The organism is Curtobacterium sp. NPDC090217, assembly GCF_044746705.1.
Lineage (GTDB): Bacteria > Actinomycetota > Actinomycetes > Actinomycetales > Microbacteriaceae > Curtobacterium.
On the sequence record NZ_JBIVCR010000006.1, the window covers coordinates 57672 to 114740 of the forward strand.

The 57069-nt window shown below is 71.3% G+C and carries 54 protein-coding genes and 1 tRNA gene (2 of these 55 running past the window's edge); 39 read left to right on the forward strand and 16 right to left on the reverse strand.

Features of this window, described 5'->3' with window-relative positions:
• The 5 genes from manA to ACIPJ2_RS18120 all read left to right on the forward strand — a co-directional run.
• Window positions 1-154, forward strand: partial view of a mannose-6-phosphate isomerase, class I gene (gene manA, locus ACIPJ2_RS18100; protein WP_402730010.1) — the end only. Its footprint begins 1064 nt before the window's first position; 154 of the gene's 1218 nt are visible here — the last part of the coding sequence; its start codon lies beyond the left edge, outside the window; its stop codon occupies window positions 152-154.
• Window positions 155-254: 100 nt separating this feature from the next.
• Entirely contained in the window at window positions 255-1217 is a 963-nt protein-coding gene (gene galE, locus ACIPJ2_RS18105; protein ID WP_402730011.1) for a UDP-glucose 4-epimerase GalE, read from the forward strand.
• A gap of 333 nt (window positions 1218-1550) precedes the next feature.
• Window positions 1551-1883 carry a WhiB family transcriptional regulator gene (locus ACIPJ2_RS18110; protein WP_402730012.1) on the forward strand — a complete coding sequence of 111 codons (333 nt, stop codon included), beginning with the start codon at window positions 1551-1553 and terminating at the stop codon, window positions 1881-1883.
• Window positions 1884-2011: 128 nt separating this feature from the next.
• Window positions 2012-4864, forward strand: a complete 2853-nt coding sequence (locus tag ACIPJ2_RS18115) for a glycosyltransferase (RefSeq protein WP_402730013.1) — start codon at window positions 2012-2014, stop codon at window positions 4862-4864.
• Window positions 4861-6258, forward strand: coding sequence for a DUF5719 family protein (locus tag ACIPJ2_RS18120; RefSeq protein ID WP_402730014.1), 1398 nt, complete (start codon window positions 4861-4863; stop codon window positions 6256-6258). Before ACIPJ2_RS18115 ends, ACIPJ2_RS18120 begins: the two co-directional genes overlap by 4 nt.
• 13 nt (window positions 6259-6271) lie before the next feature.
• Here the strand turns inward: ACIPJ2_RS18120 and ACIPJ2_RS18125 are convergent, their stop codons facing one another.
• The gene (locus ACIPJ2_RS18125; RefSeq protein ID WP_281264969.1) at window positions 6272-6712 is read right to left on the reverse strand and encodes a metallopeptidase family protein; all 441 of its coding nucleotides are present in this window, start codon (window positions 6710-6712) and stop codon (window positions 6272-6274) included.
• Window positions 6713-6769: 57 nt separating this feature from the next.
• Here ACIPJ2_RS18125 and ACIPJ2_RS18130 point away from each other — a divergent pair, with 57 nt between their 5' ends.
• Together ACIPJ2_RS18130 and ahcY are read left to right on the forward strand one after the other, a co-directional pair.
• Window positions 6770-6991, forward strand: a complete 222-nt coding sequence (locus ACIPJ2_RS18130) for a DUF3499 family protein (RefSeq protein WP_402730015.1) — start codon at window positions 6770-6772, stop codon at window positions 6989-6991.
• A 234-nt stretch (window positions 6992-7225) separates the two neighbouring features.
• Complete coding sequence (ahcY, locus tag ACIPJ2_RS18135) at window positions 7226-8704, forward strand: adenosylhomocysteinase (RefSeq protein ID WP_402730016.1); 1479 nt, start codon at window positions 7226-7228, stop codon at window positions 8702-8704.
• Between the two features lie 159 nt (window positions 8705-8863).
• Here the strand turns inward: ahcY and ACIPJ2_RS18140 are convergent, their stop codons facing one another.
• Entirely contained in the window at window positions 8864-9733 is an 870-nt protein-coding gene (locus ACIPJ2_RS18140; RefSeq protein ID WP_402730017.1) for an RDD family protein, read from the reverse strand.
• A 48-nt stretch (window positions 9734-9781) separates the two neighbouring features.
• On the opposite strand from ACIPJ2_RS18140, the gene ACIPJ2_RS18145 reads away from it, so the two are divergent.
• Window positions 9782-10777 carry a stage II sporulation protein M gene (locus ACIPJ2_RS18145; protein WP_402730018.1) on the forward strand — a complete coding sequence of 332 codons (996 nt, stop codon included), beginning with the start codon at window positions 9782-9784 and terminating at the stop codon, window positions 10775-10777.
• A gap of 118 nt (window positions 10778-10895) precedes the next feature.
• Here ACIPJ2_RS18145 and ACIPJ2_RS18150 read toward each other — a convergent pair whose 3' ends face one another.
• From ACIPJ2_RS18150 to ACIPJ2_RS18170, 5 genes are read right to left on the reverse strand one after another with little or no spacing between them, the layout of a single operon-like run.
• The gene (locus tag ACIPJ2_RS18150; RefSeq protein WP_402730019.1) at window positions 10896-12227 is read right to left on the reverse strand and encodes a DUF58 domain-containing protein; all 1332 of its coding nucleotides are present in this window, start codon (window positions 12225-12227) and stop codon (window positions 10896-10898) included.
• The gene (locus tag ACIPJ2_RS18155) at window positions 12227-13222 is read right to left on the reverse strand and encodes an AAA family ATPase (RefSeq protein ID WP_402730020.1); all 996 of its coding nucleotides are present in this window, start codon (window positions 13220-13222) and stop codon (window positions 12227-12229) included. The genes ACIPJ2_RS18150 and ACIPJ2_RS18155 overlap by 1 nt, the downstream gene beginning before the upstream one ends.
• Window positions 13219-14505 carry a DUF4350 domain-containing protein gene (locus tag ACIPJ2_RS18160; protein ID WP_402730021.1) on the reverse strand — a complete coding sequence of 429 codons (1287 nt, stop codon included), beginning with the start codon at window positions 14503-14505 and terminating at the stop codon, window positions 13219-13221. Before ACIPJ2_RS18160 ends, ACIPJ2_RS18155 begins: the two co-directional genes overlap by 4 nt.
• Window positions 14502-15173, reverse strand: coding sequence for a DUF4129 domain-containing protein (locus ACIPJ2_RS18165; protein ID WP_402730022.1), 672 nt, complete (start codon window positions 15171-15173; stop codon window positions 14502-14504). Before ACIPJ2_RS18165 ends, ACIPJ2_RS18160 begins: the two co-directional genes overlap by 4 nt.
• Entirely contained in the window at window positions 15143-16285 is a 1143-nt protein-coding gene (locus tag ACIPJ2_RS18170) for a glycerophosphoryl diester phosphodiesterase membrane domain-containing protein (protein WP_402730023.1), read from the reverse strand. Before ACIPJ2_RS18170 ends, ACIPJ2_RS18165 begins: the two co-directional genes overlap by 31 nt.
• 280 nt (window positions 16286-16565) lie before the next feature.
• Here ACIPJ2_RS18170 and mtrA point away from each other — a divergent pair, with 280 nt between their 5' ends.
• The 6 genes from mtrA to secA all read left to right on the forward strand — a co-directional run bounded on the left by mtrA (window position 16566) and on the right by secA (window position 25211).
• A complete protein-coding gene (mtrA, locus tag ACIPJ2_RS18175; protein WP_281264960.1) occupies window positions 16566-17240 on the forward strand; it encodes an MtrAB system response regulator MtrA in 675 nt (224 codons plus the stop codon).
• A 5-nt stretch (window positions 17241-17245) separates the two neighbouring features.
• Window positions 17246-18910 (forward strand): MtrAB system histidine kinase MtrB, encoded by a 1665-nt coding sequence (mtrB, locus tag ACIPJ2_RS18180; protein WP_281264959.1) that lies wholly within the window; start codon window positions 17246-17248, stop codon window positions 18908-18910.
• A complete protein-coding gene (locus ACIPJ2_RS18185; RefSeq protein ID WP_402730024.1) occupies window positions 18907-20637 on the forward strand; it encodes a GerMN domain-containing protein in 1731 nt (576 codons plus the stop codon). Before mtrB ends, ACIPJ2_RS18185 begins: the two co-directional genes overlap by 4 nt.
• A gap of 92 nt (window positions 20638-20729) precedes the next feature.
• Window positions 20730-21380 carry a ComF family protein gene (locus ACIPJ2_RS18190; RefSeq protein ID WP_402730025.1) on the forward strand — a complete coding sequence of 217 codons (651 nt, stop codon included), beginning with the start codon at window positions 20730-20732 and terminating at the stop codon, window positions 21378-21380.
• Between the two features lie 211 nt (window positions 21381-21591).
• A complete protein-coding gene (gene hpf / locus ACIPJ2_RS18195) occupies window positions 21592-22287 on the forward strand; it encodes a ribosome hibernation-promoting factor, HPF/YfiA family (protein ID WP_402730026.1) in 696 nt (231 codons plus the stop codon).
• A 146-nt stretch (window positions 22288-22433) separates the two neighbouring features.
• On the forward strand, window positions 22434-25211 hold the full coding sequence (secA, locus tag ACIPJ2_RS18200; RefSeq protein ID WP_402730027.1) for a preprotein translocase subunit SecA: 2778 nt from the start codon (window positions 22434-22436) through the stop codon (window positions 25209-25211).
• A 70-nt stretch (window positions 25212-25281) separates the two neighbouring features.
• Here the strand turns inward: secA and ACIPJ2_RS18205 are convergent, their stop codons facing one another.
• A complete protein-coding gene (locus ACIPJ2_RS18205; RefSeq protein ID WP_402730028.1) occupies window positions 25282-25722 on the reverse strand; it encodes an Rv3235 family protein in 441 nt (146 codons plus the stop codon).
• Window positions 25723-25840: 118 nt separating this feature from the next.
• On the opposite strand from ACIPJ2_RS18205, the gene ACIPJ2_RS18210 reads away from it, so the two are divergent.
• Entirely contained in the window at window positions 25841-27340 is a 1500-nt protein-coding gene (locus ACIPJ2_RS18210) for a sensor histidine kinase (RefSeq protein ID WP_402730029.1), read from the forward strand.
• 421 nt (window positions 27341-27761) lie between these two features.
• Here ACIPJ2_RS18210 and ACIPJ2_RS18215 read toward each other — a convergent pair whose 3' ends face one another.
• A complete protein-coding gene (locus ACIPJ2_RS18215; protein WP_017888820.1) occupies window positions 27762-28010 on the reverse strand; it encodes a WhiB family transcriptional regulator in 249 nt (82 codons plus the stop codon).
• Window positions 28011-28277: 267 nt separating this feature from the next.
• On the opposite strand from ACIPJ2_RS18215, the gene ACIPJ2_RS18220 reads away from it, so the two are divergent.
• Window positions 28278-28700: a hypothetical protein gene (locus tag ACIPJ2_RS18220; protein ID WP_402730030.1), complete on the forward strand. Its 423-nt coding sequence runs from the start codon at window positions 28278-28280 to the stop codon at window positions 28698-28700.
• A 66-nt stretch (window positions 28701-28766) separates the two neighbouring features.
• Here the strand turns inward: ACIPJ2_RS18220 and bcp are convergent, their stop codons facing one another.
• Window positions 28767-29237, reverse strand: coding sequence for a thioredoxin-dependent thiol peroxidase (bcp, locus tag ACIPJ2_RS18225; RefSeq protein ID WP_402730031.1), 471 nt, complete (start codon window positions 29235-29237; stop codon window positions 28767-28769).
• A 114-nt stretch (window positions 29238-29351) separates the two neighbouring features.
• Here bcp and ACIPJ2_RS18230 point away from each other — a divergent pair.
• From ACIPJ2_RS18230 to ACIPJ2_RS18290, 13 genes are all read left to right on the forward strand, one after another.
• A tRNA-Lys gene (locus tag ACIPJ2_RS18230) sits at window positions 29352-29427 on the forward strand.
• 117 nt (window positions 29428-29544) lie between these two features.
• Window positions 29545-30555 carry an ATP-binding cassette domain-containing protein gene (locus tag ACIPJ2_RS18235; protein ID WP_402730032.1) on the forward strand — a complete coding sequence of 337 codons (1011 nt, stop codon included), beginning with the start codon at window positions 29545-29547 and terminating at the stop codon, window positions 30553-30555.
• The gene (locus tag ACIPJ2_RS18240) at window positions 30545-31393 is read left to right on the forward strand and encodes an ABC transporter permease (protein ID WP_402730033.1); all 849 of its coding nucleotides are present in this window, start codon (window positions 30545-30547) and stop codon (window positions 31391-31393) included. Before ACIPJ2_RS18235 ends, ACIPJ2_RS18240 begins: the two co-directional genes overlap by 11 nt.
• Window positions 31386-32234 carry an ABC transporter permease gene (locus ACIPJ2_RS18245; protein WP_402730034.1) on the forward strand — a complete coding sequence of 283 codons (849 nt, stop codon included), beginning with the start codon at window positions 31386-31388 and terminating at the stop codon, window positions 32232-32234. The genes ACIPJ2_RS18240 and ACIPJ2_RS18245 overlap by 8 nt, the downstream gene beginning before the upstream one ends.
• Window positions 32235-32276: 42 nt before the next feature.
• Window positions 32277-32627, forward strand: coding sequence for a hypothetical protein (locus tag ACIPJ2_RS18250; protein WP_402730035.1), 351 nt, complete (start codon window positions 32277-32279; stop codon window positions 32625-32627).
• Window positions 32628-32740: 113 nt separating this feature from the next.
• Complete coding sequence (locus ACIPJ2_RS18255) at window positions 32741-33181, forward strand: hypothetical protein (protein WP_281264950.1); 441 nt, start codon at window positions 32741-32743, stop codon at window positions 33179-33181.
• The gene (locus tag ACIPJ2_RS18260; protein ID WP_402730036.1) at window positions 33178-33639 is read left to right on the forward strand and encodes a hypothetical protein; all 462 of its coding nucleotides are present in this window, start codon (window positions 33178-33180) and stop codon (window positions 33637-33639) included. The genes ACIPJ2_RS18255 and ACIPJ2_RS18260 overlap by 4 nt, the downstream gene beginning before the upstream one ends.
• A complete protein-coding gene (locus ACIPJ2_RS18265; RefSeq protein ID WP_402730037.1) occupies window positions 33636-34562 on the forward strand; it encodes a hypothetical protein in 927 nt (308 codons plus the stop codon). Before ACIPJ2_RS18260 ends, ACIPJ2_RS18265 begins: the two co-directional genes overlap by 4 nt.
• Complete coding sequence (locus ACIPJ2_RS18270; RefSeq protein ID WP_402730038.1) at window positions 34552-35397, forward strand: alpha/beta hydrolase; 846 nt, start codon at window positions 34552-34554, stop codon at window positions 35395-35397. Before ACIPJ2_RS18265 ends, ACIPJ2_RS18270 begins: the two co-directional genes overlap by 11 nt.
• A gap of 110 nt (window positions 35398-35507) precedes the next feature.
• Entirely contained in the window at window positions 35508-35720 is a 213-nt protein-coding gene (locus ACIPJ2_RS18275; protein WP_402730039.1) for an SCO4848 family membrane protein, read from the forward strand.
• Window positions 35721-35916: 196 nt separating this feature from the next.
• Entirely contained in the window at window positions 35917-36594 is a 678-nt protein-coding gene (locus ACIPJ2_RS18280; protein ID WP_402730040.1) for a response regulator transcription factor, read from the forward strand.
• Entirely contained in the window at window positions 36587-37909 is a 1323-nt protein-coding gene (locus ACIPJ2_RS18285) for a sensor histidine kinase (protein ID WP_402730041.1), read from the forward strand. The genes ACIPJ2_RS18280 and ACIPJ2_RS18285 overlap by 8 nt, the downstream gene beginning before the upstream one ends.
• 48 nt (window positions 37910-37957) lie before the next feature.
• Window positions 37958-38575 carry a PepSY domain-containing protein gene (locus tag ACIPJ2_RS18290; protein ID WP_402730042.1) on the forward strand — a complete coding sequence of 206 codons (618 nt, stop codon included), beginning with the start codon at window positions 37958-37960 and terminating at the stop codon, window positions 38573-38575.
• Between the two features lie 46 nt (window positions 38576-38621).
• Here ACIPJ2_RS18290 and ACIPJ2_RS18295 read toward each other — a convergent pair whose 3' ends face one another.
• On the reverse strand, window positions 38622-39206 hold the full coding sequence (locus tag ACIPJ2_RS18295; RefSeq protein WP_402730043.1) for a TetR/AcrR family transcriptional regulator: 585 nt from the start codon (window positions 39204-39206) through the stop codon (window positions 38622-38624).
• A gap of 78 nt (window positions 39207-39284) precedes the next feature.
• Here ACIPJ2_RS18295 and ACIPJ2_RS18300 point away from each other — a divergent pair, with 78 nt between their 5' ends.
• Window positions 39285-40196 (forward strand): aldo/keto reductase, encoded by a 912-nt coding sequence (locus ACIPJ2_RS18300; protein WP_402730044.1) that lies wholly within the window; start codon window positions 39285-39287, stop codon window positions 40194-40196.
• A 19-nt stretch (window positions 40197-40215) separates the two neighbouring features.
• On the opposite strand, the gene ACIPJ2_RS18305 is transcribed toward ACIPJ2_RS18300, so the two are convergent.
• Both ACIPJ2_RS18305 and ACIPJ2_RS18310 read right to left on the reverse strand, forming a co-directional pair.
• Entirely contained in the window at window positions 40216-40521 is a 306-nt protein-coding gene (locus tag ACIPJ2_RS18305; protein ID WP_281264939.1) for a hypothetical protein, read from the reverse strand.
• Between the two features lie 72 nt (window positions 40522-40593).
• Window positions 40594-42141 (reverse strand): amino acid permease, encoded by a 1548-nt coding sequence (locus ACIPJ2_RS18310; RefSeq protein WP_402730045.1) that lies wholly within the window; start codon window positions 42139-42141, stop codon window positions 40594-40596.
• 429 nt (window positions 42142-42570) lie between these two features.
• Here ACIPJ2_RS18310 and ACIPJ2_RS18315 point away from each other — a divergent pair, with 429 nt between their 5' ends.
• The 4 genes from ACIPJ2_RS18315 (at window position 42571) to ACIPJ2_RS18330 (ending at window position 47030) form a co-directional block, all read left to right on the forward strand.
• Window positions 42571-43896: a glycine betaine/L-proline ABC transporter ATP-binding protein gene (locus ACIPJ2_RS18315; RefSeq protein ID WP_281267601.1), complete on the forward strand. Its 1326-nt coding sequence runs from the start codon at window positions 42571-42573 to the stop codon at window positions 43894-43896.
• Window positions 43893-44870, forward strand: coding sequence for an ABC transporter permease (locus tag ACIPJ2_RS18320; RefSeq protein WP_402730046.1), 978 nt, complete (start codon window positions 43893-43895; stop codon window positions 44868-44870). Before ACIPJ2_RS18315 ends, ACIPJ2_RS18320 begins: the two co-directional genes overlap by 4 nt.
• Before the next feature lie 14 nt (window positions 44871-44884).
• Window positions 44885-45799, forward strand: coding sequence for a glycine betaine ABC transporter substrate-binding protein (locus tag ACIPJ2_RS18325; RefSeq protein ID WP_402730047.1), 915 nt, complete (start codon window positions 44885-44887; stop codon window positions 45797-45799).
• 70 nt (window positions 45800-45869) lie between these two features.
• The gene (locus ACIPJ2_RS18330) at window positions 45870-47030 is read left to right on the forward strand and encodes a mechanosensitive ion channel family protein (protein ID WP_402730048.1); all 1161 of its coding nucleotides are present in this window, start codon (window positions 45870-45872) and stop codon (window positions 47028-47030) included.
• A 99-nt stretch (window positions 47031-47129) separates the two neighbouring features.
• Here ACIPJ2_RS18330 and ACIPJ2_RS18335 read toward each other — a convergent pair whose 3' ends face one another.
• Entirely contained in the window at window positions 47130-47321 is a 192-nt protein-coding gene (locus ACIPJ2_RS18335; RefSeq protein ID WP_281264934.1) for a hypothetical protein, read from the reverse strand.
• An 86-nt stretch (window positions 47322-47407) separates the two neighbouring features.
• On the opposite strand from ACIPJ2_RS18335, the gene ACIPJ2_RS18340 reads away from it, so the two are divergent.
• The gene (locus tag ACIPJ2_RS18340) at window positions 47408-48559 is read left to right on the forward strand and encodes an SLC13 family permease (RefSeq protein ID WP_281264933.1); all 1152 of its coding nucleotides are present in this window, start codon (window positions 47408-47410) and stop codon (window positions 48557-48559) included.
• Window positions 48560-48586: 27 nt separating this feature from the next.
• Here the strand turns inward: ACIPJ2_RS18340 and ACIPJ2_RS18345 are convergent, their stop codons facing one another.
• Both ACIPJ2_RS18345 and ACIPJ2_RS18350 read right to left on the reverse strand, forming a co-directional pair.
• Window positions 48587-49558: a magnesium transporter CorA family protein gene (locus ACIPJ2_RS18345; RefSeq protein WP_402730049.1), complete on the reverse strand. Its 972-nt coding sequence runs from the start codon at window positions 49556-49558 to the stop codon at window positions 48587-48589.
• A gap of 78 nt (window positions 49559-49636) precedes the next feature.
• The gene (locus ACIPJ2_RS18350) at window positions 49637-52156 is read right to left on the reverse strand and encodes a hypothetical protein (protein WP_402730050.1); all 2520 of its coding nucleotides are present in this window, start codon (window positions 52154-52156) and stop codon (window positions 49637-49639) included.
• A gap of 136 nt (window positions 52157-52292) precedes the next feature.
• On the opposite strand from ACIPJ2_RS18350, the gene otsA reads away from it, so the two are divergent.
• From otsA to ACIPJ2_RS18370, 4 genes are all read left to right on the forward strand, one after another.
• Window positions 52293-53876, forward strand: coding sequence for an alpha,alpha-trehalose-phosphate synthase (UDP-forming) (gene otsA / locus ACIPJ2_RS18355; protein WP_402730051.1), 1584 nt, complete (start codon window positions 52293-52295; stop codon window positions 53874-53876).
• Entirely contained in the window at window positions 53869-54666 is a 798-nt protein-coding gene (gene otsB / locus ACIPJ2_RS18360) for a trehalose-phosphatase (RefSeq protein WP_402730052.1), read from the forward strand. Before otsA ends, otsB begins: the two co-directional genes overlap by 8 nt.
• Window positions 54667-54758: 92 nt before the next feature.
• Entirely contained in the window at window positions 54759-56453 is a 1695-nt protein-coding gene (gene ilvD, locus ACIPJ2_RS18365; protein WP_402730053.1) for a dihydroxy-acid dehydratase, read from the forward strand.
• Window positions 56454-56500: 47 nt separating this feature from the next.
• A protein-coding gene (locus ACIPJ2_RS18370; protein WP_402730054.1) for an acetolactate synthase large subunit crosses the window boundary here: on the forward strand, window positions 56501-57069 show its 5' portion. The gene runs 1255 nt beyond the window's last position; 569 of the gene's 1824 nt are visible here — the first part of the coding sequence; it begins with the start codon at window positions 56501-56503; its stop codon lies off the right edge, out of view.

Below are 57069 nucleotides of genomic sequence, written 5' to 3' on the forward strand. Positions count from 1 at the left end.
CGTCGTGACACTCGTCGGCGCCCAGTCCGCGACGCTGCTGCGGCAAGGGGAGTCGTGCTTCATCACGCCGGACGAAGGCGACGTGACCGTCGAGGCCGACTCGACCACCGGGCTCACGTCGACCGTCTTCATCGCGACGGGAACCAGCGAGTGACGGGAACCAGCGAGTGACGGGCACCAGCGAGTAGCGACGAGCGGGTTCGCGCACCGGGTGCGCGGGAGTCCGCGTCACGCGGTCCGCTAGCGTGGCTGGCATGAGTTGGCTGGTCACCGGCGGTGCCGGGTACATCGGATCCCACGTCGTCCGCGCGCTCGGCGCAGACGGCATCGACACCGTCGCGCTGGACGACCTCTCGAGCGGCTTCCGCGCGTTCGTCCCGTCGGACGTGCCGTTCGTCGAGGGCACGATCCTCGACGCCGACCTGCTCGCGCGGACGATCCGGGAGCACGACGTCACGGGCGTCGTGCACGTCGCCGGGTTCAAGTACGCGGGCGTCTCGGTCGAGCGTCCGCTGCACACCTACGAGCAGAACGTCACCGGGATGGCGACGCTCCTGCGGGCGATGGCCGACGCGGACGTCGACAAGGTGGTGTTCTCGTCGAGCGCCGCGGTGTACGGCACGCCGGACGTCGAGTCGGTCGTGGAGTCCACCGCGAAGAACCCGGAGTCGCCCTACGGCGAGTCGAAGCTCATCGGCGAGTGGCTGCTCCGGGACATGGAGGTCGCCCGCGGGTTCACCACCACGTCGCTCCGTTACTTCAACGTCGTCGGGTCGGGCGAGCCGGACCTCTACGACGCGAGCCCCCACAACCTCTTCCCGCTGGTGTTCGACGCGCTCCTCGCCGGCAAGACCCCCCGGATCAACGGCGACGACTACGCCACCCCCGACGGCACCTGCGTGCGGGACTACGTGCACGTCGCCGACCTGGCGCACTCGCACGCCGTGGCGGCACGGAAGCTCGAGGCGGGGGAGCTGCTCGACCGCGCGTACAACCTCGGCAGCGGCGACGGCGTCAGCGTCCGCCAGATCATGGACGCCATGGCCAGGGGAACCGGCATCGCCTTCGAGCCCGAGGTCGCCCCGCGCCGCCCCGGCGACCCGGCACGCATCGTCGCGACCGGCGAGGCCGCATCCCGCGACCTCGAGTGGGCGATGCGCCACACCCTCGACGAGATGGTCACGAGCGCCTGGGAGGCCCGCCGCCGCGTGGCGTAGGGCCCGCGTCCCGCGCACGGCGGTGCCCGCCTCCGTGTCCCGGTTTGCGCCCAGCCACGAACATCGCGCCCCGTCACGACGGGGCGCGATGTTCGCATGGGGGCGCAACGCAGCTCGGCGCGCCCGCGGTGCCCCCGCGACAGCCCCCGCACCGCACCCCGTTGTCCCCCGAGACGCCGACAGAACCGGCGCGACACGCCCGAATGGGGGACATGACACGCCGGAACGGTCAGTGCCTTCTATGATCCGCGACTTGACTCCGACGAATCACACCGCTGTAATTACAGGCAACGACACGCTGCGACAGGCGGCGACAGCGAGACGAACCAAGGGGTGATCAGGGTGAGCGGTTCCGACTTCCACGCCGGAGTTCCAGAGGACTGGCACGTCGACCCCGTGGCGCTCGGCGTCCCGGGTGTCCGCCGAGCCGCTGGCGACGACGAGGAGAACCCGCTTGCCTGGCAGGTCGACTCCCTCTGCGCGCAGACCGACCCGGAGGCCTTCTTCCCCGAGAAGGGCGGCTCGACGCGGGAGGCGAAGAAGATCTGCACCTCGTGCGAGGTCCGGGCCCAGTGCCTCGAGTACGCGCTCGAGAACGACGAGCGCTTCGGCATCTGGGGCGGCCTCTCCGAGCGCGAGCGTCGCAAGCTCCGCAAGCGCGCGTAGCCGCGTAGCCGCCCTGGAGGCTGGACGAACGTCCGCCCCGCACCATGCGTTGATCGTCCCCACAGGTTCACGGCACGCCGTCCCGTCGGGCTGTGGCCGGGCCTCCAGACCGTAGAGTGACGCCCGTCATGCAGCCCAGTTCCGCTCAGCCCCGTGTCACCGCGATCCTCGTCTGCGCGAACGGTGCCGACCACCTCGACCGGACGCTGGCCGCCCTCGCGAACCAGACCCGCCACCCCGAGAACCTGGTCGTCGTCGACGTCGGTTCCACCGACGGGTCGACCGCCGAGCTCGAGTTCGGCGGATCCGCCCAGCTCACCAGGATCCCCGCCGGGCGTTCCTTCGGTGACGCGGTCGCCGCGGGCGAGAAGGCTGCCCCGCACCCCGAGTCCGACGAAGCGGTCGACGAGTGGCTCTGGCTGGTCGGTCACGACAACGCGCCGGCGCCGACGGCACTGGCCGAGATGCTCGCGGCCGTCGAGATCGCCCCGTCCGTGGCGGTCGCCGGCCCGAAGCTCGTGGACGACGAGGACCCCTCCCGCATCCGCGCGTTCGGCGAGAGCATGACCCGGTTCGGCCGCTCGCTGGTGCTCGTGCAGGACGAACTCGACCAGGGGCAGCACGACCGGAACACCGACGTCCTGGCGGTCGCCGCCGGCGGCATGCTCGTGCGCCGCTCCGTGTGGGTCGCGCTCGGCGGCTTCGACCAGGCGCTGCCCGACGTCGACGCCGCACTCGACTTCTGTGTGCGCGTGCGCCTCGCTGGCAACCGCGTCGCGGTCGTCCCCGATGCGCGGATGACGAGCGCCGGCCCGATCGAGGAGTTCGGCCGCAAGCGCGTCTCCGAAGGTCGTCGCGTGCGCCTGCACCGGCAGGCGCAGCTGCACCGCCGCATGACGTACGCATCGGCCGGGGTGCTCTGGATCCACTGGCTCACGCTCGTGCCGTTCGCACTCGGCCGTGCGATCGGGCACCTCGTCGCGAAGCACCCGGCAGCGGTGTCCGGTGAACTGGCCGCAGCGTTCGCCGTGGCCTTCGGCGGCGGCGCAGGTCGGTCCAGGACGGCACTGGCACGCACGAAGAAGCTCGGATGGGCGGCGGTCGAGCCGCTGCGCGTCAGTTGGCGCCGCGTGCACGAACGGCGCACGACGTCGCGCGACGTCGAGCTCGCGCGGGTGGAGGACGCACCGATCGCCCGGGCGTCGTTCCTCGGCGACGGCGGCATCTGGGTCGTCCTCGCCGCTGCCGTCCTCAGCGTCGTCACGCTCTTCCCGCTGCTCGGCTCCCCGGCGCTGACCGGCGGTGGCCTGCTGCCGCTCTCGACGACGGTCGGACAGCTCTGGCAGAACGTCGGCTACGGCTGGCACACCCTCGGCACCGGGTTCACCGGGCCGAGCGACCCCTTCGCCGCGGTGCTCGCCGTGCTCGGGTCGATCGTCTTCTGGTCGCCGTCCACCGCGGTCGTCGTCGTGATGCTGCTCGCCTTCCCGGTGTCGGCGCTCGGTGCGTGGTTCGTGGTCCGCAAGGTCACGACCCGCACGTGGGTGCCCGTCATCGGTGCGGCGCTGTACACGATCGCGCCGTCGCTCGTCGGGGCCGTCACGACCGGCCACCTCGGTGCCGTGATCGCCCACGTGCTCCTGCCGTGGCTCTTCCTCACCGTGCTCGAGGCGCACCGCTCGTGGGCGTCGGCGTCCGGTGCGGCCCTGCTCTTCGCCGGCGTCGCCGCGTCCGCGCCGTCGCTCCTGCCCGTGCTGCTCGTCGGGTGGCTCGTGGCGCTCGGCATCGGCTGGCGCCACGCGCACCGCCGGGTCTTCATCGCGGTCCCCGCCGCGGTGCTCTTCCTGCCGCTCGTGCTGACCCAGCTCGCCCGCGGCAACGTGCTCGGGATCTTCGCCGACCCCGGCGTGCCGTCCGCGACCAGGGCCCCCTCCGCGCTGCAGCTCGCGATCGGGCAGCCGCTGCCGGACTGGAACGGGTGGCTGCCGGTCAGCGAGCCGCTGTCCCTCGTCCTCGCGGCGCTGCCGATCGCGCTGGCGATCCTGGCGCTGCCGATCGCGGTGACCGCGCTCGGCTCGATGCTCGGCCACCGCTGGTCCGTGGCCGGCGCCGCGCTCATCGCCGCGCTCCTCGGCTTCGCCACCGCGTTCGCCGCCACCCACGTCACCGTGACCGGCGTCGGCTCGACCACCACCATCGTGTGGCCGGGCAGCGGGCTGACCGTGTACTGGCTGGCGATCGTCCTCGCGGCCTGCATCGGCATCGACACCGTGCCGCGGCAGGCCCCGGTCATCGGGCTCGTCGCGACGGTCTTCGCCGGGGTCGCCGTCGCGCCGGCGTTCGCGGCGTTCTACCTCGGCAACGCGGTGATCCAGCCGACCACCGGCCGGGTGCTGAGTGCCTACGTGAACGCCGAGGCGCAGGCGAACCCCGACGTCGGCACCCTCGTCGTCGATCCGCAGACCGACGGCTCGCTCGCGGTCTCGCTCGAGCGCGGACAGGGCTCCACGCTCGACGACCAGTCCACGCTCGACGCCACGGCGCTGTCGCTGTCGCCGTCCGGGTCACGCCTGGCCACCCTCGCGGGGAACCTCGCCAGCCGGAGCGGCTACGACCCGCGTCCCGCGCTCAAGGAGCTCGGCGTGAGCTTCGTGCTGCTCGACGACGCCCCGGCGGACGACCAGGCGAAGGCCGTGCACGACCGCGCTGCCGGTGCGATCGGGCAGAACGCGCTCTTCACCAGCATCGGTGAGACCACGAGCGGTCAGCTGTTCCACTACGAGGGCGACGTCGACCGCACGGGTACCGGGTCGGCCGCCGCGAAGACCACCCACGTGCTGTACCTCGTGGTCCTCGGGGTGGTGTTCGGCGCGGCAGCACTCCTCGCCGTCCCGACCGCCCCGCGCCGGCGCCGTGCCACCTCGAACGTCATCGAGGCTGAGGAACCCGCCACCACCTTCGACGAGGAGCGCGACGAATGAGCACCACCCCCGCGCGCCGCTGGATCGTCCGCGGCACGGCGACCGCCATCGCGGTGGTCGTCGCCGTCGGCACGATCGGAGCCGCCCACGCGTTCGGGACCACCGAGGCCCCCGGCAGACCGGCCGGACGCACGGTGACCCCGGTGCCGGCCGACGCCGAGCGCGTGTGCGCCGGCAGCGCCCTCCGGCTCTCCGACGACGCCGGGAACGACGCGACGAAGGCGACCACGGTCGGGACGGCCACGGTGGCGACGGCCACGACGGGGGAGTCCGTCGAGCGATCCGACCTGGCGTCGAGCACGAACGGCAGTAGCGACCCGACCCTGCTCACCGCGCCAGCGGGCGACACCACCCCGCAGGTCGCCGGCTCGAGCTACCAGAACGTGTCGAACGGCGACCTCGTCGGCGTGGCAGCCGCGTCGTGCGACGACCCGTCGCAGTCGACGTGGCTCGTCGGCGGCTCGACCGAGACCGGCCGCACCAGCCTCATCACCCTGTCGAACCCGACCGACGTGAACGCCACCGTCGACCTGTCGATCTACGACGGCACGGGCACCGTCAGTGCTCCCGGCACCACGGGCATCGTCGTCGCGCCGAACTCGCAGAAGGTCGTGCCGCTGTCCGGGTTCGTTTCGGACCAGGGCTCGACGGTCGTGCACGTCACCTCCTCCGGCGGGCAGATCGTCGCGCACATGCAGGAGACCGTCGTCCGCACGCTGACCCCCGGTGGGTTCGACATCGTCTCCGGCGGTGCGGCCCCGTCGCGCAGCCAGGTCATCCCCGCCGTCGTCCTCCGCGGAGCCCAGGAAGCCCAGCGCGGCGACGACACCGCTGATGCGGCCCCGATCGTCCGGCTGTTCGTCCCCGGTGACAAGGCCGCTCGCGTCACGCTCGGGATCACCACCGCGGACGGCGGCGGCACGACGGTGAACACCACCGCGGAGCCCGGCGTGGTCACGGACGTCTCGCTCGACGACTTCCCGGACGGCCGGTACTCGTTCTCGGTGAGCTCGACGGAGCCCGTCGTGGCGGGTGCCAGGACGACGACGCCGACCGACCACGACTGGACGGACCTCGGTTGGTTCGCCTCGGCCGAGCCGCTCGGCGCGAAGGCGATCACGTCGGTCGCGCCTGGCGACGGTGCCCGGCTGAACGTCGTCAACCCGACCACGGAGGACGCGACGGTCGTCATCCGGTCCGGCGACGACCGGAAGTCCGTCCGCGTGCCGTCCGGTTCCACCGAGACGGTCGGCGTGGACACCGCCAAGCAACTGACGATCACCGGTGCGAAGGGCCTCGTCGCCGGGATCACGTACCAGGGTGACGACGGCGTGGCCGGCTTCCCGATCCGCCCCGAGACCGAGGTCTCCACCCCGGTGCGCGTCTACCCCTGACTCTCAGGCGCCCTCACCAGTGGCGGTAGCGGTCGGGAGCCAGGTCCCACGGGTCCTTGTCGATGAGTTCGGCGACGGCACGGAAGACCGCGGTCTCCACGATGATCCGTCGGTCGACGTCGTCCTTCTCGGGGGAGCGGGTCACCCGTTCGACGGGGATCCGGAAGACGGTCACCCGGCGCTCGGCGTGGTCCACCCGCCACCGCGGCATGCTGTCGGGAAGCGTCGGGTCGGTCGGCATGTCCGCCACCTGGAAGACGACGCCGTGCAGCTCGTCCGGCCACAACCCGAGCAGGTAGTGCGCGGTGTCGCCGACGATGCGGTCGAACGCCTCTGCCCTCGTGATGATCGGAGCGAGATCAGGACCGGTGACGCTCGACCGGTACCCCCGACCGTGGCGTGAGCGCCCTCGGCCACGGTCGACCGGGGTGACGAGACGGGGCTTGCGGCGCATCCCCACATCGTACGCGGCGGGCCGTCCACCGCCTGGTTCGGTAGGGTCGTCGACGGTATGGACGTACGGATCTGCAGCAAGGTCGCCTGTGGCGCGAGCGCATCGTCGACCCTGACGTACGACTACGGCGACTCGATGGTCGTCGTCGGCCCGCTGTCCACCCGCGTCGAGCCGCACGGCTACGACCTCTGCGCGCGGCACGCCGCGCGCCTGCGGGTGCCGCAGGGCTGGCACGTCATCCGGCGCGAGCCGCTCCGCGAGGAACGCCCGACCGACTGACCGGCACCCCGAGGCGACCACGCACCGGACCGGCGGCGCGGGACGGCCCCGACCCGGGCCTCCCGGCCGACACGCCCCCATCTGCTCGAAGCGCCCCGCTCGGCACGAGGCGCCGCCGGATCCTGCGGCGTCTCGAGCGCGGAGCGGCGCCTCAGCGAATCGCGCCGGCCCCGGACGGGAGGCCGTGTCCGCGCCCGTGACGCCGCTCACGATCACCGTGGGACACTGGACCACATGCCCACCGAAACCCAGGCCGCAGCTCCGTTCCGCGTCGCCGACCTCGGCCTCGCCGAGGCCGGTCGTCACCAGATCCGCCTCGCCGAGAACGAGATGCCGGGGCTCATGGCGCTCCGCGAGGAGTTCGGCGCATCGCAGCCGCTCGCCGGCGCGCGCATCGCCGGGTCGCTGCACATGACCGTGCAGACCGCCGTGCTCATCGAGACCCTGACCGCGCTCGGCGCCCAGGTCCGGTGGGCGAGCTGCAACATCTTCTCCACCCAGGACGAAGCCGCCGCCGCGATCGCCGTCGGCCCGACCGGCACACCGGACGCACCAGCCGGCGCCCCGGTGTTCGCGTGGAAGGGCGAGACGCTCGAGGAGTACTGGTGGTGCACCAACCGGATCTTCGACTGGAGCGCCGAGGCCGCTGCCGCCGGAGCCGACTGGGCTGGCCCGAACCTGATCCTCGACGACGGTGGTGACGCGACGATGCTCGTGCACACCGGTGCCGACGCCGAGGCCGCCGGTGCCGTACCCGCAGCGGGCGACGACGCCAGCGCCGAGTACCGCATCGTGCTCGACACGGTCGCCGCCTCGCTCGCCGAGTCCTCGGACCGCTGGACCCGCATCGCCGCGGACATCCAGGGCGTGACCGAGGAGACCACCACCGGCGTCCACCGGCTGTACGAGCTGGCACGCACCGGTGAGCTGAAGTTCCCGGCGATCAACGTCAACGACTCGGTCACCAAGTCGAAGTTCGACAACAAGTACGGTATCCGGCACTCGCTGCCCGATGGTCTGAACCGTGCGACCGACGTGCTGATCGGCGGCAAGGTCGTTTTCGTCGTGGGCTACGGCGACGTCGGCAAGGGGGCGGCGGAAGCGCTCCGCGGCCAGGGCGCGCGCGTCATCGTGTCCGAGGTCGACCCGATCTGTGCGCTGCAGGCATCGATGGACGGCTACCAGGTCGCTCGCCTGTCGGACGTCATCGACCAGGTGGACATCGTCGTGACGTGCACGGGCAACCTCGGCGTCGTGGGCGTCGACGACATGCTCGGCCTCAAGCACCTGGCGATCGTCGCGAACGTCGGACACTTCGACAACGAGATCGACATGGCCGGCCTCGAGGCACTGCCCGGCGCGGAGAAGATCGAGATCAAGCCGCAGGTGCACGAGTGGCGGCTGCCGACCGGACGCTCGATCCTGGTGCTCAGCGAGGGGCGTCTGATGAACCTCGGCAACGCCACCGGGCATCCGTCGTTCGTGATGAGCAACTCGTTCACGAACCAGGTGCTCGCACAGATCGAGCTCCACACCCGGCGCTCGGAGTACCCGACCGGCGTGTACGTCCTGCCGAAGCACCTCGACGAGAAGGTCGCGCGCCTGCACCTCGACGCGCTCGGCGTGCAGCTGACGACGCTCCGCCCGGAGCAGGCGTCGTACATCGGCGTCCCGGTCGAGGGCCCCTACAAGCCCGACCACTACCGCTACTGACGCGGTCGGCGGTGGCCGGCGTGGCCGCTTGCCCCATCGCGCCCCGTCACGAACGTCGCGCCCCGTCACAGCGGGGCGCGATGTTCATGCGGGGGCGCGATCGCGCCGCGCCGGCCCCGCGCCGCGCCGGCCAAGCGCCGCGTCAGGCGCCGCGCCGCGTCAGCGCGGGAAACCCGGCGGGCGCGCACCAGCGGTCGCGGCTGCCGCGTCGAGCGTCGCCGCGCGGGACCCGAACGCCCGCCGGTCCCGCGCACGACGGAGGGCGACGACCCCGGCGAGGAACTCCTCCGCCGGCACGGGTGGCACGGGGTGCGCGTACTCGGCGACCTCGGCCGCCAACGCCGTCGCCGTCGCGAGCCGCAGGGAGGGCTGCACCGAGGCCGCGCCCCGGAAGAACGCGCCGAGCCGGTTCTCGAGCCGCTGGGGGAGCGCCCGGACGTCGGCGACCGCGGCCCATGCCTGCAGCGACGGGGGGAGCAGCACGACCGGGTCGGTGGACCGCGCGAGGCGCTCGTGCTGCACGACCGTGCCGGCGAGCAGGTCACCGAGACGCCGGGGCCGCGAGCCGAAGAGTGCGACGAGCAGCGCCAGGGACCCGAGCGTTCCCCAGAGTTCGAGCAGCCCGACGAGCGCCCGCGCGAACGCGTGCCGGAACGTCACGGCACCCCCGTCGAGCCGCACCACGCGGGTCCCGAGGGCGAAGCGGCCGACGCTCTTCCCGCGCGTGACCGTCTCGACCGCGGCGGGCACGAGCACGAGCACGACGACCAGGACGGCGATCTGCGCGGCGGCCAGCCATGCCTCGTCGACTCCAGACGGCCACACCCTGGCGATCCCGATCAGCAGCATCACGAACAGCGCGACGAGGCAGAGCCCGTCGAGGAGCGCTGCCGCGAGCCGCGCGACGATGCCGGCCGGCACGACGTCGAGCGCGACGGCCTCGCCCACGACCAGCTCGTCGGTGGTCTCGTCGAGCGCCCGCACGAAGCGGCGGTCGGCGAGGTCCCTGGGTGTGGCGCGCGTCGGCATGGGAACATTCTGTCGGACACACCGCAAGCGGCACGAGGGGGACACCGCATGGACCTGGACGCGTACGCCGACGTCCACCGGCAGCAGTGGCAGGAGCTCGACCGGCTGGCGCGCCGTCGGCCGTCGAGCGGCGAGGACGTCGACCGCCTGGTGACCGGCTACCAGTCCGCTGCGACCGACCTCGCTCGCATCCGCGGGGTCGCTCCGCGCTCCGCCACCGGCGACCGGCTCTCCCTGACGCTCTTCCGCGCACGGCTCCGCTTCACCGGCGCGCCGACCGACCCGCTGACGATGCTCACGTCGTTCTTCGTCCTGCAGCTCCCGGCGGCGCTGTACCGGATCCGCTGGGTGACGATCTGGGTGGCCGTCGCGACGGCGGTCATCGCGCTCGTCTCCGGTGTGTGGATCACGACGACGCCCGGCGCGGTCGCCACGTTCGGCACCGAGGAGTCCCTGCGGCAGTACGCCACGCAGGACTTCGTGGACTACTACTCCGACCACGGCCTCGGCGCGTTCACGGCGCAGGTGTGGACGAACAACGCGTACATCGCCGCGAGCATGGTGGCGTTCGGCATCACCGGGCTCTTCGTGCCGTACTCGATCGGCCAGAACGCGTTGAACCTCGGTGTCTCGGGCGCGATCATGCACTCGCAGGGGCGTCTCGGCGACTTCTTCCTCTACATCGCCCCGCACGGGCAGCTCGAGCTCTACTCGATCTTCCTGGCGGGCGGCGCCGGCCTGATGATCTTCTGGTCATGGGTGGCCCCGGGACAGCGCACCCGTGCGCAGGCCCTGGCCGAGGACGGACGCGCCCTCATCGCCGTCGCGATCGGACTCGTGCTGACCCTGCTGTTGTCCGGGATCGTCGAGGGGACGGTGACGCGCCAGGACTGGCCGTGGCCCGTGAAGATCGGGATCGGGACCGTGGCGCTGGCGGTCGTCCTGTCCTACCAGTGGGTGATCGGTCGGCGCGCGGCTCTTGCAGGGGAGCGGGGCGACGTCGAGGAGTTCGACCGAGGCGCCTCCGCCATCGTCGCCGGCTGACCGGAGACCAGAGCGCGTCGCACCCCGCCACGGTCGTCGCGCCCCGACACGACGGGGCGCGACGTCCACAACGGGGCGCGACTCGGACGGACCGGCGCGACCCGGACGGCGGGGGCGCTCAGAGCCTCCCGGCCGCCTTGGCGCGCAGGTAGGCGTCCGCGACCAGCGGCGGCACCTGTTCCGGCGTGCCACGGACGACCTCGACGCCCGCCCGGCGCGCGACGTCCGCCACGCCGTCGGCATCGAGCAGCGAGCGTTCCGCCGCAGCACGCCGGTAGACGTCCCGACCGGCGGACGGGAGGCCCGGTGCACGTCCGTCCCGTTCGTCGCCCCCTGGACCGCGAGCCATCAGGGCCACCGCCGGGTCGTCGACGGCCGTCACGACCACCGCGTGCCGCCGCGCCAGCGCCGGCAGCACCGTGAGCAGGTCCCCTGATGCACCGACGGAGTCGAGGCTCGTCGCGAGGACCACCAGCGACCGCTGCGTCGTGACGGAGGCCACCAGTGCCGGCACCGCTGCCCAGTCGGTCGCGGCGAGGCCAGGCTCCGCGAGCGCGAGCGTCTCCCCGAACCGCTGCACCACGTCCGCTCGCGTCGCTCCGTGCACGCGCCCGCGGACACCGTCGTCGACCACGGCGAGGTCCACCCGGTCGCCGGCCGCAGCAGCGAGGGCGCCGACGAGGAGCGCGGCCTCGATGAAGGTGTCCAGGCGCGGTTCGTCGCCGACCCGACCGGCTCCTGCCCGACCCGCGTCGACGACGACGATCACCCGCCGGTCCCGCTCGGGGCGCCAGGTGCGCACGACGAGGTCCTGCCGCCTGGCCGTCGCCCGCCAGTCGATCGACCGGACGTCGTCGCCGCGGACGTAGTCACGGAGCGAGTCGAACTCGGTGCCGTGCCCGCGGAGCTGCAGGGTGGTCTCGCCGTCGAGCTCCCGGAGCCGGGCGAGGCGCGACGGCAGGTGTCGGCGGGAGCGGAACGGCGGCGTGACGACGAGCTCGGCCGGTGCCGCGATCACACGCTGCCGGGCGGCGAGCCCGAGGGGTCCGAACGCCCGCACCGCCACGCCGGAACTCCTCCGACGGCCACGGCGGAACGGCGCGAAGCGCATCCGCGCGGTCCGACGCTCACCACCGGGCACGGTCACGGTGATGCGCCGGGGTGCCTGCCCGGCAGACGGCTCCCACATGTCGCGCACGAGGGCTCGGAGCGTCCTCGTCCCGTCGTTCGCGAGCACGAGGGTGCCGTCCGCCGTGGTGTCCCGTCTGGCGAGCCGCGGCATCCGCCGATCGACGCGCACGGTGCGCAGGTCGGCTGCGAGCAGCAGGTCGAGCGCGGCCGCGAGCACGACGACGAGCACCCACGCCAGACCGCCCCACCCACTGCCGAGCAGCACGGTGGGGACGATCGCGACGGCGAGGAGCGCGACGAACCGGCCGGAGATCGCCACTAGATCGGCACCCGCACCTGTTCGAGCACCTGCTGCAGGACCCCGTCGGCGCCGACGCCCTCAAGCTCGGCGTCGGCGGCCACCCGGAGCCGGTGCCGCCACACCGGCAGCAGCATCGCCTGCACGTGGTCGGGGGTGATCGCATCGTAGCCGGTGATCCACGCCCAGGCCTTCGCGGCGGCGAGCAGTGCCGTGGCCCCACGTGGGCTCACGCCGACCCGGACGGACGGCGCCTGCCGGGTCGCGCGGGCGAGGTCGACGATGTACGCCAGGACGTCGTCCCGGGCGCCGACGCCGCGGACGGCACGCTGTGCGGCGGTGACCTCGGCAGCGCCCACCACAGGGACGATGCCGGCGGACCGGACGTCGCGCGGCACGAACCCGTCGGCGTGCCGGCGGAGCACCTGCCACTCGACGTCACGGGGCGGCACGTCGAGCGTGAGCTTCATCAGGAAGCGGTCGAGCTGAGCCTCCGGCAGCGTGTAGGTGCCCTCGAACTCGATCGGGTTCATCGTCGCGGCGACGAAGAACGGGTCCGGGAGGGGCTTCGCCGTGCCGTCGACGCTCACCTGGCGTTCCTCCATGGCCTCGAGGAGCGCCGACTGCGTCTTCGGCGGGGTGCGGTTGACCTCGTCGGCGAGCAGCACGTTCGTGAACACCGGACCCTCGCGGAACGGGAAGGTCCCCGTCGAGGCGTCGTAGACGAGCGAGCCGGTGACGTCACCGGGCATCAGGTCCGGGGTGAACTGGATCCGCTTCGTGTCGAGCGACATCGCCGCGGCGAGGCTCCGCACGAGCAGGGTCTTCGCGACGCCGGGGACGCCCTCGAGCAGGACGTGCCCCTGGGCGAGCAGGCCGACGATCATGCCGGAGACCGCGCCCTCCTGTCCGACGACGGCCTTGCCGACCTCGGCGCGGACCCGGCCGAAGGCGTCGCGGAGCGGATCCGCCGTCACGGTGGGTGCGCCGGGTGCGCTGGTGGGGTGGTCGGTCACGGTCGTCCTCCTGGTCGGGGATCGGTGGCAGGTGCGGTTGCTGACGGGGCCGGGGCAGCCGGACGGGAGGCCCGTGGTGCGTCCCCGGAGACGGCTCGGCTCACGGCGCGCTCGAGCTGGTCGAGCGCATCGGCTCCGTCGACCAGCGCGCGGTCGTCGGTGGTCGGTCCACCGACGAGCACCGCGCCGACGTGCCGCGCGGGCAGGCCCGTCGCGGTCGCCGCGCGGTGGACGACGTCGTCGACGTGCACCGATCGGGGGAGCCCGAGCGTCCGGCCGATGCGGCGGATCGCGGCGAGCCGGAGCGTGTCCAGGGTGTGCGTGCGGTCGCGGGTCCTGGCGTACAGGCGTGCGCGGCCCTCGGTGGTCTCGGAGGCGCGGACGACGACGGGGAGCTGCTCGACGACGAGCGGGCCGAGCCGACGTCCCCGCCAGATCCCGGCCGCCACCGCGACGAGCGCCAGGATCGCGATCGCACTCGGCACCCACGGCGGTGCGAGTTCGCCGAGGGTCGGCGCCGCGTCGGGGCTCCCGGCGGTCGGCACGTACCAGGCGAGGTGGTCCTCCCCGCCGAGCAGCCCGAGCGCGAGCGCCGCGTTGCCGGCCGTGGTGATCGTGTCGTTGCGGAACGCGGCGGTCGTGCCGACGAGGGTGACGCTCCCGGCGGCGGTCCGGGATTCGACGAAGCCCCACGTGCGGTCGGCGCCCGTCCCGGTCGGCGCACAGCGGATCCCGGCCGACGCGGGCACCGTGTAGCCGGTGCCCGTCGTGCTCACCCGGCCGGCGGTCCGGGCGGCGGCGATGTCGCACGACGTGGTCGACACCGTGTCGGTCGTGTCGATCGACGCGGCCGGTTCGGCGTCGACCCCGAACGCCTCGAGCACGGCCGGATCGCTCGTCACGAGGACCACGTCGGGGACGGTCCTGGCGATGCGTCGTGCGACGGCCGGTGCGAGGACCCCGGCGGAGTCGTCGACGAACACCGTGCCCCCGAACGACGCCGTGCCGCTGTCGAGCCGGTCGGCGTCGTGCACCACGTCCACGTCCGTGCCCTGCTGCTCCAGCACCCGCACGAGCGCCTTCGAGCCGCTCGCGGTCGCCGAGGACGGGTCGAGCGGGGCGTTCGACGGGCCGTCGTCGGTGCCGATCACCGCGGTCAGCGCCGCGAGCAGCACCCCGACGAGCACGACCACGACCCAGAACACGAACCGTGGACCGCGGCGTTCCGGGGCGGCTGCTGCGGGCGCCCGGTCGGTCGGGAGCGCGCTCGTCGTCGCGCTCACGCGGGCACCGCCGGTGTCGCCGTGCGTGCCGGTCGGGCGGCCCTGATGGCGCTCTCCGTCTCGACGACCTGCCGGGCCGCGCGTTCGTCGGCCTCGACCCCGAGGTACCGGGCGCCGTCGAACGTGCTCGCGGCGTCGTGCAGGGCGGTCTCGGACGCGGGGAACACGACCGCGGCCCGCACCGCGATCGCCCGAGCGGTCGCACCGGGGACGTCGGGGACGAGGTCGCGCTCGCCGAGTCCGCGGGCCAGGGCACGGTAGCCCTCGAGGACCGCGGTCGACCAGTCACCCGACCGCAGTGCGGCGCGAGCGGCTTCGGCGATCGAGGCCGCCGAGCGCAGGTCGTCGTCGTCGAGCACCCCACCGAGGCGCTCGGCGCGCAGACGGGCCCGTCGCCGGGGGAGACCGCGGGCGACCACCACGAGGACGACCACCGCGACGATGACCACGATCGCGATGACGAGCAGGGTCCGGCCGAACGCGGGCGAGCCGATGCCGTCGGGACGGAGTGTGCCGAGCCACTCGAAGAACCCCCGCGAGAACCGGTCCCACCACGTGACGTGCGCGCCGTCGTACTCGGCACGACCGAGTTCGCGTTCGAGGAGTCGACGGGCCTCGTCGGGGTCGACCGCCGCCATCACTGCCCGCCGGGTCGTGGCGGACCCCACTGCTGCGGCGCCTGCGGCCAGCCGTACTGCTGCGGCTGCCGCGGGTCCTGCTGCCCTGGCCAGCCCTGCTGCCACGGGCCGGCGCCTGGCCACGGCGGCCGGGACACGGGCGGTGCCGGAGCGAACGGGTCGACGGGCTGCCCGGTCTCCAGGTGCGACGCGATCCGCTGGTCGAGCGCCTCGGTCCGGATCCGTCGGTCGATCGCGAGGAACGTCGTGACCGATGCGCTCAGCACGTCGGTGATGCACTGCACGGCGATCACCAGGAGGCTGCCGACCACGAGCGCGACGATCGCACCCGCCGAGACGCCGGAGCCCGTGTCGGTCTGCCCGAGCGGGTCGAACACGCCCGAGAACAGCGCGGCCCCGATCGTCAGCGGCGTGCTCGCGATCCCGGCCGCGAACGAGAACACCACCGTCACGAGCAGCCGGATCCCGAACGTGCGCCAGAACGCCCCGCGGGTGAGCCGCCACGACTGGGCCGCCGCGGCGAACACCCCGCGGCCCTCCAGCGCGATCGTCGCGACGGTGAACGCGAAGCGTGTGTCGAGGAACGCGATGAGCACGATGAAGCCGAGGACCATCCCGATGATCCCGAGCACGAAACCGCCGACGCCGCTGTTGCTCGCGGTCAGGGCACCGACGAACCCGACGACCACCACGCCGAAGAGCACCCCGACGACGAGCCCGGCGGCGAGCTGCAGGAGCATCCACCAGACGACCGACAGCCGACGCCCGGCGAGCAGCGACCACAGCCCGCGGAAGGTGCCTCGCCGTCCGAGCACGCGCTGCCCGGTGTCGACGGCGACCGGTGCGACGAGGAACCCGCGGGCGAGCCACGCGAGGAAGGGCACCGCGACGGAGAGCACGAGGTACAGCAGCACGGACCCGGCGAAGATCGTGTCGGCGTCACCGGATCCCGAGCCGTCCACCGCGGAGAACATCCTGGACTGCAACGACTGTCGGCCGAGCGTCGACACGAGCGTGGACACCAGCCCGAGCACGCCGGAGAGCAGCAGGCTCCAGAGCAGGAGCACGCGGGCGTTCCGCCGGAACACCGTGAACGCACCGGCCAGGACGTCGCCGAGGCCGAGCGGCCGCAGCGGGATCACCGGACGCGACGCGGCCGGACGTGGCGGTGGGGGCAGTGGAGCCGACCCACCCGGGAACGGGGGTGGCGCCGGGACCGGACCGGGGCCTCCCGGCTGTGCACCCGTCCCCGGAACGCGCCATTCGTCGCCGGCCATCGAACCGCCCCCTCACGTCGGCCGCGCGAGGCAACACGCGGTCCCTCCCATCCTGTCGGAAAACGCAGCCTGATGGGGGCTCGGCTATCGTGAACGGGAGGTGCCTGCCCGGGCACCCCCGCACCGCACCCGGAGTCCACATCACATGACACCGCGCATCCTCGTCGTCGACGACGACCAGGCCCTCGCCGAGATGATCGGCATCGTCCTCCGCTCGGAGGGCTACGAGCCCGAGTTCAGCGCCGACGGCAACGACGCCGTCGACGCCTTCCACTCGACGAAGCCCGACCTGGTCCTCCTCGACGTCATGCTCCCCGGTATCGACGGCATCGAGGTCTGCCGTCGCATCCGGGCCGAGAGCGGCACGCCGATCATCATGCTCACCGCCAAGGGTGACACCTCCGACGTCGTCGCCGGGCTCGAGAACGGTGCGGACGACTACGTCGTGAAGCCGTTCAACCCGAAGGAACTCGTCGCCCGCATCCGCACCCGTCTGCGCCCGACGGCGTCCGACGCCGCCGTGCTGCACGTGGGGGACCTCACCGTCGACGTCCCCGGGCACGAGGTCCGTCGCGGCGACGCCGTGATCGCGCTCACGCCGCTCGAGTTCGACCTGCTCCGCGCGCTCGCCGAGAAGCCGAACCAGGTCTTCACCCGCGAGATGCTGCTCGAGCAGGTGTGGGGCTACCACTACAAGGCGGACACCCGCCTGGTGAACGTGCACGTCCAGCGCCTCCGCGCGAAGATCGAGCACGACCCGGACAACCCGCGCATCGTGTCCACCGTCCGTGGCGTCGGCTACCGCGCCGGGGGAGCCTGACCACCGTGCCGCCGTCCTCGGCCGGCCTGACGTCCCTCGGGCGCGCGCGCCGACGGATGCGGTCGTGGGCGAGGCGACTCTGGCGCGGCGTCGCGTTCCTGTGGCGCCGCTCCCTGATGGTGCGGTCCGTCGCGATCACGGTGGCCACCACCGGTCTCGCGGTCGCGATCATCGGCACCGCCGTGATGGTGAGCATCTCGACGAACGTCTACTCGCAGCGCCGGGACCAGATCGAGGCGGAGTCGGCCCGTGCGACGAACGTCGCGCAGGGCATCTTCGACGCGGCCACCGCGGCCGAGGACAACAACCAGTCCGAGCTGGAGACCCTGCAGAACGAGGCGCAGCAGGCGATCCTCTCGAACACGACGAGCCCAGGTGGCACCAGGATCGCGATCGAGCGCTCGCCGAAGCAGTCCACGTCGCAGACGCTGCAGAACCTCGCCAGCCCCGACTTCCCGGACGCCGTCATCACCGACGCCCTGCGGAAGGAAGTGGGGAAGAACACCGGCAACCTCAGCCTGCAGCCGGTCCGGCTCGACGACGCCGGCCGGAGCGAACCCGGACTCGCGGTCGGGTCGACGCTGCAGATCCCGAGCGCCGGGCAGTACGAGCTCTACCTGGTCTACGACCTCTCCGACGCGCAGCAGACACTCGACTTCGTGTCGCAGACGCTGTCCATCGGCGGTGTCGCGCTCATCGTCCTCATCGCCCTGGTGACGTCGCTCGTCGTCCGGCTCGTCGTCGTGCCGATCCGGGGTGCGGCCGAGACCAGCCGGAAGATCGCCGCCGGGCGCCTCGACGAACGCATCCCGGTGAAGGGCGAGGACGACGTCGCGGTCCTGGCGCGGAGCTTCAACGGCATGGCCGATGCCGTGAGCCGGCAGATCACCCAGCTGGCGGAACTCTCCCGGGTCCAGCAGCGCTTCGTGTCCGACGTCTCGCACGAGCTCCGCACCCCGCTCACCACGATCCGGCTCGCCGGCGACGTGCTCTACGACGCCCGGCACGCGTTCGAACCGGCGGTCGGACGGTCCGCCGAGCTCCTCCACGACCAGATCGAGCGGTTCGAGCTCCTGCTCGCCGACCTGCTCGAGATCTCCCGGTACGACGCGCAGGCCGTCGAGCTCGAGACGGAGCCCGTCGTGCCGGCATCGCTCACGACCGACATCGTCGACGAGTTCCGTCCGCTCGCCGAGCGCGTCGGGGTGGACCTCCGGCTCGCGACCCCGGGCGGGCACACCACGATGCAGCTCGACGCCCGGCGGATCCGGCGCATCCTCCGCAACCTCGTCGGCAACGCCATCGAGCACGGGGACGGCAAGCCGGTGCACGTGGTCGTCGACAGCGACGCGAAGACCGTCGCGATCGCCGTCCGCGACCACGGGGTCGGCATGCCCGCAGAGGACACCGCCCGCGTGTTCGACCGCTTCTGGCGAGCAGATCCCAGCCGCAAACGCACCATCGGCGGGACCGGGCTCGGACTCGCGATCAGCCTGGGGGACGCGAACCTGCACGGAGGCCGCATCGACGTGTGGAGCCGGCCGGGCGAGGGGTCCGCGTTCGTGCTCACGGTCCCGCGCAAGGGGCAGGAGGTCACGGCGACGTCGGCGATCCCGCTGCCGGAGCTCGACGAGTCCTACGACGGTCCCCGAGAAGGAGGCTCCAGATGATGCCGCGCCGCACCATCACCGGCACGGGTGTCGGCACGGGCGCGCGCACGCGTGTCCGCCGCACGGTCGGCGTCGCGCTCGCCGCGGTCGCGCTCGTCGCCCTCACCGCGTGCGCCGCGATCCCCACCGGCGGCCCGGTCCGCGACGGCCAGAGCCTCAAGGGCGACTCCGTCTCCGGGGTGGACTTCCGGCCGAGCGGTCCGCAGGACGGGCAGGACCAGGACACCGTCCTCGAGAAGTTCATCGACGCCGCGACCGGCGCCCAGGACAACTACGCGATCGCCAGGGAGTTCCTCAGCGACTCGTTCTCGCAGAAGTGGAACCCGCGGCAGAGCGTCACGGTCCGGCAGGGCGACGGCGACGTCGAACGGGTCGGCACCCGCGAGCTGACCTACACGCTCACCGCCAGTGCGACCGTCGACGGCGACGGCGAGTACACCCCCGCGGTCCGCCCCACCTCGTCGACGCTCACCTTCCAGTTCGTGAAGGAAGGGGGCGAGTGGCGGATCAGCTACGCGCCCGACGGCATCATCCTGTCGCCGGTGAGCTTCGAGCAGGTGTTCCAGGCGCACGCGCTCTACTTCTACGACCCGACGTACCGGTACCTGGTCCCCGACGAGCGCTGGTTCCTCGCCCGGTCGTCGACGAGCACCCGGATCGCGAGCGCGCTGCTGGCCGGACCGGCCGGCTGGATGAAGGGCGCCGTGGTGTCGTCGTTCCCCGAGGGCACGCAGCTCTCCCTGAACGCCGTGACCGTGGACAGCGGCAACGCGCAGGTGGACCTGTCGAGCGAGGCACTGCGGGCGACGACGGTGGACAAGGTCAGGATGCGCGAGCAGCTCGCCCGGTCGCTGTCGTCCGTGGCGACCATCTCGTCCGTCGACCTGACGATCGAGGGCGCGAGCTTCTCGGTCCCGGACTCCAGCGGTACCTCGGCGGTGCTGAACCCCGACGTCGACCCCCGGCCGCTCGTCGACGACGGCGACACGGTCGGGTACGCGGCGCCGGGCACCGGGGACGTCACGGCGCTCGGGGGTGGCATGGGGAGCACGATCGCGAAGCTCCGGCCGACCTCGATCTCGCTCAGCGCCGCCGGTTCGGAGGCCGCCGTGGGCAACGCCGACGGCGTCTTCGTGGTGCGCAGCGGGAAGCAGGAACTCCGGATCGACACCAGGAGCTCCACGATCGCGCCGTCCATCGACGACGCCGGGTTCGTCTGGGTCGGTGAACGGTCCGACACCAGGAGCATCACCGCGTACGGTCTCGGCGGCGACCCGCACCAGGTGTCGTCGACGCTGCCGGACGGGAAGCTGGTGTCGTTCCAGGTGTCCCGCGACTCGGCCAGGGCCCTCGCGCTCATCGACACCGACGACGGGCCGGGACTGTACGTGATGGCGATCATCCGCGACTCGGACCGGACGCCGACGGCGCTCGGTGCACCGGTGCGGCTGCAGGCGGCGTCGGGGACCGCGCTCGGTGCCACATGGGTCAGCGACCTGGACGTCGCGTCGCTCGGGCAGACCTCGACCGGGCAGACCGTGGTCCGCTCGACGATCGGCGGGCAGTCCACGACGCTCCAGCGTCCGGACGGCACGGCCACCGCGATCACCGGGGGCAGCGGGGGATCGCTGCTGCTGCGGACGATGGACGGGCAGGTGCTGCAGTCCACCGGTGGCGGCTGGGATCGCATCGGGGTCACCGCGGACGTGCTGGGGACGCAGCGCTAGCCCGCCTCCTCCACAGTGCACCGGACTGGAGGCTCGTCCACCGTCCGGCGGTCCACCTCCCGCCCGGCGCCGGGTGCGGTGAGGATCGTGGCATGCCCTCCACAACTGGTCCCGACACCTGGCGCGATGCGGTCCTCGCCGTCGTCGGGCTGTTCCTGCCCGTGTCGTGCCTGGGGTGCGGCGCCCCGGATCGTGCCGTGTGTCCGGCCTGTCGAGCCGACCTCGCACGTCGGCCCCGGCGGGTCCGGCTGGTCGCAGGCGTCCGTCTCGACGCCGCGTTCGAGTACGAGGGACTCGTCCGCACGCTCCTCCTCGAACTGAAGCTGCGCGGCCGCATCGACGTCGCAGCCCTGCTCGGACGTCCGACCGCTGAACTCGTCCGGCGGGCACTGGCCGCGTCGCCGCCGGGGACCGTCGTGGTCCGGGTCCCGCCGTCCCCACGGGGCAGACGTCGGCGCGGGTTCGACACCGTCGTGCTCCTGCTCGCGCGCGGTGGTGTCCGCGGGACACGGCCGCTCCGACGTGGGCGTGGCGATGCGGACGGGCAGAAGGAACGCACCGCCGTCGAACGCGTCGCCGCCACCGTCGGCACCCTGTCCGCGGCGCGGTTCGCCGGACGCGACGTCGTGGTGGTCGACGACGTCGTGACCACCGGCGTCACCATGGCCGACGCCATCCGCGCCGTCCGGGCTGCCGGTGGACGGGTCACGCGATGCGTCGCGACCGCGAGCGTGGACAGCTGATGCGCGACGGCGGGATCGGTGAACACCCGGTGTCCACCGAAAATCCGGTTGGAGTCTGGGCATCCGGTCGGTGTCTGGGCATCCGGTGGGTGTCCGGCACGACTCGCCAGCAACGGGTGACGCGGGGGTCCCGGCGGGTCTAGCCTCCGGGACAAGGCGTTCGGGTTCGCCGGATGGAGGCGACGCGCCGAAGTACGGATGGGAGCCGCGCATGGACGTGACGATCACGGGCCGGAACGTCGGGATCACCGACCGATTCCGCACCTACGTCGAACAGAAGTCCGACAAGATCGACGTGCTCGCCGACCGCGCCCTCGCCTTCGAGGTGCGCATCAGTCGCCACCACGAGAAGAGCGGTGGCAGCCAGGGCGAGGACCGTGTCGAGCTGACGTTGATCGGCCCCGGTCCGCTCGTCCGGGCGGAGTCGGCGGCGTCGGACAAGTACGCGGCGTTCGATCTGGCATTCGCGCGGATCATGGAGCGGTTGCGCCGAGCGCGTGATCGCAGGAAGGTGCACCGTGGGCGTCACCGCCCGACATCCGTCGCCGAGGCCTCCGGGACGGCCTTCGACGGGATGGGCGTCACGCCGGCGGACGGCAAGCTGATCGACGACGTCGCGACCGGAGCGATCACGGTGGTCGACGAGGACCACCACGAGGAAGAAGACGACGTCTACTGCCCCGTGGTCATCCGCGAGAAGGTCTTCCAGGCCGCGCCGATGAGCGTCGACGACGCGCTCTACTACATGGAGCTCGTCGGGCACGACTTCTACCTCTTCGTGGACGCGGAGAGCGGCCGGCCGAGCGTGGTCTACCGCCGCAAGGGATGGGACTACGGCGTGATCGGCATCGACGGCGACGGCGCAGACGCCCCCGCCGAACGGACGCCGGCAGCGGCGATCGCCTGATCCCCACCGCCAGGTCGACGTGTGCGCGGTCCGTTCGCGGGCCGCGCACACGTGTGCGGCTCCCAGCGGAGGGATCGAGCGGGTTGCTAGCATGACTGGCTGAATCGGACGCGCCGACCGGGTGCGTCCACTCGTAAGGAGTTCACGTGGCAAACGTGCTGGAGAAGGTCCTCCGCGTCGGTGAAGGGCGCACCCTCCGCCGGCTGAAGGCGTACGCCTCGGCCATCAACGACCTCGAGGACGACTTCGCGAGCCTCACCGACGAGGAACTCCAGGACGAGACGAAGGAGCTCCGCGAGCGCTACGCCAACGGGGAGACCCTCGACGACCTCCTGCCGGAGGCGTTCGCCGCCGTGCGGGAAGCGTCGAAGCGGACCCTCGGCATGCGGCACTTCGACGTCCAGCTCATGGGCGGTGCGGCGCTCCACCTCGGCAACATCGCCGAGATGAAGACCGGTGAGGGCAAGACCCTCGTCGCCACGACGGCCGCGTACCTCAACGCGATCCCGTCCCGCGGCGTGCACGTCATCACGGTCAACGACTTCCTCGCGTCGTACCAGTCCGAGCTCATGGGCCGCGTGTTCCGCGCCCTCGGGATGACCACGGGCTGCATCGTGGCGAACCAGTCCCCGGCCGAGCGTCGCGAGCAGTACGCCGCCGACATCACCTACGGCACGAACAACGAGTTCGGCTTCGACTACCTCCGCGACAACATGGCGTGGCAGGCGGCCGACATGGTCCAGCGCGGCCACTTCTTCGCGATCGTCGACGAGGTCGACTCGATCCTCATCGACGAAGCGCGCACGCCGCTCATCATCTCCGGCCCGTCCTCCGGCGAGGCGAACCGCTGGTTCACCGAGTTCGCATCCATCGCCACGCGCCTCGTCCCCGGCGAGGACTACGAGGTCGACGAGAAGAAGCGCACGGTCGGTGTCCTCGAGCCCGGCATCGAGAAGGTCGAGGACTACCTCGGCATCGACAACCTCTACGAGTCGGCGAACACCCCGCTGATCTCGTTCCTGAACAACGCCATCAAGGCGGACGCGCTGTTCAAGCGCGACAAGGACTACGTCGTGATGAACGGCGAGGTGCTCATCGTCGACGAGCACACCGGCCGCATCCTGATGGGCCGTCGCTACAACGAGGGCATCCACCAGGCCATCGAGGCGAAGGAGGGCGTCGAGGTCAAGGCCGAGAACCAGACGCTCGCGACGGTGACGCTGCAGAACTACTTCCGTCTGTACCAGAAGCTCTCGGGCATGACCGGTACCGCGGAGACCGAAGCGGCCGAGTTCATGTCGACCTACAAGCTCGGCGTGGTCCCGATCCCGACGAACCGCCCGATGCAGCGCATCGACCAGACCGACCTCGTCTACAAGAACGAGAAGTCGAAGTTCGAGCAGGTCGCGGAGGACATCGCGGAGCGCCACGAGAAGGGCCAGCCCGTCCTCGTCGGCACCACCAGCGTCGAGAAGTCGGAGTACCTCTCGAAGCTCCTCGCGAAGAAGGGCGTCAAGCACGAGGTCCTCAACGCGAAGAACCACGCGCGTGAAGCCGCGATCGTCGCCCAGGCCGGTCGCCTCGGCGCCGTGACCGTCGCGACGAACATGGCCGGTCGTGGAACCGACATCATGCTCGGCGGCAACGCGGAGTTCCTCGCCGTGCAGGAGATGCACGCCAAGGGCCTCTCGCCGACGGAGACCCCGGACGAGTACGAGGCCGCATGGGACGAGGTCTTCGACCGTGTCAAGGCCGAGATCAAGGAAGAGGCCGACAAGGTCCGCGAAGCCGGCGGCCTGTACGTCCTCGGTACCGAGCGTCACGAGTCCCGCCGCATCGACAACCAGCTGCGTGGTCGTTCCGGCCGTCAGGGCGATCCCGGTGAGAGCCGGTTCTACCTGTCGCTGACCGACGACCTGATGCGCCTGTTCAACTCCGGCGCTGCCGAGAGCCTGATGGGCCGCTCGAACGTCCCCGACGACCTCGCGATCGAGAACAAGCTCGTCGGCCGTGCGATCCGTTCGGCGCAGTCGCAGGTCGAGGGCCGCAACGCCGAGATCCGCAAGAACGTCCTGAAGTACGACGACGTCCTGAACCGCCAGCGCGAGGCGATCTACGGCGACCGTCGGCAGATCCTCGAGGGCGACGACCTCCACGAGCGCACGCAGACGTTCCTCAAGGACGTCATCGACGACGTGATCGACACCCACACCGGGGAAGGCAGCCCGGACGACTGGGACCTCGATGCGATGTGGACCGAGCTCGGCACGCTGTACCCGATCTCGATCACCATCGACGAGGTCATCACCGAGGCTGGCTCGAAGGGCAAGGCGACGCGGGAGTTCCTCGGTCGCGAGATCCTCTCCGACGCCAAGCTCGCCTACGCCAAGCGCGAGGAGACCCTCGGCGAGGAAGCGATGCGCGAACTCGAGCGTCGCGTCGTGCTCTCGGTCGTCGACCGCCGCTGGCGTGACCACCTCTACGAGATGGACTACCTCAAGGACGGCATCGGCCTCCGTGCGATGGCCCAGCGCGACCCGCTGGTCGAGTACCAGCGCGAGGGCTACGCGCTCTTCCAGAGCATGATGGGCCAGATCCGCGAGGAGTCGGTCGGCTTCCTGTTCAACCTCGAGGTGCAGGTCCAGTCCGACGGCGAGAACGCGGTGATCGAGGCGAAGGGCCTCAGTGAGGACGAGGTCTCCGGCCTCGAGTACTCCGCTCCGTCGATCGACGGCGAGGTCGAGGTCCGTGACGAGCGTGGTCGCCTCGAGCAGGCCGCAACGGCCCTCGCGCAGCGTGCGCAGGCGGAGGAAGAGGCCGCAGCCGGCCCGGAGAAGGGTTCCGCGTTCGGGTCCGCGGCCACGGCCTCCGGCCAGGCGTCGACCAACCGAGCCGAGCGTCGTCAGGCTGCCAAGAAGGGCTGACGTGACACACCGACGGACGGGAGGCCCGGTGCCAGCTGGCACCGGGCCTCCCGTCCGTCTGCGCGCTGGTTCAGAGCATGCCGACGGCGGTCGCCCGCCATCTCCCGGCCCGCTCCTCGAGCCGGATCGCGACGGCGCGCGCGTGGCTCCGGGTGTGGACCACGACGCTCGCCTCGGCGACCCCGTCCCGCGGCCGGCTCACGACGACGCTGCCGGCCCGGATCGTCGCGCGTGCGTGTGTCCGCCTGGTCGCTGACCGTGCGCGAGCGGCGTACGCGGCCCGCTGCTGCAGGTGCCGGTGCACGTCGTCGGTGATCCACCGCGCGATGCTGTCGACCTCCCGCGCTCCGGTCAGGATCTCCGCGACGCACAGTGCCAGCGCTCGAGCCGTGTCGGCCGGGTCGGCGAGGGCGGTGTCGTCGGCCCCCGGATCCGGCGGAGCGACCGGGACGACCGCCTGTGCCTCGACCTTCCGCGCATCGTCGTCGATCCGCTGTGCTTCCCGCGCCACCCCGGCCCCTTTCGTTGGTGGGGCGAGCGTATGGTGCATGTGAGATGAGAGATTCACGCACGTTTGACCTGTGGACGGCGGCGAACTGTCCACAGGCCGCCGCACCTAGACTGGGCCGGTGTCGACCCTCAGTGATCTCGTCCTCGCACAAGGCCGATCCTCCGAAGCGGACGTGGAGTGGCTCCACCTGCTCGTCGGGGACTGGCAGCTCCTCTCCGACCTGTCCTTCGCGGACATGGTGCTGTGGGTCCCGACTGCCGAGGACGGCTCCTTCGTGGCCGTCGCGCACGCCCGTCCGTCGTCAGCCGCGACGCTCTTCTACCGCGACATCGTCGGCCAGGAGATCCGCGAGGAGTGGCGCGAGCAGGTGACCGAGAGCTTCGTGAGCGCGAGGGTCGTCGACTCCGCCGAGCCGGACTGGTACGAGGACACCCCGACCCGCGTGCGTGCCATCCCGGTGCTGCGGCGCCTGAGCCCGAAGAGCAAGCAGACCACCGAGCGTCCCATCGCGGTCGTCACGCGCCACTCGAACCAGGACGAGATGCGCACGCCGAGCCGGCAGGAGCTCAACTTCACCGCCAGCGCGAACGACCTGTTCGGCATGATCGCCACCGGCGACTTCCCGGACCTCGGCGCCCCGGCCGGACCCCGTCGTGGTGCTCCTCGCGCCAGTGACGGGCTGCTCCGCCTCGACACCAACGGGATCGTGACGTTCGCGAGCCCGAACGGCCTCAGCGCGTTCAACCGCATGGGCTTCGAGGGGGAGCTCGAGCGGAAGTCCCTCGCCGAGGTCACCACGGAGCTCCTCGGCCAGCAGCTCGACGTCGACGAGTCCCTGCCGCTCGTCGTCACCGGCCGGGCCCCGTGGCGTGCGGACATCGAGTCGAAGGGTGTCACCGTGTCGCTCCGCTCGATCCCGCTCCGTGACCACGGTGAGCGGATCGGCGCGGTCGTCCTCTGCCGCGACGTCACCGAGATGCGGCACCAGGAGCGGGAGCTCATCACCAAGGACGCCACCATCCGGGAGATCCACCACCGGGTGAAGAACAACCTGCAGACCGTGGCGTCGCTGCTGCGGATCCAGGCGCGCCGCACCCACTCGGACGAGGCCAGGACGTCGCTGCAGAACGCGATGCGCCGTGTCGCGGCGATCGCCGTCGTGCACGACACCCTGTCGACCGGCCTCAGCCAGAACGTCGACTTCGACGAGGTCTTCGACTCAGTGCTGAAGCTCGTGACCGAGGTCGCCGCGTCGCACAACACGACGGTCCACCCGAAGAAGACCGGGGAGTTCGGGGTCCTGCCGTCCGAGGCCGCCACCCCGCTGGCGCTCGGCCTCACCGAGCTCGTGACGAACGCCGTGGAGCACGGGCTGGACGGCCGCGACGGCGAGGTCGAGATCGTGGCGAACCGCAGCGACGACCACCTGTCGATCCAGGTGCGCGACAACGGCGTCGGCCTGCCGGAGGGCAAGGTCGGCTCGGGCCTCGGCACGCAGATCGTCCGCACGCTCATCCAGGGCGAGCTCGGCGGGACGATCGACTGGCACACGCTGACCGGCAGCGGCACCGAGGTCACCATCTCGATCCCGTTCCGCTGGGAGACCGCGGCCGCGTAGCGCGGCAGTGCGGTCGCGCCCGGCTGCGAACGTCGCGCCCCGTCGTGACGGGGCGCGGTGTCCGCAACGGGGTGCGAAGCGATGGCCGGGAGGCCCGGGGCGGGTCCGCCGGACCGGCACCGGTCCTCCAGGCGGCTGGGCGGGCGTTTGCACAACGGGAAGCAGTCCGCGCCACGTCAGCGCGTGGTGCGGACTGCTTTCGGTTGTGCGGTCGCGCCCGGCTGTGAACGTCGCGCCCCGTCGTGACGGGGCGCGGTGTCCGCAGCGGGGTGCGAAGCGATAGCCGGGAGGCCCGGGCCGGGTCCGCCGGACGGGCGCCGGTCCTCCGGGCGGCGGGACGGCCGCGGCGCCCGCAACGCACCAGCGGGCACGACGACGCCCGCCACACCCCGAGGGGTGCGGCGGGCGTCAGGTCAGCGCGTCAGGAAGCGCGACGGGCGCGGGCGGCGCGGCGCTTGAGCGCGCGACGCTCGTCCTCGCTGAGGCCGCCCCAGACACCCGAGTCCTGGTTGTTCTCGAGTGCGTACTGCAGGCACATCTCGGTCACGGTGCAACGGGCGCACACCGACTTGGCCTTCTCGATCTGGTCTACGGCCGGCCCGGTGTTCCCGACGGGGAAGAAGAGCTCGGGGTCCGCAGTGAGGCAGGCAGCCTTGTCACGCCAATCCATGTGGTGGTGCTCCTTGAAAATCGATGCTCGAACGGCAGGCCGGGGCCGTGGTTCGGGGCTGGAGAACTCTGCACATGGTCATGTGACGTGCGGGGGGAACCTGTGGGGAGGCGATTCCGCGCGGGGAGAGTCTGACGCCCGCAGAACGCTCGGAAGAAGAGCGTCGAACCACGGGAGACGCACACCACATCGTGCCGTCCAAACGACCTCGAACATCGTTCCATACTGGTATGGCCAAATCAAGGGTTGCATTGCTGGAGGAACACTGTGTCTGACACCACCCCGACCACCCCGGACGTCCACGAGCCGAGGTCCAGGGCGATGATCGTGCTCCTCGTCGTGCTCGCGCTCGAGTTCGCCGCACTCGTCGTCGTGACCGTCGTGCTGCTCGTCGAGGTGCTCGTCTCGCCGGCCACGAGCCTCGCCTCCGGCATCGCCCTGACCGTCCTCTCCGCGATCGCCGCGCTCTGGCTCGGGTCGATGCTCGTCGGCCTCTGGCACCGCCGCGCCTGGGTCCGCAGCGGGATCATCGTCTGGCAGGTCATGCAGGGCGCACTCGCGATCGGTGCGTTCCAGGGCGTCTTCCGGGTGCCGGCCGTCGGGTGGGCGTTGCTCATCCCGGCGCTGCTCGCGATCACGCTGGTGCTGTCGAAGTCGGTGACGTCCGCGCTCGCGCGTCGCGTCGAGTAGACGTCCCCTCAGGACGGACGGGAGGCGCGGTGCCAGCTGGCACCGCGCCTCCCGTCCGTCCTGGTGTCAGACCAGGCCGAGCTTCTTCCGGAGGCTCGCCACGTGGCCGGTCGCCTTCACGTTGTAGAGCGGGAGCTGCACGGTGCCGTCCTCGTCGACGACGATCGTCGAGCGGATCGTGCCGGTGACGACCTTGCCGTAGTTGTTCTTCTCGCCCCATGCCCCGTACGCCTTGTGCACGGCGAGGTCGGGGTCGCTGAGGAGCGGGAACGTGAGCGCCTGCTCGTGCTGGAACTTCTCGAGCGCAGGGAGTTCGTCCTTCGACACGCCGAGGACCTCGTACCCGGCGCCCTGGAGCGACGACATGTTGTCGCGGAAGTCGCAGGCCTCGGTCGTGCACCCTGGGGTCGACGCAGCGGGGTAGAAGTACACGATGACCTTGCGTCCACGCAGGGATCCGAGGGTGTGCTCGGTGCCGTCCTGGTCCTGCAGGGTGAAGTCGGGGGCGGCGTCGCCGGCGGCGAGACGGTCGGTCATGGTGCTCCTGTTCGGTCGGCACCCGGAGGTGGTCACGGGCGCGCGGAACCCATGCTATTGTTGATTCCCGTTGCGGCACACAAGCTGCGACGGAGTCCAGAGTGATCTGGGCATGCACCTCTAGCTCAATTGGCAGAGCAACTGACTCTTAATCAGTGGGTTCTCGGTTCAAGTCCGAGGGGGTGCACCAACGAACCCCGTCCTTCCCGAAGGACGGGGTTTTCTCGTACCACCAGATCTGCCACCGAACCGGTGCATCCCGACGGTGATCGTTCCCCATTCGGCATTTTGTCGATACGTTCGACGGATGTCGCTCATCGTCGCCGACAACCTGGTCAAGGAGTTCTCGCGCCCGGTCCGGGTGCAGGGGGCGTTATCCGGACTCCGGAACCTCTTCACGACGAAGACGATCACGAACCGGGCGGTGGATGGCGTCTCGTTGTCGATCGAGCCCGGTGAGATCGTGGGCTACCTCGGCCCGAACGGCGCCGGGAAGTCCACGACGATCAAGATGCTCACCGGAGTCCTGGTGCCCACGAGCGGCGAGGTCCGGGTGAACGGCATCGTGCCGTGGAAGGACCGTTCGGCGAACGCCCGCACGATCGGCGCGGTGTTCGGGCAGCGCACGCAGCTGTGGTTCGATCTGCCGCTCCGGGACTCGTTCGACGTCCTCGCGAAGCTCTACGGCGTGGCGCCGTCGGCGTACAAGCGGACGCTCGACGAGTTCGTCGACCTGCTCGATCTCGGCTCGTTCATCGACCGACCGGTCCGGACGCTGAGCCTCGGGCAGCGGATGCGCGGGGACCTCGTCGCCGCGATGCTGCACGAGCCCCCGGTGCTGTACCTCGACGAGCCGACGGTCGGCCTCGATGTGGTCGCGAAGGCCCGCATCCGGGACTTCGTCCGCGAGCGCAACCGAGCGGCCGGGACGACGATCATGCTGACGACGCACGACATCGGCGACGTCGAGCAGCTCTGCCGTCGCGTCGTGATCATCGACGACGGGCGGATCCTGTTCGACGGCGAGATCGACGCGCTCCGTCGTGCCTACCTCCCGCACCGGACCCTCCGCGTCGAGCTGTCGGAGCCGGAGCCGCGCGACTGGTGGGTCGACGGCGTCGAGCGGGTGGGGACGCACGAACACGGTGACGCGCACCTGCTCGACCTGCGCTTCGACCCGGCCGAGGTGTCGACCTCGGCGGCGATCGCCAGGACGACGGCCGCGCTGCCGGTGGCTGACCTGACGGTCCGGGAGCCGGAACTCGAAGACGTGATCACGGAGATCTACACGGCCCGGTCGGTGCGCGATGTCGGCTGACGTCGTGCTGACGGACGGATCGGAGGTCCGGGACCGTCCGGCAGGTCCGCTCGCGGTCCGGCTGGCACTGGTCCAGCAAGGGCTGCGGTCAGTCCTGGTCTTCCGCGCCGACGTCATCGTGGGGACCGTGACGACGGTGACGCGGGTCGTCCTCGTGATGCTCGTCTGGCGGGCCGTGTACGGGGAGCGCGGGAGTGTGAGCGGCATCGACCGCGCGGATGCCGTCGGGTACGCCGTGCTCGGCGCGCTGTTCGCGGTCGTGTTCCAGCCGTGGCAGTTCTCGAACCTGAACAGCCGGGTCCGGAACGGCAACGTGGTCTTCGACATCATGCGACCAGTCGGGCTCCTCACGCAGACCGTCGCCGCGCAGCTCGGGAGCTCCCTCGCGAACGTGCCGAAGGCGATCGTGGGGCTCGCGCTCGCGCTGCTGCTCGGCGCCATCCCGGCGCCGAGCTCGGCGTGGCAGACGGGCGTGTTCGTGCTGAGCGCTGTGCTCGGGCTCGTCATCGCGATCCAGTGCAACCTGATCGTCGGGCTCACGGCGTTCTGGACGACCGACGTCGGCGGCGCCTACATGATCTACAGCATGGCGGCGGCGTTCTGCTCGGGGTCGCTCATCCCGCTGTGGTTCATGCCCGACCGCCTCGCCGGGGTGCTCCGGGCGCTGCCGTTCAGTGCGCAGATCTTCACCCCGCTCTCGATCTGGTTCGACAGGACCCCGGGGTGGAACGTGCTCGGCGAGCTCGCCCTGCAGGCCGGGTGGATCGTCGTCCTGGCGTTCGCCGCCCACCTGGTCTGGCTGCGCGCCCTGCGGAGGACGGTGATCAACGGTGGGTGACATCGGGCCTTCGGTCGTCCCGGGGACCGCCACCGAGCCTCCCGGCTGGTTCCGGCAGTGGCGGATCCTGCTCGGAGCGGCATTCCGGCAGTCGCTGATCTACAAGGGCAACCTCGTCCTGATGATGGCCGGCAGCGCGGCCCTGCAGGGGACGCAGCTGCTGTTCATCGGGGTGTTGCTCGACCGGTTCGGCGTCATCGCCGGCTGGTCGACCGCGCAGATCGCGTTCCTGTACGGGCTGCGGCTCACCGCGCACGGCGTCGGGACGGTCTTCTTCGGGCAGCACCTGGCAACCGACCAGGTGATCCGCGAGGGCGACTACGACCGGTTCCTGCTCCGCCCGGTGCCACCGTTGGTCCAGCTGCTGACCAGGTGGTTCAACCTCGGGACGCTCGGCGATCTGGCGCTCGGACTCGGGATCCTCGTCACGGCGATCACGCTCGCGCCGATCGACTGGACGCCCTGGCTCGTCGTGCTCACCATCGCCGCCGCGATCGGGGGAGGGCTCCTCGAGGCGGGGCTGCAGATCGGCCTCGCGGGGCTGTCGTTCCGGCTCGGGTCGACGCGCGACCTCAAGGTCAGCGTCGACAACACCCTCACCGACTTCGGGGCGTACCCGCTGCCGGTGTTCGGGCCCGCCGGCATCTACGCGCTGACCTTCGCGCTGCCGCTGGCGTTCATCGCGTACCTGCCGGCCACGGTCGTGCTCGGCAAGACCGACGAGCTGCTCGTGCCGGTGTGGCTCGCCGAGGCGGCGCCGCTCGCTGGGCCGCTGATGCTCGCGGCCGGCTGGTGGTTCTTCATGCGGCAGTCCCGGCACTACACGAGTCCAGGGGCGTAGCGACGGTCCCATCCAGAGCACCACAGCTGAGCAAGGAGAACAATGCGCGTCATCGCGGACACGTTCATCGGTTCGTCCGGATTCAACGGGCTGGTCAACTTCACCAGCGCGATCCTCATCGCGCTCGATCGCGACCCGGGCGTCGAAGTGGTCGCCGTCGTGCCGTCCGGCCGGGCCCTGCCGGTGCACGACGTCCTCCGCCGGAGCGGCGTCCACGTCGAGGTGCTCCCTGCGGCCATCGAGCGCGTGTTCCGTGACCCCGTGAGGAGTTCGGTGATGCGCGAATCGGGCCTCGTCGCCGCAGCGCGGTACAACTGGACGACGACGACGGCCGGCCTGACGAAGTCGGTGTTCGACGACGTGTTGCTCGGGCGCGTTCCACAGGCCTCCTGACCGAGGGGGGCCTCGTTGCACACGCCGTCACCACGGTAGACTCGTCGAAGTCAGCAACGGGCCGGGATCGTCGCGCTGGCGATGAGTTCCATCCGGAGGGGGAGTCGGAGATCGTGATCACCAGGGAGCCGAAGGGCGGGGCCCTCGACGCCGCCGAGCTTGCTCGCCGTCTCAACCTCCTGCTCGACTTCGAGGAGTCGCAGCGCGGTGCTCCGGTGCCCTTCTCCGCGATCGAGGACTACGTCGACGCTCGCGGGGGATCGCTCTCCCGTGCGAAGTGGACGTACATGATCTCGGGCGACGGCCGTCGCAACCGGGACACCGAGCTGCTGCAGCTCCTCGCCGGCTTCTTCGAGGTGGACGAGCGCTTCCTGCTCGAGGACAGCGAGGTGCCCGAGCGGATCGGCGCCCAGCTCGCCCTCGTCCGGTCGCTCCGCTCGGCGCGCGTCAGCGGCTTCGCGGCACGGACGTTCCCCGGCGAGCTCTCGCCGGAAGCGCTCCGACGGATCGCTGCGGTGATCGAAGAGGAGTCGCAGCGCGGGATCGAGCCGTGACCGCGTCCCGCATCGACGCGTTCTGGGCGCGCGGGCGCGACGAGGGCTGGTCCGGCGTGGACCAGGCCGTCGCCGCCGCGTCGGAGCTCGTCGGCAAGCCGGTCGTCGTGCGCGAAGAGGCGTTCCTCGCGACCGAGCCGGTCTGCGGGTTCGTCGCGACGCTCGAGCACGAGCACCTCATCATGATCTCGCCGACGCCGTCGCAGACCTTCCGTTCGTTCGTGATCGGACACGAGCTCGGGCACGTCCTGCACGCGCACCACGAGGTCTCCGCGCAGTCGGCCTACATCCGCGACGTCATCCCGGACCTGCCCGAGTACAAGGTCGAGCGTGCCATGGCCCGCGGCCTGTTCGAGAACGAGTTCGAGCGAGAGGCCGAGCTCTTCGCGGACCGCCTCGCACAGCTGATCCGGGACCACCGGAGCCGCCCGAGCGCCTTCCGCGGGGTCTTCGGGTGATCCTGTCGGTCGTCCAGGCCGTCCTGCTCGTCGCCGGGGCCGTGGCGCTCTTCGTGCTGCAGCGCGGCCAGGACCGCACGCTCGCGGTGACGTTCCTGCTCTTCTGCGCGACCATCGTCACGAACGTCGACCCGCTCTACCTCTGGCTCGACCCGCTGTTCGGCGGGGTCAACGTCGTCACGGTCGTCAGTGACTGCCTGATGATCGCCGGTACCAGCACGCTGCTCTGGGGTGTGGCGAAGGCCGTCGGCGCCGCGGGGCCGTGGCTCCGGAACGCGATCGTCGTGTCGTGCATCGTCGTCGGCGTCGTCATCGTGACCGCGTTCGTCGTGCTCGACAAACCGGCGACCACGACGACGTTCATGCTCGTCGCGGGGACGCACCCCGCCGCGGCCGTGTACTCGATCGCCCAGACGCTCTACCTCGGGGTCGCGCTCGGGGCGACCGGCGTCATCTGCGTGCTGCACGTGCGCGAGGCCAGGACCCGCACCGACCTCGTCGGGCTGTGGGTGCTCGTCGTCGGCGGTGTGTTCGGCGTGGTCCGGATGGTCGTCGTCGTCGTGATGGACCTGGCGCACGTGTTCGGCGACGTCGCCCTGACCCGCACGCTCTCGCCGCCGTACGACGTCACCACGCCCGGCGCGGTGATCTGCGTCGCGTCCGGCATGCTGCTCCTGGTGATCGGACACCGTGTCGCACAGGCGCGTCGGTCCCGAGCGGTGACGACGGCGATCCGCGCGCTGGAGTCACTGCACGCCCGGGTGGGCACGGACAACGAGTACCCGGTGTCGGCCGACCCCGCCACGCGACTCAGCCGGCTGATCGTCGAGATCAACGACGGTGTCCGGAGCTCCCGGGCAGCCCTGACCGACCGGGAGCGCGCGGTGCTCGCGCGTGCGGAGGCCGCGCTCGATGTGGCCTAGGGCAGTCACGCGCGGGGCGGTCGCGGTCGCGGCGCTCGGTGGCCTCGGCGTCGCGGCAGCGTCCTTCGTGGGCAGGCGCGCGGCCGCGCTGTACGACACCCCCGATATCCTCCCGGACCCGACCTTGACGAGCGTGTCGATCGACGACCTACCCGGGTGGATCGCGCCCGGACCCGACGACGGCGGGCGGTGGGCGCTGTTCCTGCCCGGGCTCGGGTCGCACCCGCTCCGACACCAGGAGGTGGCCCCGGCGTTCCAGGAGCTCGGCTCCGCCTGCCTGTTCGCGTCGCACTCCGCCCGGCGCCCGGCGCGGCGGCACGCGTTCGGTGCCCGAGAGGCAGCGGAGGCCCTCGCGTGGATCCGTTTCGCAGCGGATCGTGGCGCCGAGGAGGTCACCCTGCTCGGCTGGTCGTTCGGTGCGTCCCTGTGGCTCAGGGCGCTGGCAGAGCCGCTCCCGGTGACGATCCGTGCCGTCGTGCTCACCGGCCCGCTCGTCGACTGGTCCGAGACGATCGCACACGGTGCTGGTGCGGGCGTGTTCGGCAGGATCCTCGCCACAGCGGCGCGGGCCGTCCTCGCCACGCCCGTCCTCTGCCGGTTCGCGGGGCAGCCAGCACCCGTGTCGCTCCGACCGGCGCGACGCCCGCTGGTCACCCCACCGCTCGTCGTCGTCCACGGCGACGCCGACACCACCGTGCCGCTCGTGACGAGCGAACGACTCGTCGCCGCGTGGCCTGCGCCGGCGCGCCTGCACGTCGCCGGTGGTGCCCGGCACGGAGCGGAGCGGGACGCCGATCCCACGGGATGGCTCGACGTGGTCACGCCCACCGTGTAAGGTCTGTAGCAATTGCTACACGGCCTGTGGTGATCGCCCGGTGGGACTCGGCCGCGTTGGGGGCGGCCGAGCACCACCGATCTCCGACACCTGCTGCGTAGACTCGTCGGGTGCTCGTCTTCGCCGCAATCGTCCTGTTCGTCGGTGCCCTGTTCAACCTGATCGCCTGGCCGCGCTTCTTCCAGCGCGTGGCGAAGGACACCAGGGCGCGCGACGCATCGGGGCGCCCGACCACGTTCTACACGGTCCACCTCGTGCTCCTGCTGGTCGCGCTGGCGATCACCGCCGCGTCGATCGTCGCGGGCATCCTGCTGCTGGTCTGACGGCGCCTGGGCCTCCGTGTCCGGACCGTCGGTCGGACGGGAGGCGCGCGGCGGGCCCGCACCTGGGCCCACGCCGCCGGTTCCGGACCGACGCGTCAGCGGCGGGTCGGCCGTGCCGGTGGGGAGCCTCCAGTCCGGCCCTGGTCGGGACCACCGCTTCAGGCGCGCTTCAGCGCCGGCCGCCAGAATGCAGGACATGCGTGTGCTGGTGGTCGACGACGAGGTGCGGCTCGCCGACGGCGTCCGCCGCGGGCTCGAGGCCGAGGGGTGGGCGGTCGACGTCGCCCACGACGGTGTCGACGGACTGTGGCACGCGCGGGAGTTCGGCTACGACGCGATCGTGCTCGACCTGATGATGCCCGGGATGAGCGGGTGGGCGGTCTGCGGCCAGCTCCGCGCGGAGGAGAACTGGACCCCGGTGCTCATGCTCACCGCGAAGGACGGCGAGTGGGACCAGGTCGAGGCCCTCGATGCCGGTGCCGATGACTACGTCACGAAGCCGTTCTCGCACCCCGTCCTCGTCGCGCGGATCCGCGCCCTCGTCCGCCGGGGAGCGCGTGAGCGCCCGAGTGTGCTCGCGGTGGGGGACCTGGTGGTCGACCCGGCGGCCAGGACCGTCGCACGGGGCGCGCAGCGACTCGACCTGACGAGCCGCGAGTTCGCGGTGCTCGAGTTCCTCGCCCGGCGTGCCGGCCAGGTCTGTTCGAAGCGCGAGGTCATCGAGAACGTCTGGGACGTCGACTTCGACGGCGACCCGAACATCGTCGAGGTGTACGTCGGACACCTGCGGCGGAAGGTCGACCGGCCCTTCGGGCGGAACTCGATCGAGACGGTGCGTGGTGCTGGCTACCGACTGGCGGCCGACGGTGCCTGAACGGCGCCGGCGGCTCCGCAGTCTCCGCGCGCGGACGACGTTCGGCGCGGTCACGCTGGTCCTCGCGGCGCTCGTGGTCGGATCGGCCGCGTTCGTGGTGGTGCTCCGGCTGGTGCTCGTCGAGGGGGTCAGGTCGAGTGCGGAGAGCGGACTCGAACAGGCGTCCGCCCGGGTCGAGGCCGACGGTGCCGGCGCGGTGGACGGCTACGACGACGTCCTCGTGCAGGTCGTCGGCGACGACGGAGAGGTCCTCGCCCACGGTGATGACGCCGACCCGCCGGCGCTCCCGACCGACGACGAGAGCCGCTGGACGCACGACGGCGAACGGTGGCTGCTCGTGTCCGACGACGTGGACCTTCCGGACGGCACCGAGGCGACGATCGTGTTCGGCTCGTCGCTGGAGTCCGCGGACACGGCGACGACGGCCGTCACCACCTTGCTCGCCGTCGGCGTCCCCGTCCTCGTCGCGCTGATGGGCGTCGGGACCTGGATCGTCGTCGGGCGCTCGCTCCGCCCCGTCGACCGGATCCGGAGCGAGGTCGACGCGGTCCGCGGCGACGCTCGCGGCGCCCGGATCGCCGTGCCGGACACCGGTGACGAGGTCGCCCGGCTCGCGGACACCATGAACGCGATGCTCGAGCGGCTCGACCGGTCGGCATCGGCGCAACGGCAGTTCGTCGCGGATGCGTCGCACGAGCTGCGGTCGCCGATCGCGTCCGTGCGGCAGCACGCGTCGGTGGCGGCTGCGCACCCGGACCGGATCGGGGTCGGTGAGCTCGCCGAGGTCGTCACGGCCGAGAACGACCGCCTCGCGCGGTTGGTCGACGGACTCCTCGTGCTCTCGAAGCTCGACGAACGCGGGGTCGCCGACGGCCGCGCGGTCGACCTGGACGACCTGGTGCTGGCCGAGGTCTCCCGGGTGCGTTCCGCCGGGCTCGTGTCGATCGACGGATCCGGGGTCGGGCCGGCCAGGGTGCTGGGCGATCCTGCTGTGCTGTCGCGCGTCGTGCGGAACCTCGTCGACAACGCCGTCCGGCACGCGTCGGGACGGATCGCGCTGGGCGTGCGTGCGGAGGGCACGTGGGCGGTCCTCACCGTGGACGACGACGGCGTCGGGGTGCCGGGACCGGAACGCGACCGCGTGTTCGAGCGGTTCGTGCGCCTCGACGAGGCCCGCAGCCGCGACGACGGGGGATCGGGGCTCGGACTCGCGATCGTGCGGGACGCGGTGCGCGCGCACGGTGGATCCGTGGTGATCGAGGACGCGCCGCTCGGCGGTGCCCGCTTCGTCGTGCGCATCGCACTCGGTGGATGACCAGCGGGCTTCAGGACTGCTTCAGCACCCTCCCGCCAGGCTCGCCGCATGAACCTCACCGACATGCCCCGCACCCGCCGACTCGCCCTGTCCGCCACCGTCCTGGTCGCCGGCGCCCTCGCCGTGACCGGGTGTGCGAGCGGCTCGGGCGATCCGTCTGGATCCGGTTCGTCCGGGTCGGGATCGTCCAGCGCGGCGGCGTCCGGACCGGCCACCACGGCCGCCGCGTCGAACGACGCCCTGCTCGCCGCGGTCACGACCGCTCGCGACGCCGTCGGCTCCGGGACCGTCATCTCGGTCGAGCAGGAGCAGAGCGGCTCCGCGTGGGAGGTCCTCGTCGTGACCTCCGACCAGGCCGAGCACGAGGTCCACACGAACGCCGACGGCACCGCGACCACGGGCGACCCGGTGACCGACGACTCCGACGCCGACGACCGTGCCGAGAACCAGCGCTTCGTCGACGCCGCGAAGATCGACGTCCGGGATGCTGCAGCGCGTCTCACGGACGAGGTGGCAGGGGCGGTCACGGAACTCGGCCTCGACGACCACGCCGGCACGATCGTCTGGGAAGGTGACGTCCGCGACGACTCCGGGACGAAGCACAGCATCCGCATCGACGCAGGCTCCGGCGACGTCGTCACGAACGTCGTCGACACGGACGACTGACCCGGCAGCGCCCGACGGTGCAGCGGCCGCTGGCGCGTGGGGAGGCCTAACGGTCGTGCCGGCGGAGCCCGTCCACCACGATGTCGAGCAGCCGGCCGGTCTGCGCCGGATCGGTGGTGTCCCGCGTGGACAGCAGCACGCCGATCAGGGCCGCGGTGACGTCATCTGCGACGACGTCGGTGCGGAGGGTACGGTCGGTCAGTCCCGCGTCGAGGAACCGCTGCACGGCGGCGTTCACGCGCTCGCGGGTGTGCACGGTCTCGGCCGCTCCGCGGATCGCCCCCACCCGCACGGTCTCCGCCATACCGCGCTTGGTCTGGACGAACCCGGCGTACCGGTCGGCGAAGGCGCGGAGCGCCCGGTCGGCGGGGAGCTCGGCGAGGAAGCCGTCGACGGTGCCGAGGACGGCATCGAGCTCGACCGCGTACACGGCGGCGACGAGGTCCTCGCGCGTCGGGAAGTTCCGGTAGAGCGTCCCGATACCGACCCCGGCGGAGCGGGCGACGGCTTCGAGGGAGGCGTCCTCGCCGGCAGTCGTGAACGCCGCTCGTGCCGCATCGACGAGCTTCTCGCGGTTGCGCGCGGCGTCGGCGCGGGGACGACGGGACACGTGCGCGTCGGGGCTGGACAAAGTGGAGGTGCCTCCGTTTAGGATGGGAGCCCAAGCGGAGGAACCTCCGCTTGCTGACCAGACTACCGGAGGCTCCCCATGACAGCACCCCTGGACACCGGCTCGCTCGGCGGCCGCACCGTCACACGCATCGGCTACGGCGCGATGGCGCTCGAGCGGTTCGAGGACGACCGCGCGGCCGGTGTCGCGCTGCTCCACCGCGCCGCGGAACTCGGCGTCGACCACGTCGACACGGCGGACTTCTACGGGAACAGCGTCGCGAACGACGTGATCCGGCGGGCGTTCGGCGACTCCGACGCGATCACGGTCGTCAGCAAGGTCGGGGCCGTGCGCGTCGACGCACCGGTGCCGCTCGCCCTCGCCCAGCGCCCGGCGGAGCTGCGCGCGCAGGTGGAGGTGAACCTCCGCACGCTCGGGCGCGAACGCATCGACGTCGTCAACCTGCGTCGGGCGGACACCGGACCCGGGCTCCGCGCCGAGGGGGAGCAGCTCGTCGACCTCGACGACCAGCTCGCGGAGATGGTGGCGATGCGGGACGAGGGCCTCATCGGCGGCATCGGGCTCAGCGCGGTGACGACAGACGTCGTCCGCCGTGCGGTGCCGGCGGGCATCGTGTGCGTGCAGAACGCCTACTCGCTCGTCGCCCGCGAGTTCGAGGACCTGCTGGAGCTCTGCGTCGCCGAGGACATCGCGTGGGTGCCGTTCTTCCCGCTCGGCGGTGCCTTCCCGGGACTGCCGAAGGTGGGAGAGGAGCCCGCGGTGGTGCGGGTTGCGGCCGAGGTCGGAGCGACACCGGCGCAGGTGGGACTTGCCTGGCTGCTCGGGCACGCGTCGAACGTGCTGCTCATCCCCGGGACGTCGAGCGTCCAGCACCTCGAGGAGAACCTCGCCGTCGGCGGTGTGGTGCTCGACGCGGGTCAGACGGCCGCACTCGACGCCGTCTGGGGCGACCGGGTCGCCGCGGGCATCGACGCGCCGAGCTGGCCGTGACGCGGCTCCGCCAGCGGAGTCAGTTCGCGGCCGGCGCCGGCGTGCCGAGGGTCCGGCGGAGTGCCAGGGCCGCGACCCCCTCGTCCGAGGTGTCGAGCAGCACGCGGTAGGTGTCGTCGGGCGTGAGGAACTCGACGCACACCGCGTCGAAGTCGCACGGCTCGATGCGCCACCCCTGCACGGCGTCCATGGGGACCGTCGTCAGCGCGTCGCGCTCGTAGCTCGTCTCTGCGTGCACCCGGTCGCGGAACACTCGGACGCGTCCGAAGGCGCCCCGCCACGTGAGCTGCAGGTCGAGTTCGGGAGAAGGAGAGAGGTCCGGCACCCGCTGATCGTACCGACGGGTGCCGGACCTCTCGGCATCACCGGGACGCCGCGTTGCGCGATGCGGACACGATCAGGCCCGATCGTCCCCGTCGCGGTCGTCTCCGCGACGCACCTGGTTCGCGGGGTCGCGGCCGGTGATCGGGTACGGGCCGGTGACGCCCTCGCGGAGGGACGCGATGCGCAGGATCCGGTCGCGCTGCAGGAACCAGCCGACGATGAGCAGCGGGATCACGATCACGAGCGACGCGATCGTGTACGTGCCGACGGGGTAGTCGATCGCCATCAGCACGATGACGGACGCCAGGAACGCGAGTGTCAACCACGAGGTCACCGGAGCGCCGGGGAGCTTGAACGACGGTTCCTTCGCCAGGCCCTGCTTCGCCCAGGACCGCAGGCGCATCTGGCAGAGGATGATCGTGCCCCACGCGGTGATGATGCCGAGGCTCGCGATGTTCAGGGCGATCTCGAACGCCTGGCTCGGGATGAAGTAGTTGAGGACGACACCGGCGACGGTGAACGCCGCGGTGAGCAGGATGCCGGCGTACGGCACACCGCCGCGGGTCATCTTCGTGGTCCACTTCGGCGCCGAGCCGTTCATGCCCATCGAGTGCAGCGCACGGCCGGTCGAGTAGAGGCCGGCGTTCAGCGACGACAGCGCTGCGGTGAGCACGACGAAGTTCATGATCGACCCGACGATCGCGCCGACCTGCGGGTTGCCGATCGACGAGAAGAACGTGACGAACGGGCTCTCGCCCTCCTTGTACGCCGTGTACGGCAAGAGGAGCGACAGCAGCACGATCGAGCCGACGTAGAAGACCGCGATGCGGAAGACGACGGAGTTGATCGCGCGGGGGATGACCTTCTCGGTGTTCTGCGTCTCGCCGGACGCGGTGCCGACGAGCTCGATGGCCGCGTACGCGAAGACGACGCCCTGCACGACGAGCACGGTCGGGAGCAGGCCGTTCGGCAGGAGCCCGCCGTTGTCCGCCCAGATCGAGAAGCCGGTCTGCACCTGCTGGCCACCCGCCTCGACCGGGAACGCCCAGATGAGCCAGATGAGCGCGATCACGAGGAAGGCGACGAGCGCGGCGACCTTGATGATGGCGAACCAGAACTCGAGCTCGCCGAAGACCTTGACCGCGACCATGTTCGCGGCGAGGACGACTACGAGCGCGATGAGCGCGAGGAGCCACTGCGGAGCGGCGGTGAACGCCGACCAGTACTTCAGGTAGACGGCGACGGCGGTCGTGTCGACGATCGACGTCATCGCCCAGTTGAGGAAGTACATCCAGCCGGCGGCGTACGCGAACTTCTCGCCGTAGAACTCGCGGGCGTACGAGATGAAGGACCCGGAGGACGGGCGGTGCAGCACGAGCTCGCCGAGCGCACGCAGGATGAAGAACCCGAACACCCCCGCGATCAGGTACACGACCGCCAGTGCCGGTCCCGCCGTGTGGAGTCGCCCGCCGGCACCGAGGAAGAGGCCGGTCCCGATCGCACCGCCGATCGCGATCATCTGCAGCTGGCGGGGCTTCAGACCGTGCTGGTAGCCCTCCTGCTCGTGCGAGAAGTCGTTCGCGGGCGCGCGGTCCACCCCGGTGTCGTTCTGCGCTGTCATGCGCGCCACGCTACATGCGCGGTGCAGCAGGGGCGGCACACAAATCTCCGAGGAGCCTGAAATGTAACGAGACGGTTACGATCGCGACCCGCATGAGTCCGCGCGACACGCCGTGCCCGGGGTACACGGATGCCGGTCCTCCGGCGGACGTCGATTCGCGACGGGGGACAACGGTCGATAGCGTTGAACGTCCCCTCAGGGGACACCGACGATCAGGACGCGTCCTCCGGGCAACACAGCGGGGGCCGTACGGTCGGCCGGACCGGGGTCGTCCCGAGTACGACCCCCGCGTGCGTGATCGCTCGCCCTGCGCCCGTCGCGCACGGCTTGCAGCGGTCGCGACGAACAGGGTGCCGGACGACCCGTTCGCAACCACAACACGTCCGTCGTGCGCCACGCGCCACGGTCGTGCGAGGAGCACCGTTGACCATCGCCCCACCCGAGAGCCGGCACGCATCCGCGCCGGACACCCCTGCGACGGCACCCGCTGTCCGGGTCCGTGACATCACCAAGGTCTTCGGGCGACGCCCGGCCGAGGCCGTTCGCCGTCTCGCTGCAGGCGCCTCACGCGACGACGTCCGCGAGTTCGGCTCCGCGGCCGTCATCGACGCGTCGTTCGACGTCCAGCCGGGCGAGATCTTCGTCGTCATGGGCCTGTCCGGCTCCGGCAAGTCGACCCTCATCCGGATGCTGAACGGGCTGCTCGAGCCGACCGCCGGCACCGTGGAGATCGGCGGCCGCACCGTCACCAAGGCGGCGCCGAAGGAGATCCGCGACATCCGCCGGTCGAGCGTGTCGATGGTCTTCCAGCACTTCGCCCTGCTGCCGCACCGCACGGTGATCGAGAACGTCGCGTACGGCCTCGAGGTCAACGGTGTCGAGAAGTCCGAGCGACTCCGCAAGGCCCGCGAGGTCATCGACCTCGTCGGGCTCGACGTCTGGGCCGACGCCAAGCCGGACGAGCTCTCCGGCGGCATGCAGCAGCGCGTCGGCATCGCCCGTGCACTCGCCGCCGAGACCGACGTCCTGCTGATGGACGAGGCGTTCAGCGCCCTCGACCCCCTCATCCGTCGCGAGATGCAGGAACAGCTCGTCGACCTGCAGCAGCGTCTCGGCAAGACGATCGTGTTCATCACGCACGACCTCAACGAGGCGATGTTCCTCGGCGACCGGATCGCCGTGATGCGCGACGGACGCATCGTGCAGATCGGGTCCCCGGAGGACATCCTCACGGACCCGGCGAACGACTACGTCGCGCAGTTCGTGCAGGACGTCGACCGCGCCCGCGTGCTCACCGCCTCGAGCGTCATGGAACCGGCCCGCGCCGTCGTCCCGCTCACCGCGGGACCGCGTGGCGCGCTCCGCGTCATGCGCGACCTGCAGACCGCCGCCGTCTTCGTCACCGGCCGCGGCCGGAAGCTCGAGGGCTGGGTCCGCGACCGGCACGTGATGCGCCAGGTCAAGGCCGGCGACACGAACCTCGACGCGATCGTGAACACCGAGTTCGCCCAGGTCGCACCGGACACGGCCCTCACCGACCTGTTCGAGCTCGCCGTCGAGTCGCCGCTGCCCATCGCGGTCGTCGACGACGAGCAACGGCTGCTCGGCGTCGTGCCGCGCGTGACGCTCCTCGCCGCCCTCGGCAACGTCCCGACGACGACGAGCCCGATCCAGACGCTCGAGCCCGTCACCCGGATCTCGAACGACGACCTCGACGAGACCCTCGCCGCGACCACGGAAGGAGATCACGCGTGATCACCCCCGGCACGAACTCCTTCGGGGACTTCCACCTGCCCCTCGGCAGCTGGGTGTCCGCCGTCGTCACCTGGATCACGACGTACCTCTCCGGGTTCTTCGACGTGGTCCGCTACGTCTTCACCTGGATGGACGCGTGGATGGAGTACTTCCTCTCCACCCCGCCGTTCTGGGTCGTCACCCTGGTCCTCGTCGCGCTCGCCTTCGCCCTGAAGGGCTGGAAGCTCGCCCTCGGTTCCGCGATCGGCCTGCTGTTCATCGTCAGTGTCGGGCAGTGGACGAACGCCATGGACACCCTGGCGCTCGTCATCGTCGCCGCCGGGCTCGCGGTCGTCTTCAGCATCCCGCTCGGGGTCTGGGCCGCGCGCTCCGACGCCGCCAGCCGGGTGATCCGCCCCGTGCTCGACTTCATGCAGACGACCCCGGCGTTCGTCTACCTGATCCCGGCGCTGCTGCTCTTCCGCGTCGGCGTCGTCCCCGGCATCGTCGCGACGATCGTCTTCGCGATGGCTCCTGGGGTCCGGCTCACCGAGCTCGGTATCCGCGGCGTCCCGAGCGAGATCGTCGAGGCCGGCGCCGCGTTCGGCTCCAGCCCGTGGCGCATCCTCCGCCAGATCCAGCTGCCGCTCGCCAAGGCCAGCATCATGGCCGGCGTCAACCAGGTCATCATGCTGTCGCTCTCGATGGTCGTCATCGCCGGCATGGTCGGCGCCGGCGGCCTCGGGGAGCAGATCGTCGCGTCGCTGAACCGCATCGACGTCGGTCTCGGTGCCGAAGCCGGTCTGTCGGTCGTGGTCCTGGCGATCCTGCTGGACCGCCTCACCGCAGCGCTCGGCGGCGGGGCGAGTGGAGCCTCGCGGCTGTGGCGGCGCGACCGCAGGACGGCCGCGACCGCGACGCCGGACGCGGCGACCGCGCCGACCACCGCCACCACGGAGGCGACCGCCTCCGACCGTCAGACCGTCGACGCGTGAGGAAGGACCCCACCATGAAGCGCACCAAGCGAATCGTCGCGACGCTGGCCCTGGCCGCCGCGACCGCCGTCGGGCTCTCCGCCTGCATGCCCCCCGGGTACTACGGCGCGACCGGCAACGTCGCGAACGGCGACCAGAAGTCGATGTCGATCGTCGTCTTCAACGGCTGGGACGAGGACACCGCAGCCAGCCAGCTCTGGAAGTACGTCCTCGACGAGAAGGGCTACGACGTCCAGCTCACGAACGCCGACGTCGCCCCCGCCTACCAGGGGCTGTCGTCCGGTGACTACGACGTCGTGCTCGACACGTGGCTGCCGAACACGCACAAGCAGTACATGGACAAGTACGGCGACCAGCTCACCGACCTCGGTGCCTGGAACGAACAGGCGTCGCTCGAGCTCGCCGTGCCCGAGTACTCGAAGATCGACTCCATCGAGGACCTCGAGGCGAACGCGTCGGACTTCGGGAACAAGATCATCGGCATCGAGCCGGCCGCCGGTGAGACCGCGGTCGTGCAGGACAAGGTGATCCCGCAGTACGGCCTCGGCTCGATGGACTTCATCACGAGCTCGACGCCGGCGATGCTCGCCGACCTCAAGGCCTCGATCGCCAAGAAGGAGGACGTCGTCGTGACGCTGTGGCGTCCGCACTGGGCGTACGACGCGTTCCCGATCAAGGACCTGAAGGACCCGAAGGGCGCGCTCGGCAAGAACGAGGAGATCCACACCATCGCCAAGAAGGACTTCGCCAGCGACTTCCCGCAGGCGTCGAAGTGGATGCGGGACTTCTCGATGGACTCCGACACGCTCTACTCGCTCGAGAACGCGCTGGTCAACAGCGGGGCGAAGGCGAGCGAGTACCCGGCGATCACGAAGAAGTGGGCGTCGGAGCACCAGGACTACGTGGACTCGCTCACGTCGTCGAAGTAACAGCACGACTCTGACAGGAGGCGCGGTGCCAGCTGGCACCGCGCCTCCTGTCCGTTGGTTGCATGGAGGGATGGACATCCTCCTCCGACTCCTCGTCTCGATCGGGTTCGCCCTGCTCGTGACCGCCGTCGCCTCGTTCGTCCTGCACCTCGTCTTCCGGGCGCTCGGGCGCCGCGAGCGCTGGGCGGCCTCGTTGTCCAGGCGCACGAAGCACCCCACCAGGACGCTCCTGCTCGTGGCGCTGCTCTGGACGGCGTTCGCGTCCTCGATCCCCGCGACGTCCGCGTACGAGTGGCGCGCGACCGTCTCGCACGTGTTCCTCGTCGTCACGATCGGCGTCGGCACGTGGTTCGCCTGCGGCCTCGCGATCTTCCTCGAGAGCCTGGGGCTCCACAAGTACCGCGTCGACGTGCCGGACAACCGCGTCGCCAGGCGGATCCGCACGCAGGTCCTCATCCTCCGCCGCCTCACCGTCGCCGTCCTCGTGATCATCGGCGTCGGTGCGATCCTGCTGACGTTCCCCGGGGTCGAGGCCGCCGGTGCCAGCGTCCTCGCCTCCGCCGGGCTCATCTCGGTGATCGCCGGACTCGCGGCGCAGTCGACGCTCGGCAACGTGTTCGCCGGCATGCAGCTGGCGTTCTCCGGCTCGATCCGGGTCGACGACGTCGTCGTGGTCGAGCAGCAGTGGGGGCGCATCGAGGAGATCACCCTGACGTACGTCGTCGTGCACCTGTGGGACGACCGCCGGTTCGTGCTGCCCTCGACCTACTTCACGTCGACGCCGTTCGAGAACTGGACCAGGACGAACAGCGAACTGCTCGGTGCCGTGGAGTTCGACCTGGACTGGCGGGTGCGCCCGGGGGAGATGCGCGTCGAGCTCGACCGGATCCTGTCCCGCACCGAGCTCTGGGACGAGCGCGTGAAGGTGCTGCAGGTCACCGACGCGGTGCAGGGGTACGTGCGGGTCCGGGTGCTCGCGACGTCGCACGATGCCCCGTCCCTGTTCGACCTGCGCTGCTACATCCGCGAGGAACTCGTCGACTGGATCCAGCGCACCCACCCGGACGCGCTCCCGATCCAGCGCGTGCAGATGGTCGACGAGGTCGCGCCGCGCCGGCGGACCGCGTCGACGGCGTCCGACTCCGCGCTCTTCACACCCGACCAGGACGACCGCGCAGCGCTCTTCACCGGTCCGATCCAGACCGCGCACATCCCGCGGTCGGAGCAGTAGACGCGTTCCGCGCGGACGGGAGGCCCGGTGCCAGCTGGCACCGGGCCTCCCGTCCGTCAGACGGCCCGGTCGGGCCGTCCGTCTGATGGTGCGTTCAGCTCACGGCTGACGCGCTCGGACGGCGCGGTCGTCCTCGACGACCGTGCCGATCGCCACGATCGTGGTGGCCAACCAGGCAACCCACGTCAGGGCGAGACGCCAGTCACGCGGCCCCTGCCTGGTGGTCTGCAGCACGCTGTAGCCGCTGATGATCGAACTCCACACCGCACCGTTGAACAAGAACTTGCGCACGGATTCCTCCTGTCGTCGTCGGCGTCCACGCTACTGGTCTGTACATTGGAGCGCCGCCGATCGCGGCCGCTCATGGAGGAGTCATCGTGCGTCAAGCCGTCATCGGGGCAGGTCTGTTGGTCGTCGGCGCCGTGTGCGTCGCACTCGGGCTGCTCCCGTTGCCCGAACTCGCCGAGCTCGCCGACCGGGTCGTGCCCGTGCTCGGGTTCGTGCTCGGGCTCACGATCGTGTCCGAACTCGCCGCCGACGCCGGCGTGTTCGACCGCCTCGCCGACGTCGCCGCACGCATCGGCGGTGGGCGGACCATCGGGCTGTGGGGAGCGGTCGTCGTCCTCGCCGTCCTGTGCACGGTGTTCCTGTCGATCGACACCACCGCGGTGCTGCTCACCCCGATCGTGATCGCCCTGGCCCGTCGGGTCGGGCTCCCGCCGATGCCGTTCGCGTTGACCACCGTGTGGCTCGCGAACACCGCGTCGCTCCTGCTCCCCGTCTCGAACCTGACGAACCTGCTCGCCGTCGACCGCATCGGGCTCGACGGGCCGATCCCGTTCGCCGGGCTCATGGTGTGGGCGGCGCTCGCCGGGGTCGTCGTGCCGTGTGCCGTGCTGCTGGTCGTCTTCCGCGGGCGGTTGTTCGGTCGGTACACGCCCGTCGACGTCCGTCGTCCGGCCGACCCGGTCTTCTTCACCGCCGCGTCGGTGGTGCTCGTCGCGCTCGTCGTCGCGCTCACCGCCGGGGTGACGGTCTGGATCGCGGCACTCGCGGCCGCGGTGGTGCTCGTGGTCGTCGCGGCGTTCCGCGCACCGGGCGAGCTGCGGCCGTCCCGGGTGCCGTGGTCGACGCTGGTGTTCGCCGCCGGGCTGTTCGTCGTCGTCGAGACGCTGCACGCCACCGGGGTGACCGATCCGATCGTGCGCGCGCTCTCCGGCGGGACCGACACCGGGTCGCTGCTCCTCCTCGCCGGTGCCGGCGGGGTCGCCGCGAACGTGATGGACAACCTGCCCGCGTACCTGGTGCTCGAGCCGGCCGCCGGCCACGAGGCCCTCCGCTACGCGGCGCTGCTCATCGGGGTGAACGCCGGGTGCCTCATCACGCCGTGGGCATCCCTCGCCACGCTCCTCTGGCACGCCCGGCTGTCCGCCGAGGGCATCCGGTTGTCGTGGGGGAAGTACATGGCGCTCGGCTGCGTCGTCGCGCCACTGACGGTGGTCGCCGGCGTGCTCGCCCTGGGGGTGTAGCGCGCCGCTCGGTGTCCGCGTCGGGCGCTACAGCCAGTCGCGGTGCTTGAAGACGCGGTAGAGCACCAGGCTCGACACGACGATGAGCGCCACGGAGACGAACAGGCCGCCCCACTGCCCCTCGCCGGGGAACGTCACGTTCTGCCCGAAGAACCCCGTGATGGCGGTCGGGATCGCGATGATCGCCGCCCAGCTCGTCACCTTCTTCATCACGGTGTTCTGCCGGTTCGACGCCAGGTTGAGGTTCGTGTCCAGCACGCTCGACACCGCGTCCCGCAGCTGGTCGGCGGAGTCGGCGATCGACACCAGGTGGTCCTCGACGTCGCGGAAGTACGGGCGGATGCCGTCGGCGATCGTCTCGGCGTCCCCGTGGAGCAGGGACGCGACGCTGTCCTTCGTCGGGACGACCAGCCGCCGGATCACCCCGAGTCCCTTCCGGAGCGCGAACGACCGGCGCTGGATCTGCTGCTCGCGGGGGTTGCCGCGTTCGAACAGGTCGTCCTCGAGCTCGTCGATGTCCTGCTCGATGTCCTCGACCACCGCGGACGCGTGGTCCACCACCGCGTCGAGCAGCCCCCACACCAGCCACGGCACCCCGTGGTCTGCCTGGTCGGCGTTCGCGTCGAGGCGACTCGAGACCTCGCCGATGTCGAAGTCGGCACCGTGGATCGTGACGAGCGCGCGGGGGGTGACGAACGCCTTGACCTCGTGCACGACGACCGAGCCGTCCGCGTTCCGCCCGGCGATGTCGTAGACGACCAGGAACAGGCTGTCGCGGTACCGGTCGAGCTTCGGGCGCTGCCCGCGTTCGACCGCGTCCTCGACGGCGAGCGCGTGGATGCCGAGTTCGACCTCGACGTGTTCGAGGTCCGCCGCGGACGGGTCCGTGTAGTCGATCCAGACGAACGTGTCATCCTCGGCGACGAGGTCCGAGATGCGTTCGACGGGGAAGTCCCGCTCGGCTGCCGATCCGTTCCGCCACGAGCGAGTGCTGACCATGCGCGCCAGCCTAGTGACGGGACGACTGCGCGCCCGGCGGGGAAGCCCCGCCGAGCGCGCAGTCCGTACAGCTCCGGCTCAGTACGCCGAGACCAGCTTGCCGTCCTCGACCTTCAGGAACTCGTAGACGTCGAAGGTGTCCTCCTGGTGCCCGCTGTCCCCGAAGTACGACGTGTAGTCGTACCCGATCACACCGTCCGAGGTGCTCGTCACCTGGATGCTGCCAGAACCCGAGGTCTCCACCTTGAGCTCCGGCATCGTCTTCACCTCGTACTCGACCGCACCGTCCGCGTCGTACGGGCCGTACCAGGGGCAGCCGCTCAGTGCGTCGACGTCGGTCTTCGCGGCGCACGCCGTGATCTCGTCCGTGACGAACTTCTCCGCGTCGGTCGTGAGCTGCTTCGTCGGCTTCGGGGTGAAGTCGACGTACGGGCTCGACGAGCCGCCGATCGACAGCGTCTTCGTGCCCCCGGTGAAGTACTTCGTCCCGCCGACCTCGACCCGGTAGGTGCCCGGGTAGGCGAGCGACCGGAAGGTCCCGTCCGAGATCGTCCCGACCCGCTTCCCGCCGACCGTGACCGGGGCGCCCTCGAGCGCGGACGCGGCGGTGATCGACACGGACTCCGCCAGGGGAGCGGTGACACGCCACTCGTCCTTCACGAGCCAGCTCGTCCCGGTCCGACGGAGCTCCACCTGACCGGAGCGGTTCTTGCCGCCCTGCGTGTAGCTCACGGTGGCCACGGCACGGTCGCCGCTCGTCGCGACCCGCCCCACGCGGACGTCGCTCGGGCGGTTCTCCGCGCTCTTCAGCACCGCGGCGTCGAGCATCGCGGCGTCCTCGGGGACCTCGCTCATCCGCTCGGCGGTCGCGGCGTCGCCCCGGGCGATCGCGTCGACGTAGCTGCGCACCGTCGGCGCAGGGCCCCACACGTTCGAGCGGAGGATCCCGGTGGTCACCGCGCCGGCGACGACCACCACCACGACGGCGCCACCGGCGACGAGCGACCGGACCAGGACCTTCTTGGCACGCGGCGACATGGGCGCAGCGGCGCTCGCCGCATCCGGCCCGACGAACGGCTGCGACGCGCCGACGGACGGATGCGATGCGCCGACGAACGGCTGCGAGGCATCGGCGGTCGGCTGGTCCCCGGCGGCCGGGACACCCGACCACCCAGCGGCCTGGGCGGAAGCGGGACCCGACGCGCCCGTCGGCGCCGCGCCCGTCGGCGCCGCGCCCGCCGGCGCTGCCCAGCCGGGTGCCACCTGGCGCGGGTCGGCACCGACCAGGCGCGACGTGAACAGGACGATGCGCGATCCCAGGCGGGGGACGAGCAGCGGCGCCAGGTACCGCGCGACGACCTCGATCGCCGCACCCCACGCGGCGAACACGACCGGGGTCCACGGCGCGACGCCCATCGACCCGGAGCCGCCGACGACGCTGGACCCGGTCGCCGAGTACGAGAACACCCCGGTACCGAGCACGAACACGACCACGCCGACGACGAGCCAGACCGCTGGTGACACGACCCAGTCGAGGGTGGTCCTGACGCGGTCGTTCCGTCGGACGGCGAGTGCGAGGCCGGCGGCGACGGCGGTGAGGGCGACGAACAGCACGAGCAGCCAGAGCCAGCCGGACGCGCCGCCGAACGCGGAGGCGGTCTGTGCGCCGCTGCCGAAGCCGGACACCCCGACGCCCCCGAGGAACCCGAGCGACACGATCGCCGACGCCAGGTTCCCGACGACGAGCGGCAGCGCCGACCCCCACGACGGCTGGACGACGAGCGCGACGACCACCAGGACGACCGTGACGAGCACCACCAGGAACCCGACCTGCCCGACGGCGACGCGAGCGGTGCCGAGCGTCCGGACGGCGAGCACCCGGCCTCGTGCGAGCACGGACGGGCGGGCCAGGAGCGCGGACGCCGCGCCGACGACGAACGCGCCGAGGACGCTGCCGATGCCGATCGCGTGCACGGCGCTGATCGACACCCCGGACGACGCCGGGAACCGGATGGCGAGCACGAGCCCGGCCAGCGTCGTGAACGCGGTGAGCACCAGCCCGGTCACCGCCGAGGTGACGAGGAGCTGCGGCACGCCCAGCGAGCGGCTGCGGATCCGGCGGGTGAGCACGACGGCGATGACGACCTGCGCCGCGAGCACGAGCGCCGGCGCGACGCCGAGCGACGCGGAGCCCGCGAGGCCGAACAGCGGCACGGACCCCGACACGTGCAGTCGTCCGAAGTCGGCGAGGGCGACCAGCTGCGCAGGAGCCCCGAGCAGCACGCTGATGCCGGACAGCAGGCTCTGCAGGTCGGGAGCGGAGGACGCCGCACCAGAGTCGGGCACGAATCCGCCGTCGATCGACGCGCCTCCGGACGACCCGGACCCGACGGCGACGATCGCCACGGTCAGCAGCAGCGAGATCCCCGCGACGACGTAGGCCGCGACCCAGGCGCCGGCACCGGCGATCGCTGCGGCCAGCCAGTCCCGACCACCGATCGAGCGGAGGAGTCGGCCGAGCGCATCGGGCTCTCGAGGTGCGTCGGGCTCTCGAGGTGCGTCGGGCTCTCGAGGGGGGACGGGTGGGGTGTCGCTCACGGCGGGAGTCCTCTCCGGCCGGGCGGCCGCGCACCAGCCCCTCCGGCACGCCGTGTCCCCCCGACACGGATGCAGCATATCGGAAGCCGCGGATCCTCCGGGAATCAGCTGTCGGCACGCTGGTAACTTCGGACCCGTGTCAGCACCCCACAGCTCTTCCGCCAAGTACTCCTTCGTCGTCGCCTCCAACCGCCTGCCCGTCGACCGCGTCGTGGACGACGAGGGCAACGAGGGCTGGCGGCACTCGCCCGGCGGGCTCGTGACGGCGCTCGAACCGGTGATGCGCGCGAACGACGGCGCGTGGGTCGGCTGGGTGGGGCAGCCGGACGTCGAGGTGGACCCCTTCGACAACGAGGGCATCCACATCGTCCCGGTCCCGCTCAGCACGAGCGAGGTCGAGGAGTACTACGAGGGCTTCAGCAACGACACGCTCTGGCCGCTCTACCACGACGTCATCGAGCACCCGAGCTACCACCGCGACTGGTGGAACTCCTACAAGGGCGTCAACAAGCGCTTCGCCGAGCAGATCGCCGAGATCGTCGAGCAGGACGGCATCGTCTGGGTGCAGGACTACCAGCTGCAGCTCGTCCCGGCGCTCCTCCGCGAGCTCCGCCCGGACCTGACGATCGGCTTCTTCAACCACATCCCGTTCCCACCGGTCGGCATCTACGCGCAGCTGCCGTGGCGTGCGCAGATCCTCGACGGCCTGCTCGGGGCGGACGTGATCGGGTTCCAGCGGCACGACGACGCCAGCGACTTCCTCCGCGCGGTTCGGCACATCAAGGGCTACACGACGAAGGGCTCGACGATCGACGTCCCCGTCGACGACCCGAACGCCCCGCGGAGCCGCAAGGGCGTCACCGTCCGCCACGTCGAGGCGCGGCACTTCCCGATCTCGATCGACGCCGAGAGCTTCGAGGAGATCGCCCGGCGCCCCGAGGTGCAGGAGCGTGCCCGCGAGATCCGGCAGGGGCTGGGCAACCCGAAGACCGTGCTGCTCGGCGTCGACCGGCTCGACTACACCAAGGGCATCCGGCACCGCATCAAGGCCTTCGGCGAGCTCATCCAGGACGGCCGGGTCAAGGTCGAGGACGCCACGCTCGTGCAGGTCGCGAGCCCGAGCCGGGAGCGTGTCGACACGTACCGGATGCTCCGCGACGAGATCGAACTGAGCGTCGGGCGGCTGAACGGCGATCTCGGCACGATCACGCACCAGCCGATCTCGTACCTGCACCACGGCTACCCGCGGGAGGAGATGGTGGCGCTCTACCTGGCCGCCGACATCATGCTCGTGACCGCGCTCCGCGACGGCATGAACCTCGTCGCGAAGGAGTACGTCGCCACCCGCTTCGACAACGACGGCGTGCTGATCCTCTCCGAGTTCGCCGGCGCCGCCGACGAACTGAAGCAGGCGGTGATCATCAACCCGCACGACATCGGCGCCCTGAAGGACTCGATCCAGCGTGCCATCGAGATGCCGAAGCGCGAGCGCTCGACGCGGATGCGCGCGCTCCGGAAGCGGGTCCGCGACAACGACGTCGCCCGCTGGTCGCGGTCGTTCCTCGAGGCCCTCGACCGGCACGCTCCGCGCAACGCGCGGATCGACCCGACCGGTGCGGAGCAGCACCGCGAGGCACAGACCGACAACATGTCGATCTTCGACCAGGACGCGCAGACCGCGCGTGCAGCGGAGGACACCCGGGAGGCCCGTGATGCGTGACCAGTCCACGAACGTCGACGAGACGGCGGCTCCGGAGCTCGACACGGCTCTCGCGGACCTGGCGGCGTCCGGCACGCTGCTGGTCGCGCTGGACTTCGACGGCACGTTGGCGCCCTTCGCCGACGACCCCGGTCAGGTCGGTGCCCTGCCGGGGAGCTGGGCGGCGGTCCTGACGCTGCAGCGCGCGAAGGACACCGAGGTGGTGCTCGTCTCCGGCCGCCCGCTCGACTCGCTCGCCCGGGTCACCGCGGCGCCGGAGGACATGTCGCTCGTCGGCTCGCACGGCGTGGAGTGGCGCGTCGACGGCCACGACCAAGAAGCACTGACCGCCGAGGAGCACGACCGCGTCGCGCGGATCGGTGCGGCGCTCGACGCCGTCGGGGAGCGCTTCCCCGGGGTCGTCATCGAGCACAAGCCGGCAGGGCACGGCGTGCACACACGCCGGGTGAGCGCCGAGGTCGCGGCCGAGGCGAACGCCGCAGCGAGTGCGGCGGCGCACGAGGCCGACGGCGACGTCCTCGAACGCGGCGGCAAGGACATCCTCGAGTTCGCGGTGCGACACGTCACGAAGGGCGACGCCATCGACCGGCTCCGCGAGCTCCGCGGCGCCGACGCGGTGTTCTTCGCCGGGGACGACGTCACCGACGAGGACGCCTTCCGGGTGCTCCGCGACGGCGACGTCGGTGTGAAGGTGGGGGAGGGCGACACGCTCGCCGGCCACCGGGTCGCCGATCCGGCGGCCCTGACCGACGTCCTGAAGCAGCTCGCGAGGCTGCGTGCGGTGCGCTGACGAGGTGATCCGAGCCTCCCGTCCGGCCGTTGCAACCATGCGAACGCATCGAAGTGCGCCACTGGTATCCCAATCGGTCCTAGACTCACTCCATGCCTGATATCGACGTCAAGCCGCGGAGCCGGGTCGTCACCGACGGGATCGAAGCAACCACCTCGCGTGGGATGCTGCGTGCCGTCGGGATGGGGGACGAGGACTGGGAGAAGCCGCAGATCGGCATCGCCTCGTCCTGGAACGAGATCACCCCGTGCAACCTGAGCCTCGACCGGCTCGCCCAGGGCGCCAAGGAAGGCGTCCACGGCGGCGGCGGGTACCCCCTGCAGTTCGGCACCATCTCCGTCTCGGACGGCATCTCGATGGGCCACGAGGGGATGCACTTCTCCCTCGTCTCCCGTGAGGTCATCGCCGACAGCGTCGAGACCGTCGTGAACGCCGAGCGCCTGGACGGCACGGTCCTGCTCGCCGGCTGCGACAAGTCGCTCCCCGGGATGCTCATGGCCGCCGCGCGGCTCGACCTCGCGAGCGTCTTCCTCTACGCGGGGTCGGTCATGCCCGGCTACGTGAAGCAGGCCGACGGCTCGATGAAGGAAGTCACGATCATCGACTCCTTCGAGGGTGTCGGCGCCTGCAAGGCCGGCACCATGAGCGAAGAAGAGCTCAAGAAGATCGAGTGCGCGATCGTCCCCGGTGAGGGTGCCTGTGGCGGCATGTACACGGCGAACACGATGGCGTCGGTCGCGGAAGCACTCGGGATGTCGCTCCCGGGATCCGCCGCGCCGCCCAGCGCCGACCGCCGCCGCGACTACTACGCGCACCGCTCCGGCGAGGCCGTCGTGAACATGCTCAAGCACGGCATCACCGCTCGTCAGATCCTGACGCGCGAGGCGTTCGAGAACGCGATCGCCGTCGCCATGGCACTCGGAGGCTCGACCAACGTCGTGCTGCACCTGCTGGCGATCGCCCACGAGGCCGAGGTCGAACTCAGCCTCGACGACTTCAACCGCATCGGCTCCAAGGTCCCGCACCTGGCGGACATGAAGCCCTTCGGCAAGTACGTCATGGTCGACGTCGACCGCAACGGCGGTATCCCCGTGATCATGAAGGCGCTGCTCGACGCCGGCCTGCTGCACGGCGAGTGCATGACCGTGACGGGCAAGACCGTCGCCGAGAACCTCGCCGAGATCGACCCGCCGGAGCTCGACGGCGAGGTGTTCCGCACGCTCGACAACCCGATCCACGAGACCGGTGGCCTGACGATCCTGCAGGGCTCCTTCGCGCCGGAGGGCGCCGTGGTGAAGACCGCGGGCTTCGACGCATCGGTGTTCGAGGGCCCTGCGCGCGTGTTCGACCGCGAGCGCTCGGCGATGGACGCCCTCACCGAGGGCAGGATCCAGAAGGGCGACGTCGTCGTCATCCGGTACGAGGGCCCCAAGGGCGGTCCCGGCATGCGTGAGATGCTCGCCATCACCGCTGCCATCAAGGGCGCTGGCCTCGGCAAGGATGTACTACTCTTGACCGACGGACGATTCTCAGGCGGCACAACCGGCCTGTGCATCGGCCACATCGCACCGGAAGCAGTGGACGCAGGTCCAGTTGCATTCGTGCGCGATGGCGACCGCATCCGTGTCGACATCGCGGCTCGCTCGCTCGACCTACTGGTCGAGCCTGCCGAGCTGGAAGCCCGCCGTGACGGCTGGGCTCCGCTGCCCCCGCGCTACACCCGCGGAGTCCTCGCGAAGTACGCCAAGCTCGTGCAGTCCGCCGCCAAGGGCGCGGTCACGGGCTAGCGTTCGACACCCGCACCACCGCCATCTCTCCAGGCAAGGAACCCTTCATGCCCACGGAAGCCACACCGCTGTCCGCGGCCACGGGAGCGCGTCGCACTCCCGAGGTCCTGACCGGCTCGGGAGCCGTCCTCCGGACCCTCGAGCACCTCGGGATCACCGACGTCTTCGGGCTGCCCGGCGGCGCGATCATCCCGTTCTACGACGAACTCATGGCGTCGAAGACGATCCGCCACATCCTGGTCCGCCACGAGCAGGGCGCCGGTCACGCGGCCGAGGGCTACGCGTCCGCGTCCGGCAAGGTCGGCGTCGCCATCGCGACGTCCGGACCCGGCGCGACGAACCTCGTCACCGCGATCGCCGACGCCTACATGGACTCGGTGCCGTTCATCGCGATCACCGGCCAGGTGTTCTCGACGCTGATGGGCACCGACGCCTTCCAGGAAGCGGACATCGTCGGCATCACCATGCCGATCACGAAGCACTCGTTCCTCGTGACCGACCCGGCCGACGTGCCGGCGACCCTGGCCGCCGCGTACCAGATCGCGACGACCGGCCGCCCGGGTCCCGTGCTGGTGGACATCACGAAGGACGCCCAGCAGAAGTCGGCGCCGTACGT

Coding starts and splice junctions, on each gene's coding strand:
- ACIPJ2_RS18345 (WP_402730049.1), bottom strand. CDS start 49,558: ATGGTCAGCACTCGCTCGTGGCGGAACGGATCGGCAGCCGAGCGGGAC.
- ahcY (WP_402730016.1), top strand. CDS start 7,226: ATGCCCACCGAAACCCAGGCCGCAGCTCCGTTCCGCGTCGCCGACCTC.
- bcp (WP_402730031.1), bottom strand. CDS start 29,237: ATGACCGACCGTCTCGCCGCCGGCGACGCCGCCCCCGACTTCACCCTG.
- ACIPJ2_RS18140 (WP_402730017.1), bottom strand. CDS start 9,733: ATGCCGACGCGCGCCACACCCAGGGACCTCGCCGACCGCCGCTTCGTG.
- galE (WP_402730011.1), top strand. CDS start 255: ATGAGTTGGCTGGTCACCGGCGGTGCCGGGTACATCGGATCCCACGTC.
- ACIPJ2_RS18235 (WP_402730032.1), top strand. CDS start 29,545: ATGTCGCTCATCGTCGCCGACAACCTGGTCAAGGAGTTCTCGCGCCCG.
- ACIPJ2_RS18250 (WP_402730035.1), top strand. CDS start 32,277: ATGCGCGTCATCGCGGACACGTTCATCGGTTCGTCCGGATTCAACGGG.
- ACIPJ2_RS18330 (WP_402730048.1), top strand. CDS start 45,870: ATGGACATCCTCCTCCGACTCCTCGTCTCGATCGGGTTCGCCCTGCTC.
- ACIPJ2_RS18325 (WP_402730047.1), top strand. CDS start 44,885: ATGAAGCGCACCAAGCGAATCGTCGCGACGCTGGCCCTGGCCGCCGCG.
- ACIPJ2_RS18145 (WP_402730018.1), top strand. CDS start 9,782: ATGGACCTGGACGCGTACGCCGACGTCCACCGGCAGCAGTGGCAGGAG.
- ACIPJ2_RS18130 (WP_402730015.1), top strand. CDS start 6,770: ATGGACGTACGGATCTGCAGCAAGGTCGCCTGTGGCGCGAGCGCATCG.
- ACIPJ2_RS18185 (WP_402730024.1), top strand. CDS start 18,907: ATGATGCCGCGCCGCACCATCACCGGCACGGGTGTCGGCACGGGCGCG.
- ACIPJ2_RS18300 (WP_402730044.1), top strand. CDS start 39,285: ATGACAGCACCCCTGGACACCGGCTCGCTCGGCGGCCGCACCGTCACA.
- ACIPJ2_RS18280 (WP_402730040.1), top strand. CDS start 35,917: ATGCGTGTGCTGGTGGTCGACGACGAGGTGCGGCTCGCCGACGGCGTC.
- ACIPJ2_RS18125 (WP_281264969.1), bottom strand. CDS start 6,712: ATGCGCCGCAAGCCCCGTCTCGTCACCCCGGTCGACCGTGGCCGAGGG.
- ACIPJ2_RS18215 (WP_017888820.1), bottom strand. CDS start 28,010: ATGGATTGGCGTGACAAGGCTGCCTGCCTCACTGCGGACCCCGAGCTC.
- ACIPJ2_RS18290 (WP_402730042.1), top strand. CDS start 37,958: ATGAACCTCACCGACATGCCCCGCACCCGCCGACTCGCCCTGTCCGCC.
- hpf (WP_402730026.1), top strand. CDS start 21,592: ATGGACGTGACGATCACGGGCCGGAACGTCGGGATCACCGACCGATTC.
- ilvD (WP_402730053.1), top strand. CDS start 54,759: ATGCCTGATATCGACGTCAAGCCGCGGAGCCGGGTCGTCACCGACGGG.
- ACIPJ2_RS18120 (WP_402730014.1), top strand. CDS start 4,861: ATGAGCACCACCCCCGCGCGCCGCTGGATCGTCCGCGGCACGGCGACC.
- ACIPJ2_RS18240 (WP_402730033.1), top strand. CDS start 30,545: ATGTCGGCTGACGTCGTGCTGACGGACGGATCGGAGGTCCGGGACCGT.
- ACIPJ2_RS18310 (WP_402730045.1), bottom strand. CDS start 42,141: ATGACAGCGCAGAACGACACCGGGGTGGACCGCGCGCCCGCGAACGAC.
- ACIPJ2_RS18190 (WP_402730025.1), top strand. CDS start 20,730: ATGCCCTCCACAACTGGTCCCGACACCTGGCGCGATGCGGTCCTCGCC.
- mtrA (WP_281264960.1), top strand. CDS start 16,566: ATGACACCGCGCATCCTCGTCGTCGACGACGACCAGGCCCTCGCCGAG.
- otsB (WP_402730052.1), top strand. CDS start 53,869: ATGCGTGACCAGTCCACGAACGTCGACGAGACGGCGGCTCCGGAGCTC.
- ACIPJ2_RS18115 (WP_402730013.1), top strand. CDS start 2,012: ATGCAGCCCAGTTCCGCTCAGCCCCGTGTCACCGCGATCCTCGTCTGC.
- ACIPJ2_RS18270 (WP_402730038.1), top strand. CDS start 34,552: ATGTGGCCTAGGGCAGTCACGCGCGGGGCGGTCGCGGTCGCGGCGCTC.